Genomic DNA, 40,379 nt, shown 5'->3' on the forward strand with positions numbered 1-40,379 from the left:
GGGGGGGTGTCGTCTTCAAAGCGCACGTGGAGAGTGAGCCTGCCCACTGTACCGGACCGGCCCGGACCGCCTCCGGGCCACTGTCTGCAAGGCGCCGCGCGGCGCCTTGACACGCCCCGGGGCACTCGACATGATCCGCCACGGGGAGCCCGCGACCGGGCCAACAGCATGGCAGGGACGTTATGCGACAGGGGAGTGCAGCACCGCTGGCGGTGGATCGGCGCGGCATCCGCGCGCGACTTCGCACGCTCACCTTCCGGATCACCCTCACCACGGTTGCCCTTGCCGGGGCCGGCTGCGTTGATGGCCCGGGCATCGGCGTAGAGCTCAAGGCGCTTGGCGATTCTCCGCTGGCCGGTGAGCTGTCCCGCCAGTGGATGAACCGCGAACCCTCGATTGCCCGCAATCTTCAGACCTGGCTGCAGACGCGTCCGGACAGTGCTGCGTGCCTGGCCTCCGAGTCCTGCCTGCGCGATCTTGGCTTCCAGCGCTGTGCGGTCACCGGGCAGGATCTGTCGTGCCACTACCAGGCCACGATGCCCGGCACGCTGCTCAAGGGCGGCGGCGAACGCAGGCCGTTGCAGATCCAGTTGCGCGTGGATATGCACAGCCGCAAAGGCGCGATCACCGCGCTGGATGTTGCCCGCTCCGGCTTCCCGTAATCGTCGCAGGTGCTGGGCACCTGCCGTGTCATCTCTCGACGCCCCATCTGCACGCGCCGTTCGGTTGATCGGTGCGTGCCCCCTGCCGTGGCCTGCCACGGTCCGCCCCGGAAGAGAATGGAATCATGTCTGGATACATCATTGAAATCGTCACCATGCCGATCGTGCCGGTGCCCGGCGTTGGGGATGTCGCCGGCCACAACTTCCTGCGTCTGCGGGGGCCGGATGGCAGCATCCAGGGCGAAATGCATGGCCTGGCCACCAGCAGCGACGGGTCGATCAAGGCGATCGGCTATCTCAGCAGCGACCGGCTGAAAGCCTACGATCTGCAGAATCCAGCCGACTTCTACTCCCGGCCCGGGCAGCCCAGTCAGGTGCTGTTCGAGGGCTCGCTGGCGGATGTGGCCGCCAAGTGGGGCGTGGCGCAGAACGCGATGGAGCAGTTGAACAACATGGACCTGGGCTACCCGCCGGGTGGGTTCACCGGGCCCAACAGCAACTCGGTGGCCCATACGCTGATCAAGGCGATGGGTCTCACCCAGCCGACCGGCTTCGAGGACCTGATCACCCCCTTCGACAACTACGACCTGCTCGACCCGCCGGCGTCCCAGGACTATTTCGACGAGATGTCCGCGCAGATGCGCGACTGGATCAACCATCAGCTGGATCTGATGAAACGTCGGTTCCTCGATTCGCCGCTGGGCGAGGAGTTCCAGCGCGCCCGGAGCCTGTTCGAACGGCTGCGCGACCTGCTCAAAGACCCCACCTACCGCATCGTCAGATACGACCCGCTGGCGCTGGATCTGGATGGCGACGGCGTAGTGCGCACCGTTGCCGAAAACGGCGCAGCGGGTGCGTTGTTCGATCACAACGGCGACGGCATCCGTACCGCCACCGGTTGGGTGGATGGCTCCGACGGCATTCTGGTGTGGGACCGCAATGGCAACGGTCGCGTGGAAGACGGGACCGAGCTGTTCGGCGACAACACCACCGGCGCCGGCGCCGGGTTCACCGATGGCTTCCAGGCGCTGGGCAGCCTGGACAGCAACCATGACGGCGTGATCAACGCGCTCGACGCCAGATTCAACGAGATCAAGGTCTGGCAGGATGTCGACGGTGACGGCATCAGCGATGCCGGCGAGCTCAAGACGCTGACCGAGCTGGGCATTGAGAGTTTCTCGCTGGACTCGACCAATGCCGGCAATGGGGCGGTCGCCGGCGGTCGCCTGTTCGGCACCGGCAGCTTCGTGCGGCGCAACGCCGATGGCACGACCACGACTGGCCTGATGCAGGACTTCCTGTTCGACCATGACGGCGTCTACAGCGAGTACATCGACCCGGTCGCCGTCGATCCGGCGGTGGCCGACCTGCCCACGCTCGGTGCCGTCGGCCGGCTGCGCGAGATGCACCAGGCCGCCAGCCTGTCCCCCGCTCTGGCGCAGGCGCTGCAGGCGCTGGTCGCCACCAGCAGCCGCGCTGAACTGAAGGGCCGCGTGGCCGATGTGCTGCTGGAGTGGGCGCGGACCAATCCCACGTTCAGCGCCGCTGGCATCGAACTGTTTGCCGGCGGCGGCGTGGAGGACCCCAATTCGCCCAACGTGATCAACCTGCGCCCGGGCGAGGTGCTGGCGTGGGCCGATCCGACCTGGCTGTCCGAGCCGCAGTGGGAAATGGTGCGGGTGGTGGAAGCGCTGCTGGGCAACGAGGTGCCGATCACCGGCCTGTGGTGGGGCTCGGAAACCATCCAGCAGTATCAGGCGATCTACGACAACTACTTTGAGCTGGCCTACCAGAGCCTGGTCGCGCAGACGCGTCTGCGTCCGTACCTGGACGCCATCGCGATCGACTGGACCGGTCTCAATCAGTTCTCCTACGATTTCACCGCGATGCATGCGCTGCTGGACACGCGTTATGCCAGCGAGCCGGTGGATACGGTGATCGACCTGGCCGAGCTGCTGCGTGCGCAACTGGGCAACCTGGGCGGGCAGGGCCTGCTCGCAGGCACTGGCACGCTTCGCTCCTGGCTGGACACGCACGGCGGCAACGCGGCCGTGGTGGACGCGCTGGCGCGCCTGGACATCCGTCTTTCGTCCACCGACGGCGGCACGCTCAACGGCAGCGCGGACGGTGACATCCTGATCGGGCGCAACCAGCTCAGCGGGCGGGAAACGCTGCGTGGCGGGGCGGGCAACGATGTGCTGGTCGGCGATGGCGGCAGTGACAGCCTGCAGGGCGATGCCGGCGACGACCAGCTGTTCGGCGGCGCGGACGACGACCAGCTCAGCGGCGGCGACGGCAACGACACCCTGACCGGCGGCACCGGCAACGACGTGCTGTACGGCGATGCGGGCAATGATGTGCTGCTGGGCGGGGAGGGCAACGACCAGCTGCAGGGCGGCAGCGGCAACGACCGCCTTGACGGCGGCACCGGCAACGACTACCTGTCCGGTGGCGCCGGCAATGATGTCTACCTGTTCGGGCGCGGCAGCGGCTATGACCGCATCAACAACTGGGACGACACCGCCGGCCGCCGCGACATCGTCCAGTTCGGTGCCGGCATCACCGCTGCCGACATCCGCATGTGGCGCAGCGGCGACTACCTCTGCATCACCATCATCGGCACCAACGACCGCATCGACATCCAGGAGTTCTTCGAGGCCGACGGTGCCAGTGCGTACCGCATCGACGGGTTCCGCTTCGCCAACGGCACCGAGTGGTCCATCGCCGACGTGAAGACCCGGGTGCTGACGGCCACCGATGGCGACGACGACATCTACGGCTACGAGACCGACGATGTCATCACCGGTGGCACCAGCAACGACTGGCTCTCCGGGCGCGGCGGCAACGACACCCTCAGTGGTGGCGCCGGGGCCGATACGCTCAACGGCGACGAGGGCAACGACAGCCTGTCCGGCGATGCCGGTGCGGACAGCCTGCACGGCGGGCAGGGCAACGATCTGCTTGACGGTGGTGCCGACGATGACCGCCTGGATGGCGGCGATGGCGATGACCGTCTCGACGGCGGGCTGGGCAACGACGTGCTCGATGGCGGTCGCGGCAACGACACCTATGTGTTCAACGCCGGCGGTGGGCACGACGTCATCCGCAACTACGACACCGGCGCCGGGCGCCTGGACGTGCTGGAGTTCGGCGCCGGCATCGCGGTGTCGGCCGTCACCGCGTCCCGTCAGGGCAGCGACCTGGTGCTGACGGTGCTCGGTGGCGACGACGTGCGCGTGCAGAACTACTTCATGGACGATGGCGATGGCGCGTACCGCATCGACGCGATCCGCTTCGCCGACGGTACGCAGTGGAGCGTGGCCGACATCAAGGCCCGTGTGCAGGCTGCCACCGCTGGCGACGACCTGCTGCAGGGCTATGCGGGCAGCGACGAGATCGACGGCGGCCTGGGCAACGACACGATCCGGGGCGCCGCCGGCAACGACATCCTCGCCGGCGGTGGCGGCGACGACATGCTGCACGGTGAGGACGGCGATGATGCGCTCGACGGTGGCGACGGCAGCGACACGCTGTTTGGCGACGACGGCAATGACCTGCTGGTCGGCGGCGCCGGCATCGACGCGCTGCATGGCGGTTTCGGCGACGACGTGCTACGGGGCGGGCTCGACGGCGACTGGCTGGCCGGTGCGCAGGGCGACGACACGCTGTTCGGCGATGAAGGTGACGACCGCCTGCTCGGTGGTGACGGCAACGACCAGCTGCATGGCGGTGCCGGCAACGACGTGCTGGAAGGCAACGACGGTGACGACACGTTCCACTTCGCGCGTGGCGACGGCCGCGACACCCTCATCGATACGGTCGGCGCCACCGTGCTGCGGCTGGCTGGGCTGACCCGCGCCGAGATCATCATGCGCCGCGAAGGGAACGCGCTGGTCATCCGCTTTGGTACGGCAGCGGGCGACGAAGTCCGCTGGGAAGATGTGTTTGCGGCGGACACCGGGCTGGCCCTGCGCGGCCTGACCGTGCACGTCGGTGATGAACCGGCGTGGGTGCTCCCGGCGGCGGCGCTGGACCTGGAGGTGCTCAAGGGCACGGCGGCCGCCGATGTCATTCTCGGCAATGCGGCCGGCAACACCATCGACGCCCTGGCCGGGGACGATACGGTGCACGCGGGCGCGGGTGACGACACCGTCAGCGGCGGTGAGGGCGCCGACCAGCTGTGGGGCGAGCAGGGCGACGATCACCTGTTTGGCGGTGCGGGCAACGACGCGCTGTACGGTGGCGAGGGCCACGACACGCTCTCCGGTGGCGAGGGGCAGGACCTGCTCGACGGCGGGGCCGGCGCCGACCACCTCAGCGGCGGGGGCGGCGATGACGTGTACCGCGTGGACGATGTGCTCGATGTGGTCAGCGAGGCCGCCAACGGCGGTACCGACCGGATCGAGTCGTCGGTGGACTTCGCCCTGCCCGATCACGTGGAAGTGCTGGAACTGGTGGGGTCGGCCGACGTGGCCGCCACCGGCAACCAGGCGGCCAACACCCTGCTCGGCAACGAGGGCGCCAACCGCCTGGAGGGTCTGGGCGGCGACGATATCCTCGAGGGGCGCGCGGGCAACGACACCCTGGCCGGCGGCGACGGCAACGACGACCTCGACGGTGGCAGTGGTGAGGATCTGCTGATCGGCGGGACCGGCAACGACACCTACCGCGTGGACAGCGCGCAGGACGTCATCGTCGAGCTGGCAGGCGAGGGTCTGGACGTGGTCTACGCGACCAGCGACTACACCCTGTCGGCCAACATCGAGCGCCTGGTCCAGGTGGAAGGCAGCAGCGCGTGGTCGGCCACCGGCAACCAGAGCGACAACGAACTGATCGGCAACAGCAGCAGCAACCGGCTGGACGGTGCCGGCGGCGCCGACCGCATGGTGGGTGGGCTGGGCGACGACACCTATGTCGTCGACCATGCCGGTGACGTGGTGGTCGAGCTGGCCGGCGAAGGCCGCGACACCGTGGAGGCCTCGATCGACTACCAGCTCGGCGACACGCTGGAAGACCTGACCCTGCTCGGTGAGGGCAATCTCAACGGCACCGGCAACGCCGGCGACAACGTGCTGATCGGCAACGTCGGCAACAACCGTCTCGACGGTGGCCTGGGGGGCGATCTGATGTCCGGTGGGCTGGGTGACGACTACTACATCAACGACAGCAGCGACGACTGGATCCGCGAGTACGCCGGCGAAGGCATCGATACGGTCGAGCGGCGCTACGAAACCAACCTGGTCCTGTCCGACGAGGTGGAGAACCTGATCCTGGCCGCCGGCATCCAGACCGGCAACGGCAATGGCCTGGACAACACGATCACCGGCAACGCCGGGGCCAATACGCTGGGGGGCTGGGACGGCGATGATCGGCTGTATGGCCTGGACGGTGACGATGCGCTGTTCGGCGGTGCCGGCAGCGATGTGCTGCATGGCGGCGCCGGCAACGACTATCACGACGGCGGCGAGGGTATCGACCGCATGGAAGGCGGCGCCGGCGATGACATCTACATCACCGACGACAGCAGTGATGTGGTGGTGGAGGCGGCCGGTGCCGGCAAGGACCAGGTGCAGTCGAGCGCCTCGTACACACTGTCTGACAACATCGAGAACCTGTTCCTGACCGGCAGCGCCGCCATCGACGGCAGCGGCAACGGCCTGGACAACTACCTGGCCGGCAATGCGCAGGCCAACGTCATCCACGGCATGGGCGGCAGCGACACGATTGTCGGCGGCGGGGGCGATGACCTGCTGATCGGCGGCACCGGCGACGACAAGTACGTGTTCGACATCAGCAGTGGCAGCGACCGCGTGGACAACACCGGCGGCGGCTTCGACGGCGTGTTCTTCACCGGCGGCATCACCCGCGAGCGGATCGGTTTCCGCCGCGATGGCAACGACCTGCTGATCACCCTGGACAACGCCACCACGCCGGCCGTGCGCGTGACCAACCACTTCCTGGGCGGCGATGCGGCCATCGACTACGTGCAGCCCGATGGCGGTTCGTACCTGACCACCGCGCAGATCAACCAGATCGTCGCCGGTGGCAGCACCGGCGGGCAGTTCGACCAGGTCATCCAGGGCACTGCGGCCGGCGAACAGCTGGTCGGCAGCGCCGGCAAGGACCTCATCGAAGGGCTCGGCGGCGCCGATACCCTGTTCGGCATGGGCGGCAACGACACCCTGCGTGGCGGCGACGGCAACGACTACCTGTCCGGCGGCAGCGGCAATGGCACCGGCTCCGGCGACGACCGCCTGGAAGGCGGCCTCGGCAACGACACCCTGCGTGGCGAGGACGGCAGCAACGTGCTGATCGGCGGCGGTGGCGACGACCAGTACGTCTACGGCGGCGGCATCGATGTGATCGACAACACCGGCGGCGGGACCGACTGGCTGATCTTCCAGAACGACATCGGCCTGTCCAAGCTCGCCTTCACCCGCGACGGGGACAACCTGGTCATCACCATCAACGGCAGCGCCAGCCAGCGCGTCACCGTGACCGGGCACTTCCTCGGCGGCGACATGGCCCTGGACTACCTGCAGCCGGCCAGTGGCTCGGCCCTCAACACCGCGGCCATCAACGCCCTGGTGACCACGCCGGGTGGCGGCAATGACGCCGACTATCCCTCGCAGATCAGCGGCACGGCCGCGGGCGAGCAGCTGGTGGGCACCAGCGGGCGCGATCGCATCCAGGGGCTGGGCGGCAACGACACGCTGTTCGGCATGGGCGGCGACGACAAGCTGGAAGGCGGTGACGGCAACGACTACCTGTCCGGCGGCAACGGCAGCTTCAGCGGGTCGGGCAAGGACATCCTGATCGGCGGCGCCGGCGACGACCAGCTGGTGGGCGAGGACGGCGATGACCTGCTGATCGGCGGCACCGGCAACGACACCTACTTCTACCGCGCCGGTACGGGCGTGGACACGGTGGACAACACCGGCGGCGGCACCGACTGGCTGTACTTCGATGGCATTGCCCGCACCCGCCTGAGCTACCACCGCGATGGCGACGACCTGGTGGTGCGGGTGGATGGCAGTGCGGGCCAGCAGATGCGGGTGCTCAAGCACTTCCTCGGCGGCGAGTTCGCCATCGCCTATGTGCAGCCGGGCGATGGCGGCAACGCGATTCCGGCAGCAGGCTTTGCCAGCCTGCTTACCCCGATGGGGGCGGCACGTGCCACGAGCGCCTCGATCGAGCGCGAGCCGAGCGACGTGCCGGTCTCGGCGGAAGTGCAACGCATGGTGGAAGCACTGGCCTCCTTCGGCGCACCGGCGGCGAGCGACTGGACGCGCGACCAGGGGCGCGTCTGGGAAACCCCGTTCGGGCATCCGCTGTCGGACGCGCGCTCGGGCATGGCCAGCGAACGCATGCTGGGGTGACTGGCGGATGCGTTCCAGGGGCCGCAGGCGGCCCCTGGGCGCGTGCGGTCAGCCGGTGGCGATCACGTCGTAACCGTCGCCCAGAAACTGCAGCAGGCAGAAACCGTGCCCGAACGGATCGGCCAGCAGCGCGATCCGCCCCCACGCGTGCGTGGCCGGTGCCTGCTCGACGCGCGCGCCCGCCTGTATCGCGCGTGCGAGAGCAGCGTCGAGGTCATCCACAACCCAGTCCAGGTGCAGCGGCGTCCAGTGCCGGCGGTAGTCGCGGCGGTCGCGCACCTGCGGGGTGGAGGCGCTGCCGGCGGGCTTGGCCAGCAGGTAGATCGGCGCGGGGCCGCCCAGCAGCTCCACGCCATCGGCACCGAAGCGGCGCCCCGGGTGCAGGTTGAATGCGCGGGTGTAGAAGGCGATGCCGTGGTCGAGGTTGTCCACGTCGATGTTGACCAGGAAGCGCATGCGGTGTCCTTGGCGGCGAGTGCGGGCGCTGCGCCCGGCCTGGACGGAAACGGTCCGGATCGATTGTGTCACGCGCCAAATCGCAGCGTGAAACAGGTCGCCGCCGGCCCGGAGGCAACCGACAGGGTGCCGCCGTGGGCGAGCATGATCGCGCGCGTGATCGCCAGACCCAGGCCCGCGCCATCGGCGTCGCCGCGGGTGCGCGAGCGCTCGGCGCGGAAGAAGCGCTCGAACAGATGGGGCAGGGCATCGGCCGGAATGGGCGGACCGGGGTTGCACACGGTCACCTCGGTGGCTCCCGCCGGGTTTGACACCGTCACTTCGATGGTGGCGCCGCGCGGGGTATGGCGCAGGGCATTGGAGAGCAGGTTGCCCAGCGCGCGGCGAAGCATCAGCCGGTCGCCGCGTACCTGGCCCGCACCGTGCAGCGCCAGGGTGATGCCACGTTCTTCGGCGAGGGCGTCATAGAAGTCGAACAGCTCGGCCACTTCCCGGTCCAGCACCACCGTGCCGGCCTCGGGCAGCCCGCCTTCGTGCTCGGTGCGCGCCAGGAACAGCATGTCGCCGATCATCCGGCTCAGCCGCTGCAGCTCCTCGGCGTTGGACAGCAGCACATCCTGATACGCCTCGACACTGCGCGGCCGGGCCAGCGCCACCTCGGTCTGGGTCAGCAGGTTGGTGATCGGGGTGCGCAGTTCGTGGGCGATGTCCGATGACAGCTCGCTCAGCCGCTGGAAGTCGGCCTGCAGGCGCGCCAGCATCGCATCCAGGTGCGCGGCCAGTTCGGCGATCTCCGGTGGCGCCGGCTGCAGGGGCATGCGCTGGTCCAGGCGCTCGGCGGTAACCTCGCGGGCGCGCGCCGCCATCGCGCGCAACGGCGCCAGGCCGCGCCGTGCCGCGAGCCAGCCGAGCAGGCCGATCAGCAGCGCCGAGGCGGCCACGTACAGTGCCAGGCGGCCGGTGAAGTCGTGCAGGAAACGGGTATGCGGCGCGCTGTCGAGCAGCACGGTGATCTGCAGCGGGCCGTGCGCGGGATCGGCGGCGGTGCGCACGTGGCGGAGCCGATGGTCGCGTCCCTGCGCATCGCGGTGCCACGCGCGCGCATCGGTAGTTGGGGCCGGCAGCAGCGGGCCGGCCGAGCGGTACAGCAGGCTGCCATCGCCGCGCCGCACCTCGGCGCTGAAGCCGGCCTGGTGGTCCAGTGCCTCGGCCAGACGCACGCCGGCCTGGTCGGGCGGCGCGTCGGCCACGATGGAGGCGATCAGCCGGACCTTGTTGTCCAGGTAGCGGTCGTCCTGCTGCACGAAATGCTGCTGCACGGTCGACAGGATCAGCGCGCCCAGGCCGGTCAGCACGACCGTGGAGACCGCGGCGAACAGCACGGTCAGCCGCGCGGTAAGCGACAGCGGCTTCATGCCGGTGGGTCGGCGTCGCCGGCGTCCAGGACATAGCCCATGCCGCGTACGGTGACGATCAGCTTGCGCTCGAAGCCGTCGTCCATCTTGGCGCGCAGGCGGCGGATGGCCACGTCGATGACGTTGGTGTCGCTGTCGAAATTCATGTCCCACACCTGCGAGGCAATCAGCGAGCGCGGCAGCACTTCATTGCGCCGGCGCACCAGCAGCTCCAGCAGCGTGAACTCTTTGTGGGTCAGCACCAGCCGCTGCCCCGCGCGGGTGGCGCGGCGGCGCGGCAGATCCAGCACCAGGTCGGCCACCTGCAGGCGATCCTGCTGCGGGTGCAGGTGGCCGCGGCGCAACAGCGTGCGCAGCCGTGCCAGCAGTTCAACGAAGGCGAACGGCTTGACCAGGTAGTCGTCCGCGCCCAGCTCCAGGCCCTTGACCCGGTCGCCGACGCTGTCGCGCGCGGTCAGGAACAGCACCGGCGTGGTGCGCCCGGCAGCACGCAGCGCCTGCACGATGTGCCAGCCGCTCACGTCCGGCAGCATCACATCCAGCACGATCAGATCGTACGCACCGGTCATTGCCAGATGATGGCCATCCAGGCCGTTGCGCGCATGGTCCACCACGAAGCCGGCTTCGCTCAGTCCCTGGCGCAGGTATTCACCGGTCTTGGGTTCGTCCTCGACCACCAGCAGTTTCATTCGTTGGCCCGCCTGCATCCTTCATGGGCACGACCGCGTCGTGTACACCTGCGCCGGGTACTGTATGACAGCGACCGCACGGCAGGATGACCCGCGCATTACGAGGATGTAATGCGCGCGTCATCGCTGCGACGGGCGCCGCTTCCTAGATTGCGGATTCGCCGTGGTTCACGGATACCGCAAGGATTGTTCGCATGCAGCACCTCCGCCTTCTTCGTCTTGCCGCCTTCGCCGGCGCCAGCCTGGCCCTCGCCGCGTGCGCACAGCCGCCCGCACCGGTCACCGTCGTCGCCGCCGCCGATGCGCTGGCCGACGCCGCGCCGGCATCGCCGGCCGGGCACATGGTGGTGCACAAGAGCGCCAACTGCGGGTGCTGCGGCATCTGGGTCGACCACGTGCGCGGCGCCGGCTTCAGCGTGGAGGTGCGCGATACCGACGACCTCATGACGGTCAAGCAGCGCCTGGGGGTGCCGCTGGACAAGGCCGCCTGCCACACCGCCGAAGTGGGGCCGTACATCGTCGAGGGGCATATCCCCGCCACCGATATCCAGCGCCTGCTGCGTGAACGCCCGCTCGCGCGTGGCCTGCTGCTGCCGGGCATGCCGGCCGGATCGCCGGGGATGGAGATGCCGGGCATGGCGGTGCCTGCCTACACCGTGGAGCTGCTGGGCAGGGACGGGCGGACGGCCCCGTTCAGCCGCCACGGGGCCGCGGGGGAAACCTGAGGAGGACGGTCGTGTATACTCACCCCCAGTATAGTTCCGAGGTTGCAGCCATGCCGCATTCGCCGCAGGAGAAGAAGCGCGTCCTGGCGCGCGTGCGCCGCATCCGCGGCCAGTGCGATGCGCTGGAGCGCGCGCTGGAGGGCGGGGCGGACTGCAGCCCGGTGCTGCAGCAGATCGCCTCGATCCGCGGCGCCGTCAACGGGCTGATGTCCGAAGTGATGGAAGCGCACCTGCGCGAAGAGTTCGGCCAGCCCGCGCAGTCCGACGCGCAGCGCGAGGCGCGCGTGCGCGAGATGAGCATGCTGATCCGTTCCTACCTGAAGTAAGCCCGCGGGCGACCGCGCGCTGCCCCGATCCGTTTCCCGTCCTGGAGAGTTCCCGATGAAATCCCGTGCTGCCGTTGCCTTCGCCGCTGGCGAACCGTTGAAGATCGTCGAGATCGATGTCGCTCCGCCGCAGAAGGGCGAAGTGCTGGTGCGGATCACCCACACCGGCGTCTGCCACACCGATGCGTTCACGCTGTCCGGCGACGATCCGGAAGGCCTGTTCCCGGCCGTGCTCGGCCATGAGGGTGCGGGCATCGTGGTCGAGGTGGGCGAGGGCGTCACCAGCGTCAAGCCGGGCGACCACGTGATTCCGCTGTACACCGCCGAATGCGGCCAGTGCCTGTTCTGTACCTCGGGCAAGACCAACCTGTGCGTGGCCGTGCGTGCCACCCAGGGCAAGGGCGTGATGCCCGATGGCACCACCCGCTTCTCGTACAACGGCGAGCCGATCTACCACTACATGGGCTGCTCGACCTTCAGCGAGTACACCGTGGTGGCCGAAGTGTCGCTGGCCAAGATCAACCCGGATGCCAACCCGGAACACGTGTGCCTGCTCGGCTGCGGCGTCACCACGGGCATCGGCGCGGTGCACAACACCGCCAAGGTGCAGGAAGGCGACAGCGTGGCCGTGTTCGGCCTCGGTGGCATCGGCCTGGCGGTGATCCAGGGCGCGCGCCAGGCCAAGGCCGGCCGTATCTTCGCGATCGACACCAACCCGTCCAAGTTCGCGTTGGCACAGCAGTTCGGTGCCACCGACTGCGTCAACCCGAAGGATCACGACAAGCCGATCCAGCAGGTCATCGTCGAGATGACCACCTGGGGTGTGGACCACACCTTCGAGTGCATCGGCAACGTCAACGTGATGCGCGCCGCGCTGGAATGCGCGCACCGTGGCTGGGGCCAGTCGGTGATCATCGGTGTGGCCGGGTCCGGCCAGGAAATCTCCACCCGTCCGTTCCAGCTGGTCACCGGCCGGTCCTGGAAGGGCACCGCCTTCGGCGGCGTCAAGGGCCGCAGCCAGCTGCCGGGCATGGTCGAAGACGCCATGAAGGGCGACATCGAACTGGCGCCGTTCGTCACCCACACGATGGGCCTGGAGCAGATCAACGAGGCGTTCGACCTGATGCACGAAGGCAAGTCGATCCGCTCGGTGGTCCACTACTGATCACGTCGGGCGGCGTGACAACCGCGCGCCGCCCGCAGGGGAAACATCATGGAACGCATCGAACATCGCGCCGCCTCCGGCGGCTGGCAGGACGTGTACCGGCACCGCTCGCAGGTGCTGGGCTGCGAGATGACATTCGCGGTCTACCTGCCGCCGCAGGCCGCCTCGCGCCGGCTGCCGGTGCTGTACTGGCTGAGCGGGTTGACCTGCACCGAACAGAACTTCATCACCAAGGCCGGCGCGCAGCGGTATGCCGCCGAGCACGGGGTGATCCTGGTGGCGCCGGACACCAGCCCGCGCGGCGATGATGTCGCCGACGCGGACGGCTACGACCTGGGCAAGGGCGCGGGGTTCTACCTCAACGCCACCGAGGAGCCGTGGGCCGCGCACTACCGGATGTACGACTACATCGTGGACGAGCTGCCGGCGCTGGTCGAAGCGCACCTGCCGGCAACGGCCGCACGCGGGATCAGCGGGCACTCGATGGGCGGCCACGGCGCGCTGGTGATCGCGCTGCGCAATCCCGGGCGCTATCGCAGCGTGTCGGCGTTCTCGCCGATCGTCGCCCCGACGCGGGTGCCGTGGGGGCAGAAGGCCTTCGCCGCCTACCTGGGCGAAGACCGTGCGGGCTGGGCAGTCTGGGATGCCAGCGAACTGGTGGCCACCGCCAGCGAGCGCCTGCCGCTGCTGGTCGACCAGGGCGGCGGTGACGAGTTCCTCGACACCCAGCTGCAGCCGCAGTGGCTGCAGGCGGCCTGCACCGCTGCCGGCCACCCGCTGCAGCTGCGCCTGCAGCCCGGGTACGACCACAGCTACTACTTCATCGCCAGCTTCATCGGCGAGCACATCGCCCATCACGCCCAGGCGCTGCACGCCTGAGGGTGAGAGGAGAGGTTACAGGTCGTCTTCTTCCGCCGCCTCGCGGCCCTGCTGGCGGATCAGGGCTTCCTCGCGCGCATCGTTGATGGCGTGGCGGACGCTGTCCAGATCAATGGTGGACTCGTCGTGGACGAAGGTGCCGGTCAGTTCGCTGTCCGGCAGCAGGTCGCCGGCCTCGAACAGCGCCCACATCTCCTCGCCGTACCAGGTGTCGAGCAGCTCCGGGGCGAAGCGGCCCAGGTACGCGGTGAGGTTGTTGACGTCACGCAGCAGCATGCTGCGCGCGGCATTGTTGCCGCCGGCGTTGACCACCTGCGGGAAGTCGATCACCACCGGGCCATCCGGACCCACCAGCACGTTGTACGGCGACAGATCGCCGTGGATGAGGCCGCAGCACAGCATCCGCACCACCTGGCGCACCAGCACGCGATGGAACTCGCGCGCCTGGTCGGGCTCCAGTTCCACCTCGCCCAGGCGGGCGGCGGAGAAACCGTCGGCATCGGTGACCAGTTCCATCACCAGCACGCCGTGGAAGTAGCCGTGCGGCTCGGGCACGCGCACGCCGGCATCGCGCAGCTGGTACAGCGCGTCCACCTCGGTGTTCTTCCAGGCGGTTTCCTGCTGCTTGCGGCCGTACTTGCTGGCCTTGCCGACCGCACGCGCCTCGCGGCTGCCGCGCACCTTGCGGCCTTCCTGGTACTGCACGCGCTGCTGGAAGCTGCGCTGCGCCATGTCCTTGTAAACCTTCGCGCAGCGCACATCGTCGCCACTGCGGACCACATAGACGGCTGCTTCCTTGCCGCTCTTGAGCGGACGCAGCACTTCATCGATCACGCCGTCGTCGATCAGCGCCTGCAAGCCTTGGGGGGTTCTCAACGGTATCTCGTGGAAGTGGCGGGCACGGGCGGGCCGGCCTTGAAGGGGAGCGAATCTTCTCACTTCCCGGGCGGCTGGGCCATCGGCGGGGGCGTTGGGGGGGCGGTAGACCCCGGGGCGGCCCGCCTCGCGGCCGCCCAGGACTGTGAGGAACATCACGTTGCACACCGGCAACAGAGCCGGAAACCGGTATCGTGGCAGCACGCTGGCGAATGAACGGGGGACGCATGGTTTGGCTGCTGTCCGTGCTGTATCTGCTGTGCCACGGGCTGGCGCTGGTGCTCCTGCCCGCGCACGCGCAGACCCTCTCGTTTTCATTCCTGATCGGCGCCCCGGTGCTGGCCGCCGCTGCCTGCCTGCGGCGCAGTGTCGGCAGCGAGGCGGTGGTGGGCTGGGTGGCGCTGGCGGTCGGCATGCTGCTGTGGGCCGGCGGCATGGCGATGAACATGTACCAGGAGGTCGGCCTGGGCAATGCCGATGCAACGCCCGGCATCAGCATGCTGTTGTACGTGCTGTACGGCGTGCCGTTGACCTTCGCGATGGCCCACCCGCGGCACGCGCCGTGGTTCCTCAGCGTCATCGACGGTGCGATGGCGTTGTTGCTCGGCTATCTGTTCTTCGTCTACACCTTCTCCTTCGTCACGATGACCGATGCCTCCGACGCCGGTGTGGACAGCCTGCGGCTGATGTTCGACATCGAGAACCTGTTCATCGCCGGCTTCGCGCTGCTGCGCTACCTCGCCAGCGACGACGCGTCACGTCGCGGGTTCTTCCGGGCGCTGGCCCTGTTTGCCTGGGTGTACATGGCGGTGGCCGCCTACATCAATCACTTCGGCAGTGACGCCAGCTACGGTGGGCACGCGGACCTGCTGATCGACGTGCCGTTCCTGCTGCTGGCCGCAGCAGCGTGGCGCCGTATGCCGCTGGCGCCACGGCAGGTGTCGCGCCGGCTCGCACTGGGGGTGCGCGTCGGCAGCCCGTTGATCCTGGCGATCTCGCTGCTGGTGATGTCGTCCCTGCTGGTGCGTGCGCATCCGATGCTGGCGGTGGCCGGTTTTGCCATTGCCACGCTGGGCTCGGGTCTGCGCAGCGTGCTGATGCAGGTGCGCTCGCTTGAGCAGCAGGATCGGCTGGATGTGCTGGCACGGGTCGACGGGCTGACCGGCGTGGCCAACCGCCGCCAGTTCGACCAGGTACTGCAGGCCGAGTGGGGCCGTGCGCGGCGCAGCGGGCAGGGCATGGCGCTGCTGATGGTGGACATCGACCACTTCAAAGTGTTCAACGACCGCTACGGGCATCCGCTCGGTGATGCCTGCCTGCGCGCGGTGGCGGCGGCGCTGGCCGGCTCCGCCACGCGCGCGACCGATGCGGTGGCGCGGTACGGCGGCGAGGAGTTCGCGGTGGTGCTGCCGGCGGCGACCCGCGAGGGCGTATTGGCCCTGGCCGAGAACATGCGCATCGCGGTCGAGCAGCTGCGGCTGAGCTCGCCGGTGTCGGTCGGCCAGATCGGGGTGACCATCAGCATCGGCGTGGCGTGGGTGGACAAGGTCACCACGGCCGCCCCGAGCGCGCTGGTGGCCGCCACCGATGCGGCGCTGTACGAGGCCAAGCGGCAGGGCCGCAACCGGGTGGTGGAAGGGCAGGTGGCCGCAGTGCGGGCAGAGGACATGGACCGGTAATGCCGGCAGAGGACATGGACCTGTAGTGCCGGCAGAGGGCATGGACCTGTAGTGCCGGCCGCTGGCCGGCAGCCAAGACCGGTAGTGCCGGCCGCGGGCCGGCAGCCAAGATGGCGGAGCAGTCACGCGCCGGCGTCGCGTACTTCCACCAGCACCGGACACGGCGCATGGTCGATCGTCCATTGGCCCACCGAACGCTCGAACAGGCGCTCCATCCGCGACAGGTGGCGATGGCCGACCACGATCAGGTCGCAGCCATGCTGGCGGGCGTAGTCGCACAGCACGTCGCCAGGATCGCCGGCCGGATGGCTGGCGACGCCATCGATGCCGCGTTCGCGCAGCTCCACCAGCGCGGTCTCGAGCAGTGTGGTGGCCTGGCGGCGTTCGGCATCGGCGGCGCGGTACTCGGTCTGGTCGCTGCGCGGGGCGTCGTCGGCCAGCGCATAGGCCGGGTCCACGGCGCACAACAGGTGCAGTCGGGTACGGGGCGTGGCCAGTGACGCGGCCAGCGCCAGCACCTGCGCGTGTTGGCTGCCGCCGTCCAGCGCGACAAGAATATGCTTGAACATCGGGGAATCTCCGACTGGGGGGCAGGATCGTCGCCCAAAGCCCGGTCCTGACCCATGCCGCCTGCTGCAGTTTAGGCGTGCGTTGCACGCACGGGTCGAGACCGTGGCATGTCGTAAAGTGACTGCCACCCGTCCGATGCTGCCCTTCCCATGCCCGACCTGAACCTGTTGCTTGCGCTGGATGTCCTGATCGAAGAGGGCAGTGTGGTCGGCGCGGCGCGCCGCATGAACCTGAGTGCGCCGGCGATGAGCCGGACCTTGGGGCGCATCCGCGAGGCGGTCGGCGACCCGGTGCTGGTCCGTGCCGGACGCGGGTTGGCCCCGACCCCGCGTGCGCTGCAGCTGCGCGAGCAGGTGCGCGGGGTGATCGAGCAGGCGCATCTGGTGTTCAATGCCGGCCGCGAAGTGGACATGATGACCCTGGAACGCACCTTCAGCATCCGGGCCAACGACGTATTCGTGGGCACCTATGGCGGACGCATGCGCGAGCTGTTCAAGGGCGAGGCACCGCGCGCGGTGCTGCGCTTCGTGCCCGAAGGCGATGGCGATGACGATGCGATGGAGCAGGGCCGCATCGATCTGAACATCAGCGCGGCCGGCAAGTTCGGCAACGACACCAAAGTACAGAAGCTGTTCAGCACCTCGTTCTTCGGCGCGGCGCGTGAGAACCATCCGCTGTTCGAGGGCGACATCACCGCCGAGCGTTTCGCTGCCTACGACCACATCGCGGTCTCGCGGCGCGGGCGCTCGCAGGGACCGATCGACGAGGAGCTGGCGGCAATGGGACTGCACCGCCGCGTCGCGCAGATCATGCCGACCTTCCACTCGGCGATCTTCGCGGCCGCCGATTCGGATCTGATCATGGCGCAGATGCCCAGCGTCATGCTGGGCCGGCTGGAGCGCCTGGGCGTGCCGCTGCGCCTGTTCGAGCTGCCGATCCCGGTACGTACGGCCGTGATCGTGCAGGCATGGCATCCGCGGCTGGACAGCGATCTGGCGCATCGCTGGCTGCGCCGCAGCATCAAGGCGATGTGCGACGCGGAGTCCGGACTGGCGTGAGGTGCGCCCGGCCGCGCTGGCGGCCGCATGACGCACGAGGCGTGCGCCGGACGCACGCCAGGCGTGGCCGGCACGCCATTTTTCGCAGTGCCGGCGCTGCCTAGACTGCCGCTCCCAGTCGTGGAGTGCGTGTGATGTTCCTGCTGTTATCCGTTTGCCGCACCGTTGCCGGTGGCGTGCGATGAGCGCGGTGGCCGTACCGATGGCCGCACCTGCGGCGCCCGCTGCCGCGCCGCAGGCCGCGTTCGGCCCGCGCCTGGCGGTCGGCCTGTGCGGTGTGCTGCTGGCCGTGCTGATCTCCGGCATCAACGAGAACGTCACCAAGGTGGCGCTGGCCGACATCCGCGGTGCGATGGGCATCGGCGTCGATGACGGCAGCTGGATCGTGGCGCTGTACACCGCCATGTCGGTCAGCGCGATGGCGTTTGCGCCGTGGTGCGCGGTGACCTTCTCGCTGCGCCGGTTCGCGATGACGATGATCGCCGCGTTCATGCTGCTCGGCGTGCTCTGCCCGCTGGCCCCGGACCTGTCGTCGCTGCTGATCCTGCGCGCGCTCCAGGGCCTGGCCGGCGGCGCGCTGCCGCCGTTGCTGATGAGCGTGGCGCTGCGCTTCCTGCCGCCGGGCATCAAGCTGTACGGCCTGGCCGGTTACGCGCTCACCGCCACCTTCGGTCCCAGCCTCGGCACGCCGATGGCCGCGCTGTGGGTGGAGTATGTGGGCTGGCAGTGGGCGTTCTGGCAGATCGTGCCGTGGTGCATGGCGGCCATCGCGATGGTCGGCTGGGGCCTGCCGCAGGATCCGCTGCGGCTGGAGCGCTTCGCCCAGTTCAATGGACTGGGCCTGGCGCTCGGCTTTCCGGCGCTGGTGATGCTGGTGATCGGCCTGGTGCAGGGGCCGCGCCTGGACTGGTTCGCCTCACCGCTGATCTGCGTGCTGCTGGGCGGGGGCAGCGGTCTGCTGGCGTTGTTCGCGTTCAACGAGTGGTCGCACCCGCTGCCGTTCTTCAAGCTGCAGTTGCTGACCAACCGCAACCTGCTGTATTCGCTGATCACCCTCGGCGGGGTGCTGTTCGTGCTGCTGGCGGTGGTGATGATCCCGTCCACGTTCCTGGCCAAGGTGCAGGGCTACCGCCCGCTGCAGACCGCGCCGCTGCTGCTGTGGGTGGCCCTTCCGCAGCTGCTGGCGCTGCCGCTGGTGGCGGCGCTGCTCAACCAGCGGCGGGTGGATGCGCGCTGGGTGCAGGCCATCGGCCTGGGCATGCTGGGACTGACCTGCTGGCTGGGCGCGCAGCTGACCACCGACTGGAACCGCGACTCCTTCATCCCGCTGCAGCTGCTGCAGATATTCGCCCAGCCGATGGCGGTGCTGCCGCTGCTGATGCTGGCCACCGGCAGCCTGGCGCCGGCCGACGGTCCATTCGCGTCGGCCTGGTTCAACACCGTCAAAGGGTTCGCGGCGGTGCTCGCCGGCGGCCTGCTCGAGGCGGCCACCACTGTACGCGGCCACTTCCATTCCAACGCGCTGGTGGAGCGGCTCGGCAACGCGCCGTGGCTGGACGACGGCGCCCTGCTGCCGTCCTTGCCCGCACGCCTGCATGCGCAGGTGGTGGCACTCACCTCTGCTGATCTGTACCTGCTGGTGGCCGTGGTCGCGATCGCATTGATCGCGCTGATCCCGTGGCTGCCAACCCGCATCCATCCGCCACGTGCCGTGGCCTGAGCTCCTGGAAATTCCCCATGTCCGCATCCCGAAAACACGTTCCGCTGATCATCGCCCTGGGCGTGGTCGTCCTCGCCGCCGGTGGCTGGCTGCTGCTGCGCGACGGCCGCCACCAGCGCACCAACAATGCCTATGTCACCGCCGATTTCACTGTGGTCGCGCCCAAGGTGGCCGGCTTTGTCAGCGAGGTGCGCGTGGTCGACAACCAGCGCGTCACGGCAGGCGATGTGCTGGCCCGCATCGATGACCGCGATTACCAGGTGGCACTGGCCGCCACCCGCGCCGACCTCGCCAGCGCCCGCGCGCAGCTGGCCAACGCGCAGGCCGCGTTGACCCAGCAGGATGCGCTGATCGACCAGGCGCGGGCCGCGGTCGATGTCGGCCAGTCGGAGCTGGGCCTGGCCCAGGCCGATCAGCAGCGCTACCGCGCGCTGGCCAGCGATGGTGCCGGTACGGTGCAGAACGCCCAGCAGGCGCAGTCGCGTCAGGCCGTGGCCGGGGCGCACCTGCAGCAGGGCCGCGCGGCCCTGCTTGCCGCACGCCAGCGCATCGCCATCCTGCAGGCGGGTGTGCAGTCCGCGCAGGCGGCCGTGCAGCGCGCCGAGGCCGCGCAGGCGCGCGCCGAGCTGGACCTGTCGCATACCGAACTGCGGGCGCCCATCGATGGCATGGTCGGCCGCCGAGCGATCCGGGTCGGGGCCTACCTCAGCCCGGGCACCCCGGTGCTGGCAGTGGTACCGCTGCAGCAGGCGTTCGTGGTGGCCAACTTCCAGGAGACCCAGGTCACCCGCATGCAGGCCGGCCAGCGGGTGGACCTGCAGGTGGACGTGTTCCCCGGCCAACCGCTGCGCGGACGCATCGACAGCATCGCACCGGCCACCGGGGTGACCTTCGCGGCCGTAGCGCCGGAGAATGCCACCGGCAACTTCACCAAGGTGGTGCAGCGCATTCCGGTCAAGATCGTGCTCGATACCGATCAGCCGCTGCTTGGCCAGCTGCGCGCGGGCATGTCGGTGGAGGCCAGCGTGGACCTGGACAGCGGCCGGCGTGCCGGCGGCGGGGAGGGCGTCTGATGGGCGCGCCGCGCTGGAAAACACTGGCCGGCAGCATGCTCTGCGTGCTCCTGTCGAGCTGCACGCTGGGGCCGGACTTCGTCCGCCCCGCTGCCGAACTGCCGTCGCAGTGGCCGGGAACGGCCGTCAACGCGGCGGCGTTGGACGACGATGCCGCCTGGTGGGCCGGCTTCGAAGACCCCATTCTCGGCCGCCTGGCCGCCGAGGCGCTGCACGCCAACCTGGACCTTCGGCTTGCCGCCAACCGCGTGCAGCAGAGCCGCGCCGCACGCGGCATCGTGGCCGCCGAGCGGCTGCCCGCTGTCGGCGTCAGCGCCAGTGGCGTGCGTGCGCGCAACAGCGAGGTGGGTCTCAACGATCCGTCCGGCAATGCCGGGCGAGCGGATTACGGGCTGTTCCAGGCTGCGGTGGGCCTGAGCTGGGAGCTGGACCTGTGGGGCCGCGTGCGGCGGCAGACCGAAGCGGCCGACGCGCGCGTGCGTATCGCCGAGGAAGACGTGCATGCGGCACAGACCGCCGTGCTGGCCGAGACCGCACGCGACTACCTGCAGCTGCGCGCAACCCGCCAGCTGCTGGCGATCACCGAGGACAGCCTGCGCATCGCGCGCGACATCCAGCGGTTGACGGTATCGCGTCAGCGCCAGGGCGTGGCCAGCACGCTGCAGGTGGCCAGCGCAGCTACCCAGGTAGCCGCGCTGGAGGCCCGGCTGGCACCGCTGCGGCACCGCGACGCGCAGTTGCGCAGCGCACTGGCGCTGCTGCTGGCGCAACCGCCGCAGGCGCTTGATGCGACCCTGGCCGGTGTCCGCCGCGACTGGCCGGCACTGCCGGCGGTGGCGACAGGGCTGCCCAGCGAACTGGCCGGGCGCCGGCCGGACATCCGCCGCGCCGAGGCAGCCCTGCACGCGGCCACTGCCTCGATCGGGGTGGCCAAGGCCAGCTTCCTGCCGCGCATCACCCTCAACGGCGATGCGGGCTTCCAGTCCCGGCAACTGGACGATCTGGATGGCTGGAACGCGCACCGGTTCAGCATCGGACCGTCCATCAGCCTGCCGATCTTCCAGGGCGGCAGGCTCAAGGCCAACCTGGCGTTGAGCCGGCTGCAGCAGCAACAGGCCGCGCTGCAGTTCCGGCGCACGGTGCTGCAGGCGTGGCATGACGTGGATGATGCGATCGACGGGTACGGCGCCGAGCAGCAGCGCACGGTGTCTCTGCAGGTGGCCGTGGTCGAAAGCGAGCGCGCGCTGGAGGCGGCGCAGCGCCAGTACCAGGCCGGCGTGGTGGACATGCTGGATGTGCTGACCACCCAGCGCATCGCGCTGGACACCCAGGCGGCGCTGGCCAACAGCCAGGCGGCCGCGGCGATCGCCCGGGTGGATCTGTACCGGGCGCTGGGCGGTGGCTGGCCGCCGTCGTAGCGCGGCCTCAGCCGTCGCGGCGACGTTTGCGGTGGTTGGCGAAGATCACGTACGGCCAGAACCCGATCAGCCCGAGCGAGACTGCCGTGCCGATCACCAGGCGTACCACGCCCGCGCCGGGGGCCTGCCAGACCACGCTCAGCAGCAACAGGCCGGACAGGATCATCGGCCCGCCCAGGAAGGCCAGCGCGAACCCTTTCATGCGTCCGCTGGTCGGCCTGCCACTGGTCAGGCCGCCAACGATGTCGGCGCTGGCGAAGTGGACCTGCAGCGGGTCGGCGGTGGACCGTGCCGGCGCAGGCGTGGCCGGTGCAGGCGGGGCGACCGGTTGATGGAAGTCCATCTCCCGCGAGCTCGGCTGCAGCAGTTCGTCCAGGTTGGTCTGTTCGACCAGGGCTTTGAGTTTGGGGTCCATCCGGCGTTCCATGCGTCAGGGGCCGCGCGGAGCGCGGTGGCAGCGTGCGGTCGGCACGTTACCACCGCGACGGGGCTCAACGCACGTCGCGCAGTTCCCAGTGGTGCCCGGCAAGCATGCGCAGGCGCTGCTTGAACACCTCGCCGTCGATGCGGGTCGTGGCGACCAGGTTGATCCGCAGGTCGTCCTGCGAGCCGGTCACGGTGGCCGACGGATCGGTGGCCGCCCATTGCGACTCGACCGCATCCGGGTCGGGCTGCTTGGCGCGCCACTTTTCGAACAGCGTGGTGCTGCGCAGGGCGTCCTGCAGCTCCTCGGCGAAGCCGGCGGCGCTCTGCGAGTGGAAGGAAAGATCGGGATCGTTGCCGCGGGCCTTGGACGGGTCCGGCAGGCTGATGTGGTACTGCGCTGACATGGTTGCCTCCGTTGAATGATCCAAGGCTGGCAGAACGCCGGTGGATTCGGTGTGCAGGACTCAGGCGTTGAAGGTATGCGGTTCATCGGCAAAGCCGACCGTGACCGCGCCCTTGCCGACGTTGACCATCCCGGTCAGGCTCATCACCGCCTCGAACAGCGTTACCCCGTGCGCCTCGCAGGTCTGGCGCAGCGCGGCGTAGCCGGGCAGGGCCTGCAGGTCGGCCAGTTCGCCGCCATAGCTGACGCAGACGGTGGGCGTCATCAGTCCGGCCTTCACCCGCTGGCCGACGAAATCGAACAGCTTCTGCACGGCATTGTCGAAGCCCTTGATCTTGGCCACCGGGCCGGTTTCGCCGCGATACCCGTGCAGCACCGGCTTGATGTCCAGCGCGCTGCCCAGCGCGGCGCTCAGCAGGCCCACGCTGCGATCGCCCTTGTGGCGTGCGCGGGCGCGCATGTAGTACAGGTCGCGGGTGACCATGTAGCCGTGCACGTTGTGCGCCAGCAGCTCCAGCCGCTCGCGGATCTGCTGCACGCCGGCGCCGCTGTCGCGCAGGCGCACCGCTTCCACGGCGGTCACGCCCTGGGCGGCGAACAGGTTCTGGGTGTCGAGCACGCGCAGCGCGAACGGCGAGTTGTAGCCGGCCGCCTGGCGCACCGGTTTGTAGTCGTTGAGGATCGCGAAGCTGGCCTGCATCGCGTTGTCGTGGATCGGGCTGCGCGTCTTGGTGATCGTCATGCAGAACACATGGTCGTAGTCGATCACCAGCTTGCCCAGGAACAGGTCGCGGATCTGGTTGACGCTGAACGGAATGGTCTCCGCCTCCGCGCCGTTCTCGGCCACGTGCGCATGCAGGAAACTCAGGGTTGCCTGTTCGTCGCGGTGGTCGGCCAGCACCGCTTCGCCGATGCGTACGGTGATGGGCAGCAGCACGATGTTGTTCTGCTGGATGAAGTCTGGTGGCAGGTCGCACGCCGAGTCGACCACGATTCCGATGCGCATCCTGTGCCCCCCTCAAGGCCGGTATTGGTTCGGAAGTGTGAAAGCTATCTCAATTTTCGTCCGATTGCCCGGTCCGTCGGTCGGGGGCCACTCAACGGCTGCGTTCCACCGCCACCGGCAGCGTGGCCAGCCGGTCCCATTCGCCGCCGCGGACCGTGCCCGGATCGTCCAGCACCGCCTGCATCAGGTCGTGTGCGTCGTTGCCCCAGTACAGCTCGCCGTCGATGGACAGGGTGGGCACGCCGAACACCCCGGCGGCGATGGCCGCGTCGGTGTTGCGGCGCAGCTGCTCCTTGACGTCCGGCGCGCCGATCGCCACGGCCACGTTGGCCACGTCCAGCATCGCGCCGGGCAGGGCCAGCGCGGCGGCGCTGTCGCCGGCATGGCCGTCGCGCCAGATCCAGTTGAACAGGATGTCGATCGACGCCGGAGTGGCGCCTGCGGCCAGGCACAGGCGCAGCGCGGCCAGCGGGTTGAACGGGTGGCCGGGCGGGAAGCGCAGCGTCACCCCCTCGCGCCGGGCCTGCCAGAGCAGGTGCCGGTACATGGCACGGCGCTTGGCCGGGATCTCCGCCGGGCCCAGGTTGCCCAGGTGGTGCAGCACGGCGCCGAAGGCGATCGGCACCGGGGTGATCTTCTCGAACTGCGGCAGGGCTTTCAGCTTCTGCCAGTGCAGGTAGGAGAACGGCGAGACGAAATCGAAGTACCAGCGCAGGGCCATCGGGACATCCTTGCAGGGTCAGCGCGAGTATGCGCGCGGTTCGGTGGTGGGCGGGGCCAGATAGCGGTCGCGCAGCTCGGTCTGCCGCGAGCGCATCGGCATCGCGCGGCCGCCCAGCCAGACCTGTTCGGCGTAATGGCCCACATCCAGCGGGTCGCCGTCCCACAGCACCAGGTCGGCCAGCTTGCCCGGCTCGATCGTGCCGATGCGGTCGGCCACGCCCAGCACCTGGGCCGGCACCCGGGTCAGCCCGGCCAGCCCCTCGGCCCACGGCAGGCCATTGGCGACCGCATTGCCGGCCAGCTGGCGCATCTTGCGGGCGTTGTGCGAGGCATCATCGCGCTGCGCGAAGCTCACCGCGACGCCGGCCGCGTGCAGGCGTGCGGCGTTGTCCAGGGTCGCCCCGAGCTGGTCGAAGCTGGTCGGCAGGTTGCCCAGCGCATCGACGAACACCGGCACCTGGGCCTGGGCCAGCTGTGGCGCCAGGCGCCAGGCTTCGGCGCCGCCGGCGATGGCGATCCGGACCTTTTCACGGGCGGCCCAGCGCAGCAGCTGGCGGATGTCGGCGGCACGGTCCACCTGCACCACGATCCGCCCCTGGCCGGCCAGGTAGCGGGCCAGCGTGGCCCGTCCGGCCGGCGTCAGCAGGGCATGCGGCGAGTCCGCCGACACCCGGCCCCGGGCCTCGCTGACCATCTGTTCCAGCAGCATCCACTGCGCGGCACGCGAGCTGCCGGTCAGTTCGGCGCCGGAAGCGCCCAGCCGGACATACAGCGCCAGCGGGCCGATCGGATCGGCGCTGCCGTCCAGGCGCATCACACCGCCCTGGCCGGCGATGAAGCCGCCCCCGCTGTTGGCGCCCAGCGCGGTGAAGCCGATGCCATCCAGGCGCGCCACCGGGATCAGCACCGAGGCCGGGTTGTAGGCCAGGCTGACATCAAACTCCGGCCGCAGCGGCTGGTCGGGCAGCTTCAGCGTGCTGTCGACCGTGGTCGACTCGCCGGACACCTCGTCGATGCCGATGTCGGTGATGCCACCGAACAGCGCCGGGGTCAGCGGCCTGCCGCCGGCCTCGATCACCGTCACGCCGGCCGGTGCCGGCAGGCCGGGACCCACCGCGCGGATCACGCCGCCCTGGACCAGCACGTCGGCGTTGGCCAGGCTGCCGCGCGCACTGGCGGTGTGCACGGTGGCATTGCGGACCAGCAGGTCCTGAGCCTGCACCGGCATCGCCGCCAGCATCAGCAGCGCGGTGGCGCCGAGCCATGCCCGGCAACGCCATCCCCGGTGGGACGCGGCAGAGGGGGTGAGCGCGCTCATGGGCGCACCTCCTGGCCCAGCATGAAGTCCGACAGCGGCTGCCGGCGCGCGTCCTGGCGGTCGTAGACCGCGTGGCCGTCGATGTACACCTGCTCGGCCAGCGCGTAGGAACTGAAGGGGCTGCCGTTCCAGATCACCACATCGCCCATCTTGCCGGGCTCCAGGCTGCCGGTCTGCTTCTCCACGCCCAGCGAGCGTGCGGCGTTGAGGGTGAGCCACATCATCGCGCGCTCGGGGGCGATCTCGATGCCGGCGCGGCGCGCATTGGCGATTGCCTTGGCCGCTTCCTGGTTGAGGCGCTGGATGCCCTCGGGGGAATCGGAATGCACGATCGCGCAGCTGTTGGCCGGGCGGTCCACCAGCGCGATGTTGTCCTGGATGCCGTCGAAGGCTTCCATCTTGAAGCCCCACCAGTCAGCCCACAGTGCGCCGCACACACCTTCGGCGGCGAGCCGGTCGGACAGCTTGTAGGCTTCCACCGCGTGGTGGAATGCGGCGATCCTGAAGCCGAATTCGCGCGACAGATCCAGCATCGTCGCCATTTCATCGGCGCGGTAGCAGTGGATGTGCACGCGGATGTCGCCCTGGATCGCGCCGGCCAGCGTGTCCAGTTTCAGGTCGCGCTTGCCGCCGGCATCGCCGGCGCTGTCGCCCTTGTCCTCGCCGCTGAACCAGCGCTTCTTCTTGGGCTTCTTCGGGGTGTTCTTGGCGATGTACTCGCTGGCATCGATGAACGCGGCGCGGTAGCCGGCCACGTTGCCCATGCGCGTGCCGGGCGCTACGCCCTTGCCGCCGCCGTACACCCGCTTGGGATTCTCGCCGCAGGCCATCTTCAGGCCCCACGGCGCACCGGGGAATTTCATCGCCTGGTAGGTCGTGGCGGGCACGTTCTTCAGGGTCACCCCGCGTCCGCCGACCAGGTTGGCCGAGCCGGGCAGCACCTGCATCGCGGTCACGCCACCGGCCAGTGCCGCGGCGAACCCCGGGTCCTGCGGCCAGACCGAGTGCTCGGCCCAGACATTGGCGGTGACCGGCGCGGTCATCTCGTTGCCGTCGCTGTGCGCGCTGACGCCGGGGCTGGGGTACACGCCCAGGTGCGAGTGCACGTCGATGATGCCGGGGGTGACCCACTTGCCCTGGCCGTCCACGCGCACCGCATCGGCCGGCACCGGCAGCGCGGGGCCCACGGCGGCGATCCGGCCGTCGCGCAGCAGCACATCGGCGTTGTCCAGGCGCGTGCCGGTGCCGGTGAGCACCGTGGCGTTCTGGATCAGCACCGGTGCCGAGGCGATCGGGGCATAGGTGCTCGGATACGGGTCCTGCACGAAGCGGGAGGCCGCCGGTGCCGAGGGCGCCGCCAGTGAGAACAGCGCCAGGCCCAGCCCGGCGGTCAATCGTGTGCGCATGTGTTCCCCGATGCGGCGTGGACGAAGGGCGACGCTAGCCGCTGGGCGGGGGCGTTGCCAAGTGACCAAACGCATGTTGCTTGCTTATTCGCCGATCTCCCCGAGAATTACCCGATTGCACCCCTTGCCGGACCGGACGCGCTCGATGAAGAACAAGCAGGAAATCGTGGAAAACTGGCTGCCGCGCTACACCGGCGTTCCGCTGGAGCAGTTCGGCCAGCATGTGCTGCTGACCAATTTCGCCGGTTACCTGCACACCTTCTCCCAGCTCACCGGGGCACCGGTGCAGGGCCTGGACCGGCCGATGGCCAGCGTCACCAGCGACGACATCACCCTGATCAACTTCGGCATGGGCAGCCCCAACGCCGCGATCATCATGGACCTGCTGTCGGCGGTGATGCCCAAGGCGGTGCTGTTTCTGGGCAAATGCGGCGGGCTCAAGCGCAAAAACCAGCTCGGCGACCTGGTCCTGCCGATCGCCGCGATCCGCGGCGAGGGCACGTCCAGCGACTACCTGCCGCCGGAAGTGCCGGCGCTGCCGGCCTTCGCGCTGCAGCGGGCGGTGTCCACCATGATCCGCGACCTCGGCCACGATTACTGGACCGGGACGGTGTACACCACCAACCGCCGGGTGTGGGAACACGACGAAGCGTTCAAGGAAAAACTGCGCCTGATGCGCTGCATGGCCATCGACATGGAGACCGCCACCCTGTTCGCGGCCGGCTTCGCCAACCACATCCCGATCGGGGCGCTGCTGCTGGTGTCCGACCAGCCGATGATCCCCGACGGGGTCAAAACCGAGGCCTCCGACGCCAAGGTCAGCTCCCAGTTCGTCGAAAACCATATCCAGATCGGTATCGAGGCGCTTAAGCTTATACGGCGCAACGGCAAGTCGGTCCGCCACCTGCGCTTTGACGAGTGATGGCAATGGCACAGGCGGGCGTCCAGCGGACGCGCCGCCTACAGGGGCAGTAAATGGACGTGGCGGCACAAGTGGTGGAATTCTGGCGCGACGCGGGACCGCAGCAGTGGTTCGCGCGCGATGACGCGTTTGACGCGCGTTTCCGCCAGGCGTTCCTGGGCGAGCACTTCGCCGCCGCCCGCCGCGCCCGCGAGCACTGGCTGGGCACCGCCGAGGGCGCGCTGGCGCTGATGATCCTGCTCGACCAGTTCCCCCGCAACTGCTTCCGCGACACCGCCCACTCCTACGCCACCGACGGCCTGGCCCGGCATTACGCCATGCGCGCGGTGGAGGAGGGGCTGGACCTGCAGCTGGTGCCCAAGCTGCGCGCCTTCATCTACCTGCCGTTCGAGCACTCCGAAGATCCGCAGGACCAGGAGCGCTCGGTGGCCATGTTCGACGCGCTGGGCGACAAGGAATACCTGCAGTACGCCGAGCTGCACCGCGACATCATCCGCCGCTTCGGCCGCTTCCCGCACCGCAACGCCGTGCTGGGCCGGATGCCGACCGCCGCGGAGCTGGACTACCTCGCCGAAGGCGGCTTCGCCGGCTGAGGTGCGTGCCCGGCGCCCCTGCCGCGGATAAAAAAAACGCCGGCAATGCCGGCGTTTTTTCTGCGTGGATCCGCGTCCGATCAGTAGGTCGGCACGCTGTTGTCCACGTCCTTCGACCAGGCGTCGATGCCGCCGGTGATGTTGAACACCTTGGTGAAGCCCAGGGCGCGGAACTGCTCGGCGGCCTGCGCGCTGCGGCCGCCGTGGTGGCACAGGAAGGCCAGCGCGGTGTCCTTGGGCAGGGCTTCCAGACGGGCGCGGTTGTCACCGTCGAAGGTCTCGAACGGCGCGTTGATTGCGGCGATCGCGCGCTCGTCGGCCGGGCGCACGTCCACCACGGTCACGCTGCCGGCACGCAGCTGGTCGTCGGCGTCGCGCACGCCCAGCTCCTGCACGGGCTTGGGCGCGTTCGGGTTGTCGATGGCCAGGCCCTGGCCACGGATGTCGTCGACCCAGTCGATGGTGATGCCGTCGGCACGGCGCGCGCTGGCCAGGTCGAACTGCACGCGCAGGCCGTTGGACTCGGCGGCGATCGCGTTGTCATCGTGCGGGGCCAGCTGGAAGTTCGGCTGGAAGCGCGCATCGATGCCCAGCTGCAGCGACGCGCCCGGGGCGTCGGCCAGTGCACCGCGCAGCATTTCCACCGCCGCCGGGGTGACGGTGATGCGCGGCGGGGTGCGGTCCGGGGCGGCCAGGCCGAGCACGCTGCTCAGCTCGCCGCTGCCGGCCATCTGCAGGATGATGTCGCTGCCGCCGACCAGCTCGCCGTCGATGTACAGCTGCGGGATGGTCGGCCAGTCGCCGTAGGCCTTGATGCCTTCACGGATCTCGGCGTCGGCCAGCACGTTGACGTGGGCGAACTCCACGCCCAGGTCCTGCAGCGCGCCCACGGCCTTGGCCGAGAAACCGCACTGCGGCATGGTCGGCTGGCCCTTCATGAACAGCACGACGCGGTTGGCGTTGAGAATGGATTCGATGCGCGAGCGCAGGGCGGGATCGAGGGACATGGGGTTCGGGTCCGGATATGCGAACCGGCTATTCTACGCGGCATGGCATCATGGGGCATGACCGTACCGGAAACGTTGCATCGCATTCCCCGCAGGCCCTGGCGCTGGCTGCCCTGGCTGGTGGTGTCGCAGCTGGCGGTGGTTGCCGCGTGGGTGGCCTGGGGCTGGCACGTGGGCCTGCCGCTGATGCTGGCCTCGCACGCCCTGTTCATGGTGCCGGTGTTCCTGCCCAACAGCCGCTTCTACGCGCCGGTGCTCAGCCGCCTGCCGGGGGCCCCGGCGCAGGTCTGGCTGACCATCGACGACGGCCCCTCGGCGCAGACCCCGGACGTGCTGGACCTGCTCGACCGGCACCAGGCCAAGGCCACCTTCTTTCTGGTCGGTGAACGCGCCTTGGCGCGCCCGGACCTGGTGCACGAGATCGTCCGGCGCGGGCACAGCCTGGGCAACCACAGCCACCGTCATCCGCAGGGCCGCTTCTGGCGGCTGGGGCCGGCGACGATGGCGGCCGAAATCGCCGAGTGCCAGCAGGCGCTGACCGCCATCACCGGCCAGGCCCCGCGCTGGTACCGCTCGGTGGTGGGCATGACCAATCCGTTCGTGGCCCCTGCGCTGATGCAGTGGGGCCTGACCCGGGTGGGCTGGAGTGCGCGCGGCTACGACGGTGTGGACTGCCACCCCGATACGGTGGTGGCGCGGATCGTGCCTGACCTGGCCGCCGGCAGCATCGTGCTGCTGCACGAAGGGGCCGCGCACGGGCACACCCTGGTCATTCTCGACCGTGTGCTGGCGGCGGTCGCCGCGCGCGGGCTGCGGGCGGCGCTGCCGGGCTGACCGGGTCAGCCCATCATCAGGCCGGCGATCACCAGCAGGCACATGCCGATCACGCTGCCGATCGAGATCACGATCGCCAGGATGCCGAACACCTTCTTGGTGGCGGGCGTGAACGCCGCCGCCACGCCCAGTGCGAGCGCGATCAGCTGGCCGAAGCCGGCGCAGATGATCACCAGACCGACCATCATCGACAGCGGCGATTCTTCGTTCATCTCGATGCCCTGCATCGACGCCACGGTGGCGCCGATAACGCTCAGCAGCATGATCAGGGCGCAGCCCAGGGCGAAACAGAAGGCGGTAATGCCGAGGCCGGAGTGCTTGAGTTCCATGAGGTCCTTTCAGTGGTGGGTAACAATCAGGTCGGCAGCGCCGGAACCTGCGTGGCCGGGGCGGCCGGTGGGTGGCTGCGCTGCCATTGCCGGTGAGTCCAGACGCCCAGTGTGAGGTAGACGCACAGCACCGCCAGCGAGAGGATCAGCGCCAGCACGCCAAACAGGCGGCGGCGCCGGTGCTGCAGCACGCTGCCGACGCCGAGCAGGCCGGCCAGGCCGTTGAGGCCGACGCTGATCAACCCGAGCACGCCCAGCGTCGGTGCCAGTGCCAGCCCCTCGACTTCGGCATGGCGCTGCACGAACAGATAGCCCAGGCCCAGCGCGATGGAGAACATCGCCACACCGCACAGGCTGGTGATGAAGGCGACGATGCCCAGCGCGGAATGCCGGGAAGGCGAGGTCATGAGGGCTCCATGCCGGGACAGGACAGGGGCGCGAGTATGCGCGCGTGCGGCCGGAGCGGCCAGCCTGCGGCCTCGCTGCAGCTCATCGGGCCGGTGCAGCCGGGTCCGGTGCGGCGACGATCAGCCAGTTGTTGAACGGTGTATTGCCGTACAGCGGTGCCATCGTCAGCTGAAGCCCGGCCGCGTCCAGCGGTGCGCGCACGGTGGCTGCATCGGGGTAGTGGCGGGGGCGCGTGCCCATCCAGCCGACCAGATGGGCGAGCATGTCGGTGATGCGGGTGGCGCGGTCGCGGCCGCTGCGGTCGGCCAGCGTGGTGCGGATCACCAGCCGGCCGCCGGGCGCCACGCGTGCTGCTGCCCCGCGCAGCAGGGCGGTCTGCGCCTCCGGCGGCAGGTACTGCAGCACGTCGAGCAGGGCCACGCTGCCGTGGTGGTCGGGCAGGTCGGCGCTGGCATCCAGGCAGGTGAACGTGGCATCGGCCAGCGCCGCACGCGTGCCGGCGCGCTGCGCGCGCACGATCTTGTCGGCGTCGATGTCCACGCCCCGGTAAGGCTGCAGCCAGCCATGCTGGCGCAGCACGTGCGCCAGCAGGCCCAGTCCACAGCCGATGTCCAGCAGCGGGCCCCGCGCCGGCGCGAGCGCGGCCAGCACGCCCGGATACAGCGGGTCGCTGCCGAGCTTGCCGCGGCTGTAGTAGTAATCGCGTCGGTTGCCGAAGCGCTGGGCCGGCATGAACGCGGCGGCGATGCGGCGGGCCTGTTCCCTGGCCAGTGGTGCGGCGTCCGTGCTCAGTGCGCGCCCTCGTCGGCCAGGTGCACCCGCGCGACCGCATAGGCGCGCTGGTGCCAGAGCGTGTACATCGCCGCCGAGGGGTGCAGGCCATCGGCGGCCAGCATCGCCGCTTCGCCACCGTAGTCGCGGCTGAGATCGGTGATGTCGATGAAGGTCACCTCATGCTCGGCGCAGATCGCCGCAGCAGCCGCGTTGTAGGCATCCAGCGCCTGCCCGATCTGCTCGCGGTCGCGACCGGACGCGATGCCAAACGGGGTAACGCCCCAGTCCGGAATCGACAGCACCAGTACACGCCGCGCGCGGCCGTCGGCAAAGCCCAGCGCGCGCTGCAGCAGCGCGGTGAAGCGCGGGCGATAGTCGTCCACGCTGCGCCCACGGTACTGGTCGTTGACCCCGATCAGCAGGCTGACCAGATCGAACGGTCCCTGCGGGGCATCGGCATCGATGCCGGCCTCGAGCTCGTCGGTGGTCCAGCCGGTGGTGGCGATGATGTGCGGATCGTCCAGCGCGACGCCGGTGTCGCGCAGCGCGACAGCCAGCTGCACCGGCCAGCGGCCGCTGGCCGCGACGTCCTCACCTATCCCGGAGGAACCGCCCAACACCAAATAGCACCGCGCCATGCGTCAGGCCACCGCGCTGCGTGGCTTGAGCGGCACCACCTTGGTGTTGGCCTCTGCGCGGCGCGCCAGGGCGCGGTCGATGCGGCCGAACACGTCGCGCATGACCTCGGGTTCGGGCAGCAGGGTGACGCGGAAGTGGTGGCGGTAGGGCACGTTGAAGCTGGAGCCCGGTACCACCAGCACGCCTTCCTCGTTCATCAGTTCCAGTGCGAAGTCGTGGTCGTCGAAGCTGCGCGCCGCCGGCCCGATCACCGCCGGGAAGGCGTACAGCGCACCGGCCGGGGCCACCAGCGACAGGTGCTCGCTGGCGTGGCAGGCCTCGATCACCGCGCGCCGGGTTTCATACAGGCGGCCGCCGGGCGCGCACAGCGCCGAGATGGTGTCCGGCCCGTTGACCGCAGCGTCGATCGCGTACTGACCGGGCACGTTGGCGCACAGGCGCAGCGCGCTGAGCAGGTCCATCGCCGCGCGGAACTCACCCAGCCGCTCGGCTGCGCCGGACAGCATCGCCCAGCCCACCCGCCAGCCACAGGCGCGGTGCACCTTGCTCAGGCCGCTGAAGGTGATGCACGGATGCTCGCCGGCCAGCGGCGCCACCGGGTGGAATTCGGCCCCGTCGTACAGGATCTGGTCGTAGATCTCATCGACCATCAGCAGCAGGTTGTGCTTGGCGGCGATGGCCACGATGCTTTCCAGCAGCGCCTTGGAGTAGCTGGCACCGCTGGGGTTGTTCGGGTTGATCAGCACGATCGCGCGGGTGCGCGAGGACACCAGCGATTCGATCTCCACCGGGTCCGGCTGGAAGCCGTTCTCCGGCGCGCAGCGGTAGTACACCGGGCGGCCGTCGTTGAGGATGGTGGCGGCCGACCACAGCGGGTAGTCGGGCGAGGGCACCAGCACTTCGTCGCCGGGGTTGAGCAGGGCGCGCAGCGACAGGTCGATCAGCTCGCTGACGCCGTTGCCGACGAACACCCGGTCCGGATGCGCATCGGGGGCGCCCCGCCGGGCGTACGCGGCGGCGATGGCCTCGCGGGCTTCGGGCAGCCCCTGCTGATGGGTATAGGGATCGGTACGGCCCATGTCGTCGGCAATGGCCCGCTGCAGGTGCTCGGGCGCGCGGAAACCGAAGTTGCCGGGGTTGCCGATGTTGAGCTTGATCAGCTTGCGGCCCTGCGCCTCCAGCTCCCGCGCTCGCCGCGCCAGTTCGCCCCGGATCTCGTAGCGGACTTCGGACAGGCGCTCGCGGGTGGCGAGCGGCTTCAGCGGAGGTGTGGACATGACTGGGCCGTGGTTCGGGCTTGGAAATCGCATGGTAGCGGAAATGTTGCGTTGCAGGGCAAGCGTTCCGGGACCGATTTCCCAATGCTGGCAGGCAGTTGCCGGCCTATGCCGGGCCATGCCCGGTGCCGCCCGGGCCAACGGCGGCGACGCCGGCGTGCCGCACCCTCTAGAATGGGGGCGATGACCCACACCACCGATTACCGCGCCCTGCAGACGATGGGCTGGCCCTGGGCCGGCGCCCCCGAGCTGCCCGCCTGGCAGGCCCTGTTCGACCAGTACCCGCAGGCCCGCCCGGGCCGGGTGATCGAGCAGCACCGCACCGGCTACGTCGTTGCCGATGTGCCCGACGCGGCGATCCGCACCGAATCTCCGGCCGAGTGGCAGCGCCCGCGCTTCCCCAGCCACGAGCGTGCCGCCGTCGGCGACTGGGTGCTGCTGGAGGGCATCAAGATCGTCGCCCTGCTGCCGCGCCGTACCGCGATCAAGCGTGGCGCGGCGGGCGAGCATTACCACCAGCAGGTGATCGCGGCCAACATCGATACGGTCTTCATCGTCTGCGGCCTGGATGCGGACTTCAATCCGCGCCGGATCGAGCGCTATCTGCTGCTCGTCGGCGGTGGCGGCGCGCAGCCGGTGGTGGTGCTGACCAAGGCCGACCAGACCGAGTACAGCGAAGACGCGCTGGCCGTGCTGGAGGAACTGGCGGCGCAGGACATTCCGCTGCTGGCGATCAACGGCAAGGACCCGGCCAGTGCGGCGGCGCTGCTGCCGTGGCTCGGCGCGGGCCGCACCGTGGTGCTGGTGGGGTCCTCGGGGGCCGGCAAGTCCACCCTGACCAACACGCTGCTTGGCGAGGAGCGGATGAAGACCGCCGACGTGCGCGTCAACGATTCGCGCGGCCGCCACACCACCACCCACCGCGCGCTCATCCCGCTGCCGGCCGGCGCCTGCCTGATCGACACCCCCGGCATGCGCGAGCTCAAGCCGACCGGCGAAGAAGCGCTCAGCGAAAGTGGCTTTGCCGACGTTGAAGCGCTGGCCGCGCAGTGCCGCTTCCGCGATTGCGCGCACCAGCGCGAACCGGGCTGTGCCGTGCGTGCCGCCATCGACGCAGGCGACCTGGATGAAGAGCGCCTGCTCAACTACTTCAAACTGAAGGACGAAGTCGCCGCCGCCGCCGCCAAGCTCGCCGTGCGCCAGGCCCAGCAGGCGATCGAGCGCAAGCACGTCGGCAAGGGCGCGCAGTGGCGCCCCCCCGGCAAGAAGCGGTAGAGCCGACCGCGGGTCGGCTGCGCTCCGCGCAGCCACCGACACCCCCCGCGCTGCGCGCGATAGCCGGCTAGAAGCCGGCTCTACGTGACCAGCCCCCCGCGCCGCGCGCCCGGTAGAGCCGACTGTCAGTCGGCTGCTCTCCGTGCAGCCACCGACACACCCCGCGCCCCGCGCCCGGTAGAGCCGACTGTCAGTCGGCTGCTCTCCGTGCGGCCACCGACACCCCCCCGCGCTGCGCGCGACAGCCGGCTAGAAGCCGGCTCTACGCGACCGGTCACCGACACCCTCCGCGCCCCGCCCCGGGTAGAGCCGACTGTTAGTCGGCTGCTCTCCCTGCGGCCACCGACACCCCCTCGCGCTGCGCGCGATAGCCGGCTAGAAGCCGGCTCTACGTGACCGGCCACCGACACCCCCCGCCCCGCGCGCCCGGTAGAGCCGACTGTTAGTCGGCTGCTCTCCGCGCAGCCACCGATCCCCCCCACCCGCGGATCGCTGCCGCAGGCCATGCCCGGACCCTGCTAATGTCCGCCTCATGGACACACCCATGACCGTGGATCGTGATGTGGCCCACCACACGGCGCTCGACGCGCAGCTGGTGGAGGCCGTGGCCGGCATCAAACTGCTCGGCCTGACCAGCTGGCCTGCGGCGCTGCAGGCGCCGTTCCTGGCCAGCGTGGCGCGCGGGCAGCCGGTGCTGCCGCAGGTGGACTATCCCCGCCTGGATTTCGGCGACACCCGGCGCGCGCTTGCCGCGATCAGCGCCCAGTGCGATCCCAGCCACCCCATCGGCCTGTACGTGCAGCGCTCGGCGCACAGCTGGGACCAAGCGGCAGGCCTGCTCGAATCGCTGGGCACCGCCGCCGTCGACCGCTACTCCGTCGAACTGTTCGGCGCGCCCGAGCAGCCGCTGCCCGGCCACGGCCCCAGCACCCGCGATGCGGCCCGCCACTTCATCCAGATCGCCCAGGAACTCGACCACGAACTGCTCGCGCCCGAAGAACAGGTGCCGGTCTCGGCCACCGCCCTGCAGCTGCAGCTGCAGAGCGACCTGGATGCGTTCTTCGAGTCGCGCATCATCACCGTGCAGCTCGATCCGGAACTGATCTCCAAGGCCGCCGCCGGCCCCACCCGCATCCGCCTGCGCACCAGTGCGCGCTTCAGCGCCTACGACCGCGCACAGCTGTTCCACCACGAAGCCCTCGTGCACTCGCTCACCGCGCTCAACGGCCGCGAACAGCCGCACCTGCCCAGCCTGGCGTTGTCCTCCCCGCGCGTCACGGCCACCCAGGAAGGCCTGGCCACCTTTGCCGAGCAGATCACCGGCAGCATCGACATCGAACGCCTCAAGCGCATCAGCCTGCGCACCGAGGCGATCGCGATGGCACGCGAGGGCGCCGACTTCATCCAGGTGTTCCGCTACTTCTGCGATGCCGGGCAGAACAACGAAGAGAGTTTCGCCTCGGCCCAGCGCGTGTTCCGCGGCGTGCCACCCAGCGGCGGTGCGGCGTTCACCAAGGACACCGTTTACCTGCGCGGGCTGGTGTCGGTGCATACCTTCTTCCGCCACATGCTGGCCGAAGACCGCCTACAGGTATGCCGCTGGCTGTTCGCGGGCAAGATGTCGCTCACCGACGCCATCGCCTTCGCGCCGCTGTTCGAGGAAGGCATCCTGCGCCCGCCGCGCTGGCTGCCGCACTGGGTCAGCCGCGCCAACGGGCTGGCCGGGATGCTGGCGTTCTCGCTGTTTGCCAACCGCATCCGCATGGATCAGTTGGCAACGGAGTAGGTCACCCCCAACGTAGCCGACCTACGCCGTCTGCGGGTTCGCGTCTTCCCAGGCGATGTGCACGTCGGCCAGTGTGTACAGCTGTTCGACCAGTGGCATCGGCAGGCCATCATCGTAGTCCGCGTCATAGGCCTCATCGAACGGGTCGATGGCATGCTCGCCGTCCACGGCCTGCAGCAGCGGCGCCGGCACGCGCTCACGTTCGCTGGCCGACAGTTCGTGCGGGCCGGCGCCGTCCCAGTGGTGGGGGTCGAATGCGATCCCGTGGTCGGCATAGAAGCCGTCCAGGAAGCGCTGCTGCACCCGGCCGATCAGCTGATGGGTGTCGTGCGCGTAGTCGGGCACTTCGTCCAGCGATTCATACTGGGCATGTCCGCCGCCGCCCACGCTCCAGAACAGCATCAGTGCTGTGGCCCGGTCCAGCGTGGGCTGGTCGGCCAGCCATGCCAGCGCGCGATGGTTGTCGCCGTAGTTGGAGCGCGCCACGTAAAGGTGCCGCTGCTCCGGCGTGGCCTGCACCAGATGCGCGTGCAGCAGGGCCCACTTGGCGGCCTCATAGTCCTGTTCGTTCATTGCCTCTTGTCCATGCCGCGGGAGTACGAAGCGCATTGTACGTGCGTTGCACGCAGGGCCGATGCGCATGAAGTTTCGCGCGCTGCGTCTCATTTCATGCGCCGCATGCCGCGGCGTAAGAATGCTTTCATCTTCCGCTCGCATGATGGTCACGCACCTGCACCGCGCAGGTGACCACCCCACATGCAACGGATCACCATGCTTACCCGACCCCTGACGATCGCGGTTGCGATCGCGCTGTGCGCTGCCAACGCCCATGCCGCCGATGTAGACGCCAGCACCGACGCCAACGTCGCGCTCAGCGCGCAGACCCTCGACACCGTCTCGGTGATCGGTCAGGGTGAAACCCGCCAGGTGCAGCGCATCACCGCCGTCGACAAGGAAGTGCTGCCGCCGGGCACCAGCGGCCAGAAGATCCTCGACCGCCTGCCCGGCGTATCGGTGCAGTCCAACGATGCCTTCGGCGCCAACGAGGAATCGCAGACCATCAGCCTGCGCGGCTTCGACAAGAGCCGCCTGGGCTACACGCTCGACGGCATCCCGCTGGGCGACAACAGCTACGGCAACTACAACGGCCTGAGCATCGCCCGCGCGCTGATCGCCGAGAACCTGGCCGGCGCCGAGCTGTCGCAGGGCATCGGTTCGCTGGGCGTGGCCTCCACCAGCAACCTGGGCGGCACCATCCAGTACTTCTCGCAGGACCCGTCCACCGAGTTCGGCGGCCGCGCCAGCGTCACCGTCGGCGACGACAACCAGCGCCGCGGCTACCTGCGCGTGGACACCGGCGACATCAACGGCTTCTCCGCCTACGTGTCCGGCGTCCACCAGGATGCGGACATGTGGGCCGAGCCGAACCAGAACCAGACCACCCGCCAGTTCAACGCCAAGGCGGTGTGGAATGTCGGCGACAACCGCTTCGGCGCCTTCGTCGCCACCTCGCGCGCCAGCCAGGCCAACTATGCCTACCTGTCCAAGAGCATGCTCGCGCGCGGCCTGGGCTGGGACTGGAACATCTACGCGCCGGACTGGGACCGCGCGGTGGCCGCGGCGTACTGCGCACCGGGCACCTACAACGCGCAGAAGTGCGCCTTCAGCGGCGGCGTCAACAGCATCGATGACGCGTACTACCAGAGCCGCGCGCTGCGTGACGACAATCTGTATTCGCTCGATGCCGACGTCGCGCTGGGCGACACCGCCCGCCTGAAGCTGCTCGGTTACCACCATGAAAACCGCGGCCAGGGTCACTGGTGGGCACCGGGCCAGCCGTCCAACCCGGGCACGCCGCAGGCGCTGCCGATCTCCATCCGCAGCACCAACTACACCATCAACCGCCAGGGCATCACCGCCGCGCTGAGCTGGCAGTGGGGTCTGCACGAACTGGAAGCGGGCCTGTGGTACGAGCGCAACGACCACAACGTCGAGCGCAACTTCTACTACATCACCGGCCCGTTCCTGGATGACGGCTACCTCAATCATCCCGACCGCCGCCTGTTCGACCAGGACTTCGACATCCGCACGCGCCAGTTCTACGTGCAGGACCGCATGCGCTTCCTGGACAACCGCCTGACGGTGGACGTGGGCATCAAGAGCCCGAACACCCGCATGACCGCCAACGCCAAGCCGGGTACCGAGGCCAGTTATGCCTCCGGTACGCTGACCGCGAAGGAATCGGTGCTGCCGCAGGCCGGTATCGGCTTCAAGCTCACCCCGAACCAGGAGCTGTTCGCGTCCTACTCGGAGAACATCGCCGCCTTCGTCGGTGGCGGCAGCGGCGGCCCGCTGCAGGTGTCCCCGGAGTCCTTCGCGGCCAGCGCCGGGCTGGATCCGGAGAAGTCCAAGACCCTGGAAGCCGGCTTCCGCACCTTCGGCGAGAAGTACCAGGCCTCCATCGCCGCCTACCACGTGATGTTCGACAACCGCCTGCTCTCGCTCAACCCGTGCACCAGCATCGAAGTGGGCACGCGTCCGGAGTGCATCACGCGCTTCATCAACGTCGGGTCGGTCAAGAGCCGCGGCGCCGAGCTGACCTTCATCCTCAAGCCGGTCGATGGCCTGCAGTGGTACAACGCGCTCTCCTGGAACAAGACCACCTACGAAGACAACTACACCTCCGGTGGCGCGATCGTGCCGGTGGCCGGCAAGATCACCGTCGATACCCCGCAGCGCATGGCCTCCAGCGAAATCAGCTGGAACCGCGACGGCTTCTTCGCCAGCCTGCGCGCCAAGTACACCGGCAAGCGCTACTACACCTACACCAACGACCAGTCGGTGCCGGGCGTGACCACCTTCGACGCCGGCATGGGCTATTCGTTCGGCCCGGGCATGGGCCTGCGCGACGTCAAGGTATCGCTCAACGCCACCAACCTGACCAACAAGCGCTACGCCGGCCAGCTCAGTTCGTTCGCCCCGACCGACCCGAACGGCACCCGCTACGCGATCCACGCCAGCGCCCCGCGCCAGGTGTTCCTGACCCTCGGCGCCGAGTTCTGACCGCCGCGCCACACCGGTAGCCGCCGACCCCGGTCGGCGGCCCCGCCAGGGCCGCACAGCAGCCCACCACGCGGCCCTATTTTGTTCAGGCCCATAGCCG

35 protein-coding genes are annotated in these 40,379 nt (G+C 69.4%); 17 read left to right on the forward strand and 18 right to left on the reverse strand.

The window, feature by feature from the left end; genetic code table 11:
• Window positions 1–182: 182 nt before the first annotated feature.
• Window positions 183–662, forward strand: coding sequence for a hypothetical protein (locus tag ACO6VK_RS10045; protein WP_422506723.1), 480 nt, complete (start codon window positions 183–185; stop codon window positions 660–662).
• Window positions 663–787: 125 nt separating this feature from the next.
• Window positions 788–8,041 (forward strand): calcium-binding protein, encoded by a 7,254-nt coding sequence (locus ACO6VK_RS10050; RefSeq protein ID WP_422506724.1) that lies wholly within the window; start codon window positions 788–790, stop codon window positions 8,039–8,041.
• Window positions 8,042–8,089: 48 nt separating this feature from the next.
• On the opposite strand, the gene ACO6VK_RS10055 is transcribed toward ACO6VK_RS10050, so the two are convergent.
• The 3 genes from ACO6VK_RS10055 to ACO6VK_RS10065 all read right to left on the reverse strand — a co-directional run bounded on the left by ACO6VK_RS10055 (window position 8,090) and on the right by ACO6VK_RS10065 (window position 10,601).
• Window positions 8,090–8,497, reverse strand: a complete 408-nt coding sequence (locus ACO6VK_RS10055) for a VOC family protein (RefSeq protein WP_422506725.1) — start codon at window positions 8,495–8,497, stop codon at window positions 8,090–8,092.
• 68 nt (window positions 8,498–8,565) lie between these two features.
• Window positions 8,566–9,912, reverse strand: coding sequence for a heavy metal sensor histidine kinase (locus ACO6VK_RS10060; protein ID WP_422506726.1), 1,347 nt, complete (start codon window positions 9,910–9,912; stop codon window positions 8,566–8,568).
• Complete coding sequence (locus tag ACO6VK_RS10065) at window positions 9,909–10,601, reverse strand: heavy metal response regulator transcription factor (protein WP_153164759.1); 693 nt, start codon at window positions 10,599–10,601, stop codon at window positions 9,909–9,911. The genes ACO6VK_RS10060 and ACO6VK_RS10065 overlap by 4 nt, the downstream gene beginning before the upstream one ends.
• Window positions 10,602–10,795: 194 nt before the next feature.
• Between ACO6VK_RS10065 and ACO6VK_RS10070 the strand changes: the two genes are divergently transcribed.
• Genes ACO6VK_RS10070 through fghA form a run of 4 tightly spaced genes read left to right on the forward strand, consistent with a single transcriptional unit; the run spans window position 10,796 to window position 13,696 of the window.
• Window positions 10,796–11,326: a DUF411 domain-containing protein gene (locus ACO6VK_RS10070; protein WP_422506727.1), complete on the forward strand. Its 531-nt coding sequence runs from the start codon at window positions 10,796–10,798 to the stop codon at window positions 11,324–11,326.
• Window positions 11,327–11,376: 50 nt separating this feature from the next.
• The gene (locus ACO6VK_RS10075) at window positions 11,377–11,652 is read left to right on the forward strand and encodes a metal/formaldehyde-sensitive transcriptional repressor (RefSeq protein ID WP_411852120.1); all 276 of its coding nucleotides are present in this window, start codon (window positions 11,377–11,379) and stop codon (window positions 11,650–11,652) included.
• Between the two features lie 55 nt (window positions 11,653–11,707).
• Window positions 11,708–12,817 (forward strand): S-(hydroxymethyl)glutathione dehydrogenase/class III alcohol dehydrogenase, encoded by a 1,110-nt coding sequence (locus ACO6VK_RS10080; protein ID WP_411852119.1) that lies wholly within the window; start codon window positions 11,708–11,710, stop codon window positions 12,815–12,817.
• Window positions 12,818–12,865: 48 nt separating this feature from the next.
• Complete coding sequence (fghA, locus tag ACO6VK_RS10085) at window positions 12,866–13,696, forward strand: S-formylglutathione hydrolase (RefSeq protein ID WP_422506728.1); 831 nt, start codon at window positions 12,866–12,868, stop codon at window positions 13,694–13,696.
• A 15-nt stretch (window positions 13,697–13,711) separates the two neighbouring features.
• Here fghA and ACO6VK_RS10090 read toward each other — a convergent pair whose 3' ends face one another.
• Window positions 13,712–14,572 carry a PA4780 family RIO1-like protein kinase gene (locus ACO6VK_RS10090; protein ID WP_422506729.1) on the reverse strand — a complete coding sequence of 287 codons (861 nt, stop codon included), beginning with the start codon at window positions 14,570–14,572 and terminating at the stop codon, window positions 13,712–13,714.
• A gap of 227 nt (window positions 14,573–14,799) precedes the next feature.
• Here ACO6VK_RS10090 and ACO6VK_RS10095 point away from each other — a divergent pair, with 227 nt between their 5' ends.
• Entirely contained in the window at window positions 14,800–16,251 is a 1,452-nt protein-coding gene (locus tag ACO6VK_RS10095) for a GGDEF domain-containing protein (protein WP_422506730.1), read from the forward strand.
• A gap of 122 nt (window positions 16,252–16,373) precedes the next feature.
• On the opposite strand, the gene ACO6VK_RS10100 is transcribed toward ACO6VK_RS10095, so the two are convergent.
• A complete protein-coding gene (locus tag ACO6VK_RS10100) occupies window positions 16,374–16,820 on the reverse strand; it encodes a universal stress protein (protein WP_422506731.1) in 447 nt (148 codons plus the stop codon).
• Between the two features lie 150 nt (window positions 16,821–16,970).
• Here ACO6VK_RS10100 and ACO6VK_RS10105 point away from each other — a divergent pair, with 150 nt between their 5' ends.
• From ACO6VK_RS10105 to ACO6VK_RS10120, 4 genes are all read left to right on the forward strand, one after another.
• Window positions 16,971–17,879 (forward strand): LysR family transcriptional regulator, encoded by a 909-nt coding sequence (locus ACO6VK_RS10105; RefSeq protein WP_422506732.1) that lies wholly within the window; start codon window positions 16,971–16,973, stop codon window positions 17,877–17,879.
• A 181-nt stretch (window positions 17,880–18,060) separates the two neighbouring features.
• The gene (locus ACO6VK_RS10110; RefSeq protein WP_422506733.1) at window positions 18,061–19,599 is read left to right on the forward strand and encodes an MFS transporter; all 1,539 of its coding nucleotides are present in this window, start codon (window positions 18,061–18,063) and stop codon (window positions 19,597–19,599) included.
• 17 nt (window positions 19,600–19,616) lie between these two features.
• Entirely contained in the window at window positions 19,617–20,672 is a 1,056-nt protein-coding gene (locus ACO6VK_RS10115) for an HlyD family secretion protein (RefSeq protein WP_422506734.1), read from the forward strand.
• Complete coding sequence (locus ACO6VK_RS10120; protein ID WP_422506735.1) at window positions 20,672–22,090, forward strand: efflux transporter outer membrane subunit; 1,419 nt, start codon at window positions 20,672–20,674, stop codon at window positions 22,088–22,090. The genes ACO6VK_RS10115 and ACO6VK_RS10120 overlap by 1 nt, the downstream gene beginning before the upstream one ends.
• 7 nt (window positions 22,091–22,097) lie before the next feature.
• Here ACO6VK_RS10120 and ACO6VK_RS10125 read toward each other — a convergent pair whose 3' ends face one another.
• The 6 genes from ACO6VK_RS10125 to ACO6VK_RS10150 all read right to left on the reverse strand — a co-directional run bounded on the left by ACO6VK_RS10125 (window position 22,098) and on the right by ACO6VK_RS10150 (window position 27,372).
• Window positions 22,098–22,505 carry a hypothetical protein gene (locus tag ACO6VK_RS10125; RefSeq protein WP_422506736.1) on the reverse strand — a complete coding sequence of 136 codons (408 nt, stop codon included), beginning with the start codon at window positions 22,503–22,505 and terminating at the stop codon, window positions 22,098–22,100.
• A 76-nt stretch (window positions 22,506–22,581) separates the two neighbouring features.
• Entirely contained in the window at window positions 22,582–22,920 is a 339-nt protein-coding gene (locus tag ACO6VK_RS10130) for a hypothetical protein (protein WP_422506737.1), read from the reverse strand.
• Window positions 22,921–22,980: 60 nt separating this feature from the next.
• Window positions 22,981–23,925, reverse strand: coding sequence for a DegV family protein (locus ACO6VK_RS10135; RefSeq protein WP_422506738.1), 945 nt, complete (start codon window positions 23,923–23,925; stop codon window positions 22,981–22,983).
• Between the two features lie 91 nt (window positions 23,926–24,016).
• Window positions 24,017–24,646 carry a 2-hydroxychromene-2-carboxylate isomerase gene (locus ACO6VK_RS10140; protein WP_422506740.1) on the reverse strand — a complete coding sequence of 210 codons (630 nt, stop codon included), beginning with the start codon at window positions 24,644–24,646 and terminating at the stop codon, window positions 24,017–24,019.
• Between the two features lie 18 nt (window positions 24,647–24,664).
• The gene (locus ACO6VK_RS10145) at window positions 24,665–25,888 is read right to left on the reverse strand and encodes an amidohydrolase family protein (RefSeq protein WP_422506764.1); all 1,224 of its coding nucleotides are present in this window, start codon (window positions 25,886–25,888) and stop codon (window positions 24,665–24,667) included.
• Window positions 25,889–25,962: 74 nt separating this feature from the next.
• Window positions 25,963–27,372: an amidohydrolase gene (locus ACO6VK_RS10150; RefSeq protein WP_422506742.1), complete on the reverse strand. Its 1,410-nt coding sequence runs from the start codon at window positions 27,370–27,372 to the stop codon at window positions 25,963–25,965.
• Between the two features lie 145 nt (window positions 27,373–27,517).
• Here ACO6VK_RS10150 and ACO6VK_RS10155 point away from each other — a divergent pair, with 145 nt between their 5' ends.
• The gene (locus ACO6VK_RS10155; RefSeq protein ID WP_411852103.1) at window positions 27,518–28,294 is read left to right on the forward strand and encodes an AMP nucleosidase; all 777 of its coding nucleotides are present in this window, start codon (window positions 27,518–27,520) and stop codon (window positions 28,292–28,294) included.
• Window positions 28,295–28,347: 53 nt separating this feature from the next.
• Window positions 28,348–28,887 carry a DUF924 family protein gene (locus tag ACO6VK_RS10160; protein ID WP_422506745.1) on the forward strand — a complete coding sequence of 180 codons (540 nt, stop codon included), beginning with the start codon at window positions 28,348–28,350 and terminating at the stop codon, window positions 28,885–28,887.
• 80 nt (window positions 28,888–28,967) lie between these two features.
• Here ACO6VK_RS10160 and grxD read toward each other — a convergent pair whose 3' ends face one another.
• Complete coding sequence (gene grxD / locus ACO6VK_RS10165; protein ID WP_411852101.1) at window positions 28,968–29,894, reverse strand: Grx4 family monothiol glutaredoxin; 927 nt, start codon at window positions 29,892–29,894, stop codon at window positions 28,968–28,970.
• A gap of 57 nt (window positions 29,895–29,951) precedes the next feature.
• Between grxD and ACO6VK_RS10170 the strand changes: the two genes are divergently transcribed.
• Complete coding sequence (locus tag ACO6VK_RS10170) at window positions 29,952–30,728, forward strand: polysaccharide deacetylase family protein (RefSeq protein ID WP_422506747.1); 777 nt, start codon at window positions 29,952–29,954, stop codon at window positions 30,726–30,728.
• 5 nt (window positions 30,729–30,733) lie between these two features.
• Here the strand turns inward: ACO6VK_RS10170 and ACO6VK_RS10175 are convergent, their stop codons facing one another.
• The 5 genes from ACO6VK_RS10175 to ACO6VK_RS10195 form a co-directional block, all read right to left on the reverse strand.
• On the reverse strand, window positions 30,734–31,057 hold the full coding sequence (locus tag ACO6VK_RS10175; RefSeq protein WP_422506749.1) for a hypothetical protein: 324 nt from the start codon (window positions 31,055–31,057) through the stop codon (window positions 30,734–30,736).
• 26 nt (window positions 31,058–31,083) lie between these two features.
• Window positions 31,084–31,464, reverse strand: a complete 381-nt coding sequence (locus ACO6VK_RS10180) for a hypothetical protein (RefSeq protein ID WP_422506751.1) — start codon at window positions 31,462–31,464, stop codon at window positions 31,084–31,086.
• 82 nt (window positions 31,465–31,546) lie between these two features.
• Window positions 31,547–32,236: a class I SAM-dependent methyltransferase gene (locus ACO6VK_RS10185; RefSeq protein WP_422506766.1), complete on the reverse strand. Its 690-nt coding sequence runs from the start codon at window positions 32,234–32,236 to the stop codon at window positions 31,547–31,549.
• A gap of 17 nt (window positions 32,237–32,253) precedes the next feature.
• Window positions 32,254–32,877 carry an SGNH/GDSL hydrolase family protein gene (locus tag ACO6VK_RS10190; RefSeq protein WP_422506753.1) on the reverse strand — a complete coding sequence of 208 codons (624 nt, stop codon included), beginning with the start codon at window positions 32,875–32,877 and terminating at the stop codon, window positions 32,254–32,256.
• 3 nt (window positions 32,878–32,880) lie between these two features.
• Window positions 32,881–34,155: a pyridoxal phosphate-dependent aminotransferase gene (locus tag ACO6VK_RS10195; RefSeq protein ID WP_422506755.1), complete on the reverse strand. Its 1,275-nt coding sequence runs from the start codon at window positions 34,153–34,155 to the stop codon at window positions 32,881–32,883.
• A gap of 183 nt (window positions 34,156–34,338) precedes the next feature.
• Between ACO6VK_RS10195 and rsgA the strand changes: the two genes are divergently transcribed.
• Both rsgA and ACO6VK_RS10205 read left to right on the forward strand, forming a co-directional pair.
• Entirely contained in the window at window positions 34,339–35,430 is a 1,092-nt protein-coding gene (rsgA, locus tag ACO6VK_RS10200; RefSeq protein ID WP_422506757.1) for a ribosome small subunit-dependent GTPase A, read from the forward strand.
• Window positions 35,431–35,974: 544 nt separating this feature from the next.
• On the forward strand, window positions 35,975–37,216 hold the full coding sequence (locus tag ACO6VK_RS10205; RefSeq protein ID WP_411852094.1) for a flavohemoglobin expression-modulating QEGLA motif protein: 1,242 nt from the start codon (window positions 35,975–35,977) through the stop codon (window positions 37,214–37,216).
• A gap of 21 nt (window positions 37,217–37,237) precedes the next feature.
• Here ACO6VK_RS10205 and ACO6VK_RS10210 read toward each other — a convergent pair whose 3' ends face one another.
• Window positions 37,238–37,789, reverse strand: a complete 552-nt coding sequence (locus ACO6VK_RS10210; RefSeq protein WP_422506760.1) for a DUF4274 domain-containing protein — start codon at window positions 37,787–37,789, stop codon at window positions 37,238–37,240.
• Window positions 37,790–37,987: 198 nt separating this feature from the next.
• Here ACO6VK_RS10210 and ACO6VK_RS10215 point away from each other — a divergent pair, with 198 nt between their 5' ends.
• Complete coding sequence (locus ACO6VK_RS10215) at window positions 37,988–40,279, forward strand: TonB-dependent receptor (protein ID WP_422506762.1); 2,292 nt, start codon at window positions 37,988–37,990, stop codon at window positions 40,277–40,279.
• Window positions 40,280–40,379: the final 100 nt, after the last annotated feature.

Origin of the sequence: Stenotrophomonas sp. GZD-301, assembly GCF_049310345.1 — a bacterium.
Classification (GTDB): Bacteria; Pseudomonadota; Gammaproteobacteria; order Xanthomonadales; family Xanthomonadaceae; genus Stenotrophomonas.

What these genes read in the sequence shown, in the direction of transcription:
- ACO6VK_RS10130 (WP_422506737.1), bottom strand. Translation starts at nt 22,920, where the DNA reads ATGTCAGCGCAGTACCACATCAGCCTGCCGGACCCGTCCAAGGCCCGC.
- ACO6VK_RS10095 (WP_422506730.1), top strand. Translation starts at nt 14,800, where the DNA reads ATGGTTTGGCTGCTGTCCGTGCTGTATCTGCTGTGCCACGGGCTGGCG.
- ACO6VK_RS10150 (WP_422506742.1), bottom strand. Translation starts at nt 27,372, where the DNA reads ATGCGCACACGATTGACCGCCGGGCTGGGCCTGGCGCTGTTCTCACTG.
- ACO6VK_RS10105 (WP_422506732.1), top strand. Translation starts at nt 16,971, where the DNA reads ATGCCCGACCTGAACCTGTTGCTTGCGCTGGATGTCCTGATCGAAGAG.
- ACO6VK_RS10065 (WP_153164759.1), bottom strand. Translation starts at nt 10,601, where the DNA reads ATGAAACTGCTGGTGGTCGAGGACGAACCCAAGACCGGTGAATACCTG.
- ACO6VK_RS10190 (WP_422506753.1), bottom strand. Translation starts at nt 32,877, where the DNA reads ATGGCGCGGTGCTATTTGGTGTTGGGCGGTTCCTCCGGGATAGGTGAG.
- ACO6VK_RS10195 (WP_422506755.1), bottom strand. Translation starts at nt 34,155, where the DNA reads ATGTCCACACCTCCGCTGAAGCCGCTCGCCACCCGCGAGCGCCTGTCC.
- ACO6VK_RS10140 (WP_422506740.1), bottom strand. Translation starts at nt 24,646, where the DNA reads ATGGCCCTGCGCTGGTACTTCGATTTCGTCTCGCCGTTCTCCTACCTG.
- ACO6VK_RS10055 (WP_422506725.1), bottom strand. Translation starts at nt 8,497, where the DNA reads ATGCGCTTCCTGGTCAACATCGACGTGGACAACCTCGACCACGGCATC.
- ACO6VK_RS10180 (WP_422506751.1), bottom strand. Translation starts at nt 31,464, where the DNA reads ATGACCTCGCCTTCCCGGCATTCCGCGCTGGGCATCGTCGCCTTCATC.
- ACO6VK_RS10070 (WP_422506727.1), top strand. Translation starts at nt 10,796, where the DNA reads ATGCAGCACCTCCGCCTTCTTCGTCTTGCCGCCTTCGCCGGCGCCAGC.
- ACO6VK_RS10215 (WP_422506762.1), top strand. Translation starts at nt 37,988, where the DNA reads ATGCTTACCCGACCCCTGACGATCGCGGTTGCGATCGCGCTGTGCGCT.
- ACO6VK_RS10060 (WP_422506726.1), bottom strand. Translation starts at nt 9,912, where the DNA reads ATGAAGCCGCTGTCGCTTACCGCGCGGCTGACCGTGCTGTTCGCCGCG.
- ACO6VK_RS10110 (WP_422506733.1), top strand. Translation starts at nt 18,061, where the DNA reads ATGAGCGCGGTGGCCGTACCGATGGCCGCACCTGCGGCGCCCGCTGCC.
- ACO6VK_RS10075 (WP_411852120.1), top strand. Translation starts at nt 11,377, where the DNA reads ATGCCGCATTCGCCGCAGGAGAAGAAGCGCGTCCTGGCGCGCGTGCGC.
- fghA (WP_422506728.1), top strand. Translation starts at nt 12,866, where the DNA reads ATGGAACGCATCGAACATCGCGCCGCCTCCGGCGGCTGGCAGGACGTG.
- ACO6VK_RS10080 (WP_411852119.1), top strand. Translation starts at nt 11,708, where the DNA reads ATGAAATCCCGTGCTGCCGTTGCCTTCGCCGCTGGCGAACCGTTGAAG.
- ACO6VK_RS10170 (WP_422506747.1), top strand. Translation starts at nt 29,952, where the DNA reads ATGACCGTACCGGAAACGTTGCATCGCATTCCCCGCAGGCCCTGGCGC.
- rsgA (WP_422506757.1), top strand. Translation starts at nt 34,339, where the DNA reads ATGACCCACACCACCGATTACCGCGCCCTGCAGACGATGGGCTGGCCC.
- ACO6VK_RS10120 (WP_422506735.1), top strand. Translation starts at nt 20,672, where the DNA reads ATGGGCGCGCCGCGCTGGAAAACACTGGCCGGCAGCATGCTCTGCGTG.
- ACO6VK_RS10160 (WP_422506745.1), top strand. Translation starts at nt 28,348, where the DNA reads ATGGACGTGGCGGCACAAGTGGTGGAATTCTGGCGCGACGCGGGACCG.
- ACO6VK_RS10135 (WP_422506738.1), bottom strand. Translation starts at nt 23,925, where the DNA reads ATGCGCATCGGAATCGTGGTCGACTCGGCGTGCGACCTGCCACCAGAC.
- ACO6VK_RS10115 (WP_422506734.1), top strand. Translation starts at nt 19,617, where the DNA reads ATGTCCGCATCCCGAAAACACGTTCCGCTGATCATCGCCCTGGGCGTG.
- grxD (WP_411852101.1), bottom strand. Translation starts at nt 29,894, where the DNA reads ATGTCCCTCGATCCCGCCCTGCGCTCGCGCATCGAATCCATTCTCAAC.
- ACO6VK_RS10145 (WP_422506764.1), bottom strand. Translation starts at nt 25,888, where the DNA reads ATGCTGGCGGCGATGCCGGTGCAGGCTCAGGACCTGCTGGTCCGCAAT.
- ACO6VK_RS10155 (WP_411852103.1), top strand. Translation starts at nt 27,518, where the DNA reads ATGAAGAACAAGCAGGAAATCGTGGAAAACTGGCTGCCGCGCTACACC.
- ACO6VK_RS10210 (WP_422506760.1), bottom strand. Translation starts at nt 37,789, where the DNA reads ATGAACGAACAGGACTATGAGGCCGCCAAGTGGGCCCTGCTGCACGCG.
- ACO6VK_RS10100 (WP_422506731.1), bottom strand. Translation starts at nt 16,820, where the DNA reads ATGTTCAAGCATATTCTTGTCGCGCTGGACGGCGGCAGCCAACACGCG.
- ACO6VK_RS10050 (WP_422506724.1), top strand. Translation starts at nt 788, where the DNA reads ATGTCTGGATACATCATTGAAATCGTCACCATGCCGATCGTGCCGGTG.
- ACO6VK_RS10175 (WP_422506749.1), bottom strand. Translation starts at nt 31,057, where the DNA reads ATGGAACTCAAGCACTCCGGCCTCGGCATTACCGCCTTCTGTTTCGCC.
- ACO6VK_RS10045 (WP_422506723.1), top strand. Translation starts at nt 183, where the DNA reads ATGCGACAGGGGAGTGCAGCACCGCTGGCGGTGGATCGGCGCGGCATC.
- ACO6VK_RS10125 (WP_422506736.1), bottom strand. Translation starts at nt 22,505, where the DNA reads ATGGACCCCAAACTCAAAGCCCTGGTCGAACAGACCAACCTGGACGAA.
- ACO6VK_RS10205 (WP_411852094.1), top strand. Translation starts at nt 35,975, where the DNA reads ATGACCGTGGATCGTGATGTGGCCCACCACACGGCGCTCGACGCGCAG.